Consider the following 53332-nt stretch of genomic DNA (forward strand, 5'->3'; position numbering starts at 1 on the left):
CCCGCGACGCCCGTGCCCAGCGGCAGCACCGCAAGCCAGCGCTGCGCCAGCAGCGCGCCCGTCCACAAGACGCCCGCCACCGCCGCCAGGGCCAGCGCGCCCGGCATGGTCACGGCCGAGGACGACCCCGACAGCCAGGCGAGGATCTGGAAGGACCGCGTGTCGCCCACCGCCATCGCCGCCGACAGCAGGGCCGAGGCCAGCGCCGACACCGCGATCCCCGCCAGCAGCACGCGTTCGGCGGGCATGTCGCGGCGGCTGACGAAGGCGGCGATCAGCACCAGGGCCAGCGCGCCGCCCGCCATGGTGCCAAGCGCCAGGGCAACCGCCGTGGGCGCCGCCACCAGATAGACCACGCCCGCATAGCCCATCGCCGCCCCGCCCGAGACGCCCAGAACCTCGGGCGAGGCCAGGGGGTTGGCGGTCAGCCGCTGCAGGATCGCGCCCGCCAGGGCCAGTGCGGCCCCTGCCGCCGCCGCCGCGATCAGGCGCGGCAGGCGCATCGGCAGGAAGGCCGCATAGCTTTGCGCGTCCAGAACAGCCCATCCCCCCGGCACGCGGCCGATCCAGACCAGCACCAGCGCGGCCAGGACCAGGGCCACGGCCAACCCGATCAGCAGGGGCGCGGGACGGTCGCGGCGGGGGGCCGGACCCTCGGCACGCTCGGTCCCCGGCGGGGTCGATCCGCGCAGGCGGGGCAGCAGCCAGATCAGCAGCGGCCCGCCGATCAGCCCGGTCAGCGCGCCGGTCGGAAACATCTCGCCCGCCTGCCCCGCGACCAGCAGGACGACCCCATCGCAGACCGACAGGATCAACGCGCCGACAACAGGCGACAACGCCAGCAGGCGCGGGATCGAGGCCGCGCCCATCGTGCGTGCCAGCGCCGGCGCGGCAAGGCCCACAAAGGCGATCAGCCCCAGTTCGGCGGACACGGCGGCGGCAAGAACAACTGCCACCCCCACGGCCAGAAGGCGCACCCCCGCCACGTTCAGGCCAAGGCCCGATGCCCCCTCGACCCCCAGCGACAGCACGCGCAGGGGGCGCGCCAGCGCCGCCGCCGCAAGGCCGCCGAACGCCAGCACCCCCGCCAGCACGCGCACGCCCGACCAGTCCCCCTGCACCAGAGAGCCCCCGTTCCAGATCACCAGCGACAGCAGGTATTGGCCCTGCGCCAGCGTCATGGCCGTCGCGACCGCGCTGGCGGTCATCCCGACAAGCATCCCGGCGATCACGGTGGTGACGGGTGCAAAGCCCCGCCACGCGCCGATCAGCAGCACCAGTCCCGCCGCCAGTCCCGCACCAGCCAAGGCCACCGGCCAGCGGCCGTGATCCAGCAGGCCGGGCGTCAGCATCGTCGCCATGACCAGCGCAAGCTGCGCCCCCGCCGAGATGCCCAGCGTCGTCGGATCGGCCACCGGATTGCGCAGCACCACCTGCAGGATCGCGCCCGACAGGCCCAGCATCGCGCCCGCCAGCAGCGCCACCACTCCGCGCGGCATCAGCCCGAAGCCCAGCAGGATCTGGGCGATGTCCATGTTCCTTGGGTCCAGCGGCCAGCCGGGCCAGCGTTCGAAGGGCAGCAGGTGAAGCGCCGCAGCCAGCCACAAGGCCGTCGCGGCAAGCGCCGCCAGGGAAAGGGCCAGACGTGCCGTCATGCGATGGCCCGGGGTCCGGCCTCGAAGGCCCGGGCCAGGTGGTCGGCAAAGCGCAGCGCGGCAGGAACGGCGCCAAAGGCGTTGGTGGCGGGCAGAAGGTGGGTGCGCCCCTGGGCCACCGGGGGCAGGGCGCGCCACAGGATGCTGCGCCCCAACGCGCGTTCGGCAGCGGGCGGCAGGGTGCCGATGTTGACAAGCCGGGCCTCGGGCATCTGGGCCAGGCGCTCGATCGGGACGGGGGCAAGGAAGCTGAAGGCGGTGTTTCCCGACCAGGCGTTCCGCAGGCCCAGACGCTCCAGCGTGCTGCCGAACAGGCTGTCGAAGCCGAAGGCCCGCATGTGGCGCGCGTCCCCGATGTTGACCAAGGCCACGGGCCGGTCGCGGAACGGCGCCAGCCGCAGCGCCAGCCGGTCCAGCCTGTCTTGCGTCGCCGCCACGGCGCGCGTGCCCGCGTCCGGGTCGCCGATGGCATCGGCCATCATCGTCAGCGCCGACAGGACCTTGGCAAGGGGCGGCTCGCCCGGCGTGAAGAAGGGCAGCGACAGGACCGGGGCGATCTGGCGCAGCCTGTCCTCGTAGCGGGTGTAATAGGGCGAGGACAGGATCAGGTCGGGCCGGACCAGCTGCAGCAGCTCGAAATTCGGGGCGCCGCGCAGGCCCAAGTCGGTGACATCGGCGGGGATCGCGGGTGTGATCACATCGGCGCGGAACCGCACCAGTTCGGCGGCGGCGACCGGCATGTGGCCCAAGGCCACGGCGGTTTCCAGCATCGCCCAGTCGATGGCCGCAAGGCGCGGGGCGGGCGGGGCCGCCCGCAACGGAAAGCCCGCCGCCAGGAAGGCTCCGGCGGCGGTCAGGATCGCTCGGCGCGAGGGCAGGGTGCCCCCGCCGATCACCACTTGTAGCTGACCTTCGCGGTCACGGTGCGGCCCTCGCCGTAATAGCAGCCGAACCATCCGCAGGTGGACAGATAGACCTCGTCCGTCAGGTTGGCGACGTTCAGGGTCGCCTCGACATTGTCCCGGGCATAGGTGGCGCCCAGATCGACCAGCGTGAACGACTCCAGTTCGATCGTGTTGCTGACATCCATGCGGCTGCCGACGTGGCGGATGCCGCCGCCAGTGCGGATGCCGTTGCCCCAGTCATAGTCCACCCAGGCCGACGCCATGTGGCGCGGCGCGTTCCACATCGGCTGGCCGGTGTTGATCCCGCCCAGCTGTTCGGTGTCGTTATAGGCATAGGCGGCGCGGACGTTCCAGGACTGGCCGATGGCGGCCGTGGCCTCAAGCTCGATCCCGCGCGACTTCACCTCACCGATCTGGCGATACAGGTTGAAGCCGTCGGGGCTGGTGCCCGCCCACTGGTTCACGTTGGTCTGGCGCAGGTCGTAGAGCGCGGCGGTGATCAACCCGTCGAAGCCGGACGGCTGGTATTTCAGCCCGACTTCCCACTGCTCGCCCTCGGTCGGCTTCAGCGGCTGTTCCAGTTCGTTCAGGCCGGTCTGCGGATCGAACGAGGTGGCGTAGCTGACATAGGGCATCACGCCGTTGGCGAAGCGATAGGACAGCCCGGCCCGGCCCGTCAGCTCGCTCTCGTCGAATTCGGCGGGCACGCCGTATTGCGTGCCGGTCTGTTCCGCCCAGTCATAGCGCAGCCCGACCGACCCGCGCCAGTTGTCATAGATGATCTCGTCCTGGGCATAGAGGCCGACCTGCTTCAGCGTGACCGAACCCGCGTTCGGCGTGCCCTCGAAGACCGGCAGCGGACCCCCGTTGTCGGGGTTCAGCCAGTTGAAGGTGGTGCGGTCGCGTTCGATCAGGCTGCTTTCGTCGGCGTCGTATTTGCGGATGTCGGTCCCGAACAGCAGCTGGTGCGTCACCGCCCCGGTGATCGCCTCGCCCGACAGGCGGGTGTCCAGACTGATGCTGTCGCTGCTTTCGCTCTGCTGGCTGGCCCCGCGCAGGAAGCTGCCGTCCGCGCCGATCACCGCCCCGGTCGAGACATAGGTGCCGGTATAGTCCCAGTCCAGCTTTTCATAGCGGAAGCCCTGGCTGAGGGTCCAGCCGTTGTCCAGGTCGCGGCTGAACTCCAGGCCCAGGTTCCACATCGTGCGGTCGCTGTCGTCCCAGTTGGTCTGGCCGACGTACAGATCGCGCAGATCCTCGCCGTCGGCCAGTTCGGTCAGGCCGAAGGGAATCCCCACCGGCGAGATCGGCGCATCCTTGGTATAGGAGGCCAGGAAGTCGATGGTGGTCGCGTCATCGGGGTTCCAGCGGACGGCGCCGGCCAGGTAGCCGCGTTCGTTGTCCAGCTCGTCGATCTGGGTGCGGATGTCGCGGCCGGTGCCGGTCAGGCGCCAGGACAGGGTGTCGCCGGGCGCGCGGTTCACGTCGAAGAAGACCTGCTTGCCGTCGTTGCTGTCAAGGCCAAGCCCGACCTCTCCAAATTCGGTCGATTGGGCGCGCTTCTGCACCTGGTTGATGATCCCGGCCGGCATCCCCGCGCCGTAGAGCGACGAGGAGGGTCCGCGCAGCACCTCGATCTGCTGCATCCCGTAGGTTTCGTAATCGACCGAGCCGAAAAAGCGCCCTTGGCGCAAGCCGTTCACATATTGTGCCTTTTCCGTGCCAAAGCCGCGCAGGGTCGGGTTGTTGAAGCGCGGGTCGATGCCGAAAGGCTGGCCCACCACCCCGGCGGTGTAGCTCAGCGCCTCGCCCAGGTTGCGCGCGCCCTGATCCTCGATCTGGTCCTCGGTCACGACCGAAACCGACTGCTGGCTTTCGGAAATGGGCACCGCCGACTTGGTCGCCTGTGCGCCATTGGCGAAATACCCTGCCACGTCATCGACGGTCAGAGTGATGTCGCCCAGAACGAAGACGGAATCGTCCGAGGTCGTCGGGGAACCGGCATCCTGCGCCAGGACGGGACAGGACAGCGCAAGCGCGCTGGCGCTGGCAAGAAGCAGGGAACGGGGCAAGGCTTGCATGGGATACCTGAACAGGAAGGGCAGGGCTTTTGTCGCTGGAACGAGCAATCGCCCATGAACGACCTGCCCGTCAAGGATTCCCGACGAAAATGCTAGACCATTAACCCTGGTGTGGCATTTTCACGCCACGTCCCGCAGTACCCGCGGCTTCGGCCCGCCGGTGGCCCAGTCCAGCAGCTCGGCGGTATGGACGACCGGAACCCCCGTGCCCGATCCGATCTGCATCATGCAGCCGATGTTCCCGGCGCTGATGACCTGCGGCTTCGTGGCCTCCAGCGTGGCGACCTTTCGGGCCTTCAGTTCGGCGCTGATGGCGGGCTGCATCAGGTTGTAGGTGCCCGCCGAGCCGCAGCAGATGTGGCTGTCCTTGGGCTCCAGTACGGTGAAGCCCGCGTCAGCCAGCAGTTCCTTGGGCGTGGCCTTGATCTGCTGCCCGTGTTGCAGGGAACAGGCGGCGTGATAGCCCACCCGCAGGGGCGCGGCGTGGATCGCGTCCGACAGGCCCAGGTCGGCCATGACCTCGGTGATGTCCTTGGCCAGCCCGGCCACGCGGGCGGCGTCGGCCTCCAGCGGGTCGCCCGCGAACATGTGGCCATAGTCCTTGACGGTCGTGCCGCAGCCCGAGGTGTTGATGACCACCGCGTCCAGGCCGTCTCTGTTCACCTCGGCCATCACGGCGCGGATGTTGGCTGCGGCCATGGCATGGCTTTCGTCCGTGCGGCCCATGTGATGCGTCAGCGCGCCGCAACAACCCATGCCGCGCGGGATCACCACCTCGCAGCCATGGCGGCGCAGCAGGCGGATGGTGGCGTCGTTGATGTCGGTGTTCAGCGCCCGCTGCGCGCAGCCCGTCAGCAGCGCCACGCGCTTGCGACGCGTCCCTTCGGCCGCGAAGACCTGCGGGCGGTCGTTGAGGCTGGGGGGCGGGATGTCGCGCGGGGCCATGTCCAGCATCGCGCGCAGCCGCGCGTCGGGCATCAGGCGGCGCAAGGGACGGCCCAGTTGGGCGCCCCGCAGCGCCAGCCGGAAGCGGCGGGGATAGGGCAGGATCTTCGCCAGCAGCCAGCGCAGCAGGCGGTCGGGCAGGGGGCGGCGATAGTTCGCCTCGATGTATTCCCGCGCGTGATCGACCAGGTGCATGTAGTGCACGCCCGAGGGGCAGGTGGTCATGCAGGACAGGCAGGACAGGCAGCGGTCGATGTGCTGGACCGTCTTGGCGTCCGGCACGCGGCTGTTTTCCAGCATGTCCTTGATCAGGTAGATGCGCCCGCGCGGGCTGTCCAGTTCGTCGCCAAGCACCTTGTAGGTGGGGCAGGTGGCGGTGCAGAAGCCGCAATGGACGCAGGTGCGCAGGATTTCATTGCTGCGGGCGGTCAGCGGGTCGGCCAATTGTTCGGCGGTGAAGGTCGTTTGCATTTCAGGCGTCCATCAGGCCGGGGTTGAGGATGCCCGCCGGGTCGAAGCTGCGGCGCAGCCCGTCGTTCAGGCGCGCGACGGCCGGGGCCAGCGGCGGGAAAGCCGGGCCTTCGGCGCCGCCCCTGCGGACCAGCGTGGCATGGGGAACGAAGGCGCGCGGATTGCCGGGGCCGCGATACCAGACCAGCCCGCCGCCCCAGTCCAGCGAACAATCGCCGCCCATCGCCCGCAGTTTCACGCAGATGCCGGGCGCGTCGGTCGGCTTGCACAGGATGCGCCACAGCGGCCCGCCGCCGGCGAAATGCGCAACGTCGCGGATCGCCTCCCACGGGGCGTCGTCCGTTACCTGCGGCCGCAATTCCGCCAGCAGCGCGAGCAGCCGGTCGCGGCGATAGGCAAGCTGGCTGTCCAGCCCCTCCAGCCGCAGAAAGGCCGTGCCGCCGACATGGGCCGCGCCCGAGACCTCGTATGGGGTGGACAGCGCGGTCGTGAAGATGCGCAGGGCGGTGCTCTCGTCGATGCCGGGGAAGGCCAGCGTCGTGCGGGCGGGAGCCAAGGGCAGGGTCTTCAGAACAACCTCGGTCAGGATGCCCAGCGTGCCGTGGGAACCGGCCAGCAGCTTGGACAGGTCGAGGCCGGTGACGTTCTTCATCACCCGCCCGCCGTTCTTCAGCACGCGGCCCCGGCCATCGACAAAGCGCACCCCCAGCAGGTGATCGCGGCAGGCCCCCGCAGCCAAGCGGCGCGGGCCGGAGGCATTGGCCGCGACCACCCCGCCCAGCGTGGGCGTGCCGTTGCTGCCCAGGACAGCGCGCAGGTCGGGCGGCTCGAAGGCCAGGGCCTGGCCCTCGGCGGCCAGCATCTGCTGGATCTCGGGCAGCGGAGTGCCGGGGCGGGCGATCAGGGTCATCTCGCCCGGCGAATAGGTCACGACGCCGGACAGGCGCGACAGCGACAGGGTTTCCGCCACAAGCGGATTTTCGATCCGCGTGCCGCCGCCTGCAATACGCAAGGGGGTGCGGCGGGCATGGCAGTCGGCAATGATTTCCGCCAGTTCCGCCTCGGTCGCAGGGGCCAGATCCAGGACGACGGTCATTCGGCGGCCCTCGCGCGATATGCATTCCTGTGGGCGGCGCTGGCGTCCAGCGGAAAGACCTTGGCGGGGTTCAGAAGCCAGCCGGGGTCGAACACGTCCTTCACCTGCATCTGGATCGCCAGGTCGTCGGGCGCGTACTGGTCACCCATCAGGTCGCGCTTTTCCACGCCCACGCCATGTTCGCCGGTCAGGCAGCCGCCGACCTCGACGCACAAGCGCAGGATGTCGAAGCCGAAAGCCTCGGCGCGGGCCAGATCGCCGGGCTTGTTGGCGTCGAACAGGATCAAGGGGTGCATGTTGCCGTCGCCTGCATGGAAGACGTTGGCGACCTCCAGCCCGTGCTGGCGCGACAATTCTCCGATGCGGCGCAGGGTGTATGGCAACTGCCCCACCGGCACGGTCCCGTCCAGGCAGATATAGTCGCCCAGGCGGCCCATCGCGCCGAAGGCCGACTTGCGACCCTTCCAGATCGCCAGCGCCTCGTCGGCATTGCGGCTTTCGCGGAACTCGACGGGGTTCAGCGCATCGGCGATGGCGCGGATGCGGGCGATCTGGTCGTCGATCTCGGCCCGCGATCCCTCGACCTCGACGATCAGCACGGCGGGGCAGTCCGGATAGCCCGCCTTGGCGAATGCCTCGACCGCGCGCAGGCAGGGTTCGTCCATGTATTCGATGGCGACGGGCAGAACGCCGGACCGGATGATGTTGGCCACGCATTCGCCCGCGACCTCGGGGGACTCGAACCCGATCAGCACGGGCCGCGCGCCTTCGGGACGGGGCAGGATGCGCAGCGTGGCCTCGGTCACGACGCCAAGCTGGCCTTCGGACCCGCAGAGCACGCCCAGCAGGTCCAGGCCCATGGGGCCCAGTTCCGGCCCGCCCAGTTCGACGACCTCTCCGCTGGTCAGCACCACCGTCGCGCCCAGCAGGTTGTTGGTCGTGACCCCGTATTTCAGGCAATGCGCCCCGCCCGAGTTCATGGCGATGTTGCCCGCGATGGTGCAGGCCAGTTGCGAGGACGGGTCGGGCGCGTAGAAGAAGCCCATCGGTTCCAGTTCCGCGCTGACCGACAGGTTGGTTACGCCGGTCTGGACGCGGATGAAGCGGTTGTCGGTGTCGATTTCCAGCACGTCGCGCAGGCGCATGGTGCCCAGGATCACGCTGTCGGCGGTGGGCAGCGCGCCGCCCGCCAGCGACGTGCCCGCCCCGCGCGGCACCACCGGCACGCCCAAGTCGCCGCAGACCTTCATGGCCGCCGCGACCTCGGCCGTCGAACGCGGCAGGACCACGGCCAGCGGCGGGCAGCGATAGGCGGTCAGCGCGTCGCATTCATAGGCGCGCGTTTCCTGCGGGTCGTCGATCACCGCGTCGGGGGGCAGGACGGCGCGCAGGGCCGCGACGATCTGCGGGCCGCGGGCAATGATGCGCCCGTCGGGCGTCGGCATGGCGATGGACATGGCTGTGCCTCCCTGTTCCCCTTTTGGTAAAATAAATTGACCAAGCCTGTCAATTGCGATGAGATGGGGCCATGGATATGGGTGTTCCATGAGCGATTTTTCCATCCGCCCCGAACGCGCGGCCGAGGCCGTGGCCCGGCATATCGAGACGCTGATCCTGGAAGGCTCGCTCGCCGCGGGCGAGGCGCTGCTGCCCGAACGCGACCTGGCCCTCCGCCTGAACGTCTCGCGCCCGACGCTCCGCGACGGGTTGAAGCTGTTGCAGGACCGGGGGCTGCTGGTGGGCGAGAAGGGGCGTGGGCTTCGCGTGGCGGGGCTTGGCCGGACGGCGATCACCGATCCGCTGCTGGCGCTGCTGGCCGAGCGGCCCGAAGTCGAGGACGACTACCTGGATTTCCGCGACGTGGTGGAAAGCCATGCGGCGGGTCTGGCCGCCGCCCGCGCGACTCCGCTGGACCGCGACCATGTCGCCGCCGCGCTGGAGCGGATCGAGGCCGCCCATGCCGCCGCCGTCCCCGCCGACGAGGCCGATGCCGATGCCGCGCTGCACCAGGCGATCTACGAGGCCAGCCACAACCTGGTCCTGCTGCAGATCATGCGGGCGCTGTCGGGAAACCTGCGCAGCAACGTGGCGGCCAACCGGGCGCGCATGTTCACCCGGCCCCGGGTGCGCGATCACCTTCTGGCCCAGCACCGCGCCATTGCCGAGGCGATCCTGAAAGGCGATCCCGATGCCGCCCGCGCCGCCGCCCATGCCCACCTGGCCTATGTCCGCCAGGCGGCCCGCGACATCGCCGAGGCCGAGGCCCATGGGGAAACCGCCCGCCGCCGCCAGTCGGGCGGTGGGTTGGGGCAACGGCGCTAGGCCATGACCGATCCCCAGTCCGACCCCGCCGCCTTCCTGCGCAGCCTGATCGACCGGGCGGTCGAGGTTGCCGATCCCATGCGGTCGCTGGCGGCCCATCTGCCGCCCAGGCCGGCCGGACGGGTGGTCGTGATCGGCGCGGGCAAGGCCAGCGCCCGCATGGCCGAGGCGGTCGAGGCCGCCTGGGGCCCCTGCGAGGGGCTGGTCATCACCCGTTACGGGTATGGCCGCCCGTGCCGGGGCATCCGGATCGTCGAGGCCGCCCATCCCGTCCCCGACGAGGCCGGTGCCCGGGCCACGCTGCAGATGCTGGATCTGCTGGCCGGCTTGGGCGACGGCGATGTCGTTCTGGCGCTGATCTCGGGCGGGGCCTCGGCGCTGCTTTGCGCCCCCGTGCAGGGGGTGACGCTGGCCGAAAAGCAGGCGGTGAACGCGGGTCTGCTAGCCTCGGGCGCGCCGATCGGGCGGATGAACATCGTCCGCAAGCACCTGAGCCGGGTGAAGGGCGGGCAGCTTGCCGCGGCGGCCTGGCCCGCGCGGATGCTGTCGCTGATGATCTCGGACGTTCCGGGCGACGATCCGGCCCTGATCGGATCGGGGCCGACCGTGGGCGACGAATCGACCCCCGCCGATGCGCTTGCGGTTCTGGACCGATGGGGGGTCGCGGTGCCGGCCAGCGTCAGCCGCGCCCTGCACGGGCGCAGTGGTGTGGTTCCGCCCGGCGACGCGCGCCTGTCGCGGACCGAGAACCGAGTGGTTGCCGCCCCTGCCCAATCGCTGGCCGCCGCCGCCGACCTGGCCCGGGCGGCGGGCTGCGCCGTCGAGATCCTGGGCGACTCGCTGGAAGGCGAGGCCCGGGAGGTCGCGGCAGCCCATGCGCGCCTGATCCTGGACCGGCGGGCCGCGCGCGCCCCGGCCGAGGCGCCCCTGGTGATCCTGTCGGGAGGCGAGCTGACCGTGACCCGCCGGGGCGACGGGATCGGTGGGCCGAATGCGGAATACTGCCTGGCGCTTGCGCTGGCTCTGGACGGGGCGGCGGGCATCCACGCCCTTGCCTGCGACACCGACGGCGTCGACGGCGCGGCCGAGGTCGCCGGTGCCCTGATCGGCCCGGACACGCTGGCCCGCGCCGGGCGGGCCGAGGCGGTCCGGGCGCTGGCGACGAACAACGCGCACGGGTTCTTTCGGCAAATTGACGCTGCTGTCGTCACGGGTCCCACATTGACCAATGTCAATGATTTCCGGGCCGTTTTGATCCTTTGATTGTTGTTTGACGGCTCAGAAAAGAAATTTTGTTTTTGTGATGGCGGAATGTCGCCTGCTTGACACTTGGTCCGGCGCAATGGGGCTATCAGTGATGTCGCGCAGTCGTGGTGCGTAGACATCTGGGTTAAGTGCGAGTTCAGGCTATCCCGTCGCATTGGTTGATGCGGTGCCCCATGGGGCCGGGATAGCCATTTTTGCTGCTTCCGCCACGCGATTTCCTGGTTTACTGGTAGGTCATTGCCCTGCATGACGGACCAATGCGCAATGGTTGACCCGCTGGATTATGCCCATCTGTTCGACGCGCGTATCCTGACGGGTTTGTCCAAGGACCAGAAACATGCGCTTCTGGCGTCCTGCACCGCCCGCGTCCTGAAATCCCCGACCACCATCCTGCGTCAGGGCGAGCAGACGACCGGAGGCTATCTTGTCGCGTCGGGCCGGGTCGAGGTCAATTACGTCGACAGTTCGGGCAACCAGGTCATCGTGCACATCGCCAGCGCCGGCGAGATGCTGGGCGAGGTCGAGGCCCTGTCGGGGCGCCCCTGCGCCTGCAGTTGCCTGACCATGCCCGACACGACCGTGCTGTTCTGCCCCGCCAAGGCGCTTTGCACGCACATGCCCTCCGAGGTTCTGATCCCGAATCTCTGCGCCCTGCTGCATGACAGGCTGATGCGGGAAAACCGCAACAAGGCGGCGGACCACTATTACACCGCGCAGCAGCGGCTTCGCCTGTACCTGCAGCAACTGACCAGCGAATCCGAGGATGCGGTGCGCATCAGCCAGTCCCAGCTTGGCGTGGTGATCGGCTGTTCGCGCCAGACGGTGAACAGGATGCTGGGAGAGTTGCGCGACGAAGGCATCATCGAACTGGGCCGCAATGCCGTGCGCATCCTGGACCAGGCGCGGCTGGCCGCCGGCGCGCCGGTCATGGAGTGATCAGCGCAGGTCGGCGATGACGCGGCCGTCATTGGGCAGGCTGCCCGGCGCCACCACCTCGACCGAGCCTTTCAGGCGGGTGATCTCGGCCAGTTTCCGGGCCAGGGGGGCTGCGGCGCTGTCGTCGGCATGTTCGGCCAGCAGATGCATCCGGTCCTGTTCGCCGCTGCGGCTGATTTCCAGCCGCAGGCGGCCGCAGCCGGGAACGCCGCGGCCGATGGCGGCGATCTGTTCGGGACGCACGAACATGCCCTTGACCTTGGCGGCCTGGTCGGCGCGGCCCATCCAGCCCTTGATGCGGCGTCCGCCCGTGCTGCCTGCGAAGATCGCCGACAGGTCGCCCGTGGCGAAGCGCAGCAACGGATAGTCGGCGTCCAGCCGCGTCACCACGATCTCGCCCACCTCGCCATCCGCCACGGGATCGCCCGTGCCGGGGCGGACGATCTCGACGATCACCCCGTCGTTCAGCACCATGCCCGGCCCGCCGTCCTCATAGGCCACGATCCCCAAGTCGGCGGTGCCGTAGCACTGGCTGACCGCGACGCCGCGCCCGGCCAGTTCCGCGCGCAAGCTGTCGGGCAGGGCCGCGCCCGTGACCATGCCGATTTCCAGGCAGGTGCGGTCGATGCCGCCTTCGTCGGCCTTGTCCAGCAGGATCTTCAGAAAATCCGGCACGCCGACATAGACGCGCGGGCGGTACTGCCCGATGGCGGTCATCTGGTCGGCGGTGTTGCCGGGACCCGAGGGAATGACCGGGCAGCCCAGGGCCTCGGCCCCGGCCTCGAAGATGAAGGCGGCGGGGGTCAGGTGATAGGAGAAGGTGTTCAGGATCACGTCGCCCGGCTGCACCCCGGCAGCCCGCAGGGCCGCCGCCGACCCCCACCAGTCCGGCCCGCGCCCCTCGGGGTCGAAGATCGGCCCGGGCGAGACGAACAGGCGGCGCAGATGGCCGACCGGGCTGCCGGCGAGGCCCCCGAAGGGCGCCGCTTGCGCCTGCATCGCGACCAGGTCCGACTTGCGCAGGACCGGCAGACGCGCCAGGTCGGCCAGGCTGTCCAGCGGCGCATCGGGCAGGTCCGCCCAGAAGGGCTGGTCGGCGCGCATCCGCGCCAGTTGCGCGTTCAGCCGCTCAAGCGGGTTCCCCGCGCGGGCGTCGCGGTCAAGGTCGGGATCGGCAATCATGGGCTTTCCTCAGGCCAGCCAGCGCTTGCGCCGGCGATAGTGTTTGACGTTGCGGTAGTCGGTGTGTTCGGCCCCGCCCAGATAGAAGTCCTGTACGTCGGGGTTCGACTTCAGCGTCTCGGCCGACCCCGACATCACGACCTGCCCCTGTTCGATCAGGTAGGCCCGGCCCACGATGTCCAGGGTGGCGGCGGCGTTCTGTTCGACCAGCAGGACCGACATCTTCTGCCGGGCGTTGATCTCCTGGATGATGCCGAAGATTTCCTGCACCAGCAGCGGCGACAGCCCCAGGGACGGCTCGTCCAGCATGATGAGTTTCGGTTCGGTCATCAGCGCCCGGCCGATCGCCAGCATCTGCTGCTCGCCGCCCGACAGGTATCCGGCCTTGGACTTGATCCGCTCCTTGAGGCGCGGGAAATAGGCATAGACCTGTTCGCGCAGCTCGTTGAACCGGGAAATGCTGCGCCCGCGATAGGCCGCCACCAGGTTTTCGTCGGGCGTCAGGTGGCCGAAGATGCGGCGGCCCTCCAGCACGTGCACCAGGCCCGAGGCCACCCGTTCGGGCGCCCCCATGTCCAGGATCGAGCGGTCGCCCCAGCGGATTTCACCGCGCGTGACCAGCCCGCGCTCGGGGCCCAAGAGCCCCGAGATGGATTTCAGCGTCGTCGACTTGCCCGCGCCGTTCGATCCCAGCAGGGCGACCATCTCTCCCTCGGCCACCTCCAGCGAGACGCCCTTGATGGCCAGGAAGACCTTGTCATAGATCACCTCGACGTTTTCCAGGGTCAGCGCGGGCATGGCGTCAGTGCCCCGCCTTGTATTCGGCGGCCGACTTCTCGATCACGCTGCGGATCAGGTCGGGATAGGCCGCGTGCCAGTCGCTGACCGGAACCCATTTCTCGCCATCCCATTCCGAAACCCGGCCGGCGCCGCCGCCCTGGTGGTCCTCGGCGGTGTAGGTGACGGGGGGCATCAGGCCCTCGGCGTCATAGCCCGCGATCTTCTCGAAGCCTGCCTTCAGGCTTTCGCCCGTCAGCGGCTGACCGCCCTCCATGCCCAGCCGCGCGGCCTCGACCGCGACGGCCATCGTCGCCACGCCCAGGTTGTAGTAGCTGGTGCCGACATTGGCCGCGTCGCCCGACCCCTTGCCCGGCGCGATGACCTTTTCCTGGATGCGCTGGATGATCGGGTGCTCGGTTCCTGCGGCCGTCGCTTCGAACCGCTTCACGCCCTTCATGGCCGGGCCCACGTTGGCGGCGTCGGTTTCGGCCAGCCAGATCACCGAATGGATCTGCTCGGGGCGGATGCCGTTCTGGATGGCGGTCTTCACCGACACGGCCTGCCCGCCGCCCGCGCCCCAGATCAGGACGTAGTCGGGGCGATAGCGCCGCACCTCGGACCAGGCGGCGGACTGTTCGTTGCCGGGGCTGGCATAGGGGAAGGCCTGGAACTCGAACTTTTCCTGTTCGGCAAGCGCGGTCAGGATCGGCCCCGGTTCGCGCCCGAAGGGGCTGTCGATATGGACGATGGCGATCTTCTTGCCTTCAAGCCCGCCGTTGTTCTTCATGTGCTCGATCAGGTTGGCGGCCTGCGCCCAGTAGGTCGCGAACATCGGGAAGACATAGGGAAAGACCGTGCCGTCCGACGCGTCGCCCCGGCCATGGGCGGGGGTGATGACCACGTTCTTGTCGGCCTGCGCCTGGTCCAGGATCGCGGCGGACACGGGCGTGGACAGGAAGTCGAACAGGACCGCGCCTTCCTCCTTGGCGCGGTTATAGGCCTCGATCCCGCGCTGCGGCTGGTTGCCGGTGTCGCGCACGATGGCCGTCACCGTGTTGCCCTCGCCCAGGGTGCCCTCGGCGTTCGCCAGCGCCAGATAGTCCTGCTGGCCTTGGTTGTACTGCCCGGTCACGAAGGTGTAGACCGCCGTGAAATCCTGCAGCAGCCCGAACTTGACGTCCTCGGCGGCCACGGGGGCGGACAGGCCCGCGACAAGGGCTGTGGTCAGCGCCAGCTTGCGCAGAAAGGTCATGTGTCTTCCTCCCATCATTTCCCCCTCCCCAGGGGTTTCAGCTTCTGGCGTGGCGGAACGGCCAGACCAGGAAATACTTGCGGATGTTGTCGTAGATTTTCGCCAGCCCCAGCGGCTCCAGCAGCAGGAAGCCGATGATCATGGCGCCGTAGATCATCAAGGGCAGGTGCGAGAGAAAATTCTGGCTGACCGGCACCCAGCCGGCTGCCGCCAGTCCCGACACCAGGTTCGTCAGGAAGATCGGCGCCAGCAGCACGAAACCCGCGCCCAGCCAGGATCCGATCACGGAACCAAGGCCCCCCACCAGCACCATGGCGACCAACTGGATCGAGACGTTGAAGCCGAACTGTTCCGGCGTCACCGCGCGATAGAAGCAGAAGGCCAGGATCGCACCGGTGACTCCGCCCATGAAGGAGGACGTGAAGAAGGCCATCAGCTTGGTCTTGAACGGATCGACCCCGATCACGGCGGCGGCGAAGTCCTTGTCCCGGATCGCCACAAGGGCACGCCCGAACGAGGTGCGCTTGACGTTCATGAAGAACACTGTCAGCAGCACCGCCCAGCCAAGCGCCAGCCAATAGCGCGCGGCGAGGCTTTCGACGGGAAAGAACAGGAAGCTGACGGCGGGCGTGCGCAGGGTGGCGTGCGCGCCGCCGGAAATGGCGGGGACGTTCACCACGACCCAATCGATCAGATACTGCATCGCCAGCGTGGCCATCACGAGGTACAGCCCCTTCACCCGCAAGGCCGCGCCGCCGAAGACCGCGCCGATCACCGCCGAGATCAGGCCCGACAGCAGCAGCGCCAGCTCGAACGGCACGCCCGCCCGGACCAGGTGGATCGAGGCATAGGCTCCGATCGCCATCACGGCGGCAAAGCCGAAATGCAGCTGCCCCGCCAGACCCATGAGCAGCGTCAAGGACAGCGCCGCCGCCGACCAGATCACCCAGGGCAGGACATAGCTGCCAAGATACAGCGGCGAGACATAGAGCGGCGCCAGCAGCGCAAGGATCAGCAGCGCGATCACCAGCCAGCGGTCGGTGGGGATCTTCCACAGCTTGCGGTCGGCTTCGTAGCTGGTGTGATAGGTGCCCGAGAGACGATAGAACATGGGTCAGATCCTCTCGATGTCTTCTCGGCCGAAGATGCCGAAGGGGCGGACCATGATGGTCAGCAGGATGATGAGGGACGTGACCACGTCGCGCGTCGATCCGCCCGCGATGCTGTCCAGGTATCCGGGAATGACCGTGCCCAGCACGCCGACCAGGATGCCGCCCACGACCACGCCGGGGACCGAATCGACGCCGCCCAGGATCACCACGGCGACGGCGGGGAACAGCAGCGTGGACAGCGTCCAGTCCACCCCCTGCGACGATCCCCACAGCGCGCCCGCGACCACCGCGGCGATGCCCGCAAGGCCCCAGGAAATCCCGATGGCGCGCTCGACCGAGATGCCCACTGCCCAGCTTGACACATGGTCATCCGACACGGCGCGCAGCTTGGTCCCCAGCCTTGTGCGGAAGAACAGCAGCGAGGCGCCGACCAGCAGCAGGGCCACGATGCCGCCATAAAGCGAGGTGCGGTTGATGAACACGTCGCCGATGATGATGGGGGCGAAGTCGATCCCCAGGTCGACGGGCTTCGGCGTCGATCCCAGGATGCCGGGGACGAGGCCGCGCAGCAGGATCTCCAGTCCCAGGGTCAGCATGACGACCATGATGACCGGCTGGCCCACCATGCGGCGCAGCAGCAGGCGTTCCACGACCAAGCCGAAGCCGAACATGATCGCGGCGGCAATGGGAATGGCGATCCAGACGTTCAGCCCCCAGGCCATGACCAGCCAGACGGCATAGCCGGCGGTCATCACCAGCGCGCCCTGCGCCAGGTTCGGCACGCCCGCCGACTTGTAGATCAGCACGAAGCCTAGGGCGACCAGCGAATACATCAGCCCGGTCAGCGCGCCCGAGATCAGCAGTTCAATGAAATACGCCATCATGCGGCCCCCTTCACGTCGGACAGCCGCAGCACCCGGTCCAGCGACCCGGTCTGGCCGTTTTCATAGGTGATCCGCGCCTTGAAGTCGATTTCCCGGGCACCTGCGTTCAGCGCCTGAATGATCGGCCCATAGCGGTCGTCGATCACGTTGCGCTTGAGCTTGCGGGTGCGCGTGACCTCTCCGTCGTCGGGGTCGAATTCCTTGTGCAGGTTGACGAAGCGGTCGATGGACAGCCCATGCGGCAGATGCGCGTTCACGTCCGTGATCTGGCCCGCGATCAAGTCATAGATGCGCGGCTGCTGCGAGAGTTCCGCATAGGAGGTGTAGGGCACCCCATGTTCCTGCGCCCATTGCCCGACCGCCTGGAAGTCGATGCAGACGATCGCCACCAGCATGTCGCGGCCCTGCCCGATCACCGCCGCGTCCTTGATGTAGGGCGAGAACTTCAGCCGGTTCTCGATATAGGTCGGGATGAAGCGGGTGCCGTCGCGCTTTTCCACCACCTCGGAGACGCGGCCCAGCACGACCAACTGCCCGTCCGGCTCGATCTGGCCCGCGTCGCCGGTGTGCAGCCAGCCGTCCTGCAACGCCTGGGCGCTGGCCTTGGGATTCTGGAAATAGCCGTCGAAGATGTTGTCGCCGCGCAGCAGGATCTCGCCGTGTTCGTCGATCTTCATCTCGACGCCGGGGAAGGGGCGGCCGACGGTGGTCAAGGATATGTCCTCGGGTTTCTGGGCGACCGCCAGCGCGCAGTTTTCGGTCTGGCCGTAGAACTGGCGCAGGTTCAGGCCGATGGCGCGGAACCACAGGAACACGTCCTCGCCAATGGCCTCGCCCGCGGTATAGGCGCGCTTGACCCGGCCCAGGCCCAACTGGTCGCGGATCGGGCCATAGATCAGCCATTCGCCCAGCCACTGGGTCAGCCCGCCGCCCGTCCCCTTGCCGTCCAGCTTGGCGCGTTCGGCCGCCATGGCGCGGGGCATGAACCAGTCATACAGGCGCCGTTTCAACCCGGTTGTTTCCGCGATCCCCACCTGCACGCGGGTCAGCATGGCTGACCAGGCGCGGGGGGATGCGAAATACAGCGTCGGGGCCATTTCCCGCAGGTCGTGCAGGGCCGTTTCATTGGCCTCGGGGATGTTGACGGTAAAGCGCAGTTCGGTCGCCGCGCCGACGGAAAAGATGAAGTCGCCCACCCAGGCCATCGGCAGATAGGCCATGTGGACCTCGCCTGCCTGGAAGTAGCCGGCGGCGGCAGCGTTGCGGACGCCCGACAGGACATGGCCGTGCTTCAAGGGAATGCCCTTGGGCGCCCCGGTGGTGCCGGACGAATGCATCAGGACCACGGTGTCGTGGACATTGGCGCGGGCGATCAGCGCCTGCGCCAGCCCGGGATCGGCCTTGAGGCGCGCCGCGCCCTCGGCCCGGATCGTGTCGAACCCGGCCACCCCGTCCGGTTCGCGGCCCGCAAGCCCGCGCGGGTCGTCGTAGATCACCAGCGACAGATGCGTCCAGCGGCCCTTGGCCTCCAGCATCTTGTCCACCTGCTCCTGGTCCTCGGCCACGGCGACGCGGATGTCCTCGCGCTCCATCTGGGCGGCCAGTTCCTCGGTCGGGGCGTCGGCATAGGCGGGAGACGGGATGGCCCGCAGGCAGGCCGCGCCCAGCATGGCGAAATACAGGTTCGGGCGGTTGTCGCCGATCACCATGAGCACATCGCCGGGACGCACGCCGCGCGCTTCAAGGCCTGCCGCGAATTCCGTCACGGCGCGCAGGTAGTCGGCCCAGCTGTATTCCTGCCAGATGCCGTGGTCGCGTTCGCGCATGGCGACCTGATCCGGAACCTCGGCGGCGTTGCGGGCCAGCCGGGCCAGGATCGTGTCGTCGTCGCGCCAGTTGGGGTGCAGCGCCTTGGCCTGCGCCGTCATCGCGGGGTCATGCTGCATGGCGGGGCTTTCCGATATAGGCTTCGACCACGCGCGGATCGGCGATGGCCTCGCGCGCAGGGCCTTGCGCGATCTCTTGCCCGTTGTTCAGCACCAGCACCCGGTCGCAGAGCGCGGTCACCACATCCATGTGATGCTCGATGATCAGCACGGTCAGGCCCAACGCCTCCTGCGCGTCCAGGATGAAGCGGACCATGTATTCCTTTTCCTCCTGGTTCATGCCCGCCATCGGCTCGTCTAGGACCAGCAGCTTGGGCTCGGCGCACAAGGCGCGGGCCAGCTCGACCCGCTTCTGCAGGCCCAGCGGGATCACGTCCACATGCTCGTCGCGGGCGGGGGCCAGTTGCAGAAGGTCGATCACCTCCTCGACATGGCGGCGGTGCGCGACTTCTTCCTTTTGCGCCCACCAGGGATAGAAGAAGGACGCCAGCGGGTTCGGCTTCATGAAGATGTGCCGGCCCATCAGGATGTTGTCCAGGACCGACATCCCGTGGAACAGCGCGACGTTCTGGAAGGTCCGCGCCACGCCCATCCCGGCGATGCGGAACGGCTTCAGCCCGTTGATCTGCCGCCCGTCCAGCGTGATGCGGCCTTCCTGCGGGGGGTAAAATCCGGTGATCGCGTTGACCAGCGTGGTCTTGCCCGACCCGTTCGGCCCGACAAGGCCGAAGATCTCGCCCCGCCGCACCGCGACCGAGACGTTCTTCAGCGCGACCACCCCGCCGAAGCGGCGGACGATGTTGTCGCAGACAAGGGTGTGTTCGCCGCTCATGCGGGCAGGCGTCCGTTCAGTCCGCGCATGGCTGTCCTCCCAAACAGTCTTGCTGGTCAGTCCTCCCCTGACCCGGATGAGGAAAGGCTAGCATCGGATTCGTTTTTCGGTAAACCGAAAAGAATGGCAAAGTTCTTTCGGAATTCCTGAAATGCATCCGAACCTGGTCGATCACCTGCGCGCCTTCTGCGCCATCGCGGACCATGGCAGCCTGACGGCGGCGGCCAAGGAACTGCGGCGGCCGATCTCCTCGGTCAGCTATTCGCTGGCGCAGCTGGAACAACAATGCGGCTTTCCCCTGCTGGGGCGCGGCACCAACCGGGCCGACCTGACCGAACGCGGCCGCGTGCTTCTGGCCGAGGCCCGCAGCGTCGTGGAACGCGCCCGCAGCTTCGCGACCCATGCCGCCTCGCTGGAAAAGGGCGAGGAAACCCGCCTGCGCGTGCTGATCGACGTGCTGTTCCCGCGCGCCGACCTGAACCGGGCGCTGCGGGCCTTTGCGACCGCCCACCCGCACGCGCGGTTCCAGTTCTTCAACTCGTCCCTGGCGACGCTGTGGGACGACCTGCGGGATGGGAATTTCGACTTTGCCCTGACGCTGGCCGCCGCGATCCCGTCCGACATCGCGGCCCGCCACCTGGGGTCCGAGACGCTGGGGCCGGTCTGCGCCGCAGGGCACCGGCTGGCCGGACTGCCGCAACCGCTGGCCATGCGCGCCTTCGACCGGGAACGGCAGATCTACTATGTCGGCTCGCCGCAGATCGACATGGAGCGCGTGGGGCGGCTGTTTTCCACCGACGTCTGGACGGTCAACGACGTGGAATCGATCAAGTCGATGGTCGCGGCGGGCCTGGGCTGGTGCTTCTCGGCCAGCGGCACCTTCGCATCCGAGATCGCCCGGGGCGAGGTCGTTCCCCTGACCTGCGAGGACATGCAGTTCCACCCGGTCCGCACCGTGGTCGTGGCCTGGCCCGCGCATCGCAGGCCAGGCCCGCTGGGCAGGCACATGGTGCAGACCCTGGCCGAACAGTTCGGCCAGGGCGTCACGGAGGAGGTCAGGCCAGAAGCCCGGTGAACCGCAGCATCGCTTTCAGGCTGTCGATGGGCTGCGACGGCTGGAACAGGTGCGGCGACCAGCGGTGCCCGCCGACCTTGGCGTTCCAGTAGGAGCCGGCGTCGTTCACCACCAGCCCGACCAGCGTGTTGGCGACCAGGTGGCTGCCCAACGCGCCCAGGTGGTTGCCGCCGACCAGTTCGGCTTCTCGCAGCACATAGAACCACAGGGGCGTTGCGGCATCCAGGCCGGGGGCGGTCAGGAAGTCGCGCCCCTCGGCCACCTGTTGCGGCGTCAGCACGGGAATCGGGCGGTAAAGGCCGGTCGCGTTGATGGCCTCGATCAGGCCTTGGGCCGAGGGCATGTTCAGCCGGTATCCGCGCCGCAGGTTGCGCATCGCCAGCCGCTTCATCATCGGTGCGCCGGTCTGGTTGACCATGTCGTCCAGCGGCGGGGCCAGATGCGTGTCGATCTTGCGGGCCGACCGCACCGGCGTCTCGGCATGGACGAAGCGGTCCCATTCGATCACCCAGTTTCCCGGCAGCGAGGTCTTGGGATCGGCCGTCAGCGGCGAGGGCATCCTGCCGCTGCCGGTGAACTGGAACAGCTGCTCGAAACTGGCAAAGGGCGCGATCTGGGTCGATCCGGCCACGGCCCGCCCAAAGAAGCGGTTGTGGTCATAGCGCCCGCGCACCATCGAATGGCCGAAGCGGAAGCCCGCCACCGAGAATTCCAGCGGCATCGGCATCTTCGCCGGGTCCGAGGGAGGGTTGGCGGCCAGGAACTCGGCGTAAAGCGGCGCGCCGGTGGCCAGCACCTCGTCCACGACATCGCCCGCGCAGATGGCGGGCAGGAAGGCGTTCAGGACCAGCCACTGGTAGTGGAAGCGGGTCAGCCGGCGGGCTTCGTCGAAGTTGTTGCCAAGGTCCACCATGCGGTTGTGCAGGCGCAGGAAGGCGACGTGAAGCTGGGCCACCAGCAGGTTTTCGTCGTTGCGCCCGTCGCCGATGATCGCGCGGGTGCGGATCGGCCCGCCGGCATCGACGAAATTGGCGCGCAGGTCCGAAGGCAGGGCGTTGAGTTCCGCCTCGGTGATGTCGCCCCGGTCCATCAGGAAGCCCAGCCGCAGCAGGTCGGCTGCGGGATCGGCAGGCAGCGGCGGGCGTCCGTCACCGGAATCGGCGGTCAGCCCCAGGCGCATCTTGTCGGTGAAGGTCGGGTGCCGCATCAGGCCCGCCAGCTTCAGCCCGAACGCCCCCTGATCGGGGGAATCGCCGTAAAGGCTGTCCAGCGCCAGCGACCCGTCGCGCAGGTTGTCCAGGCCGCCTTCGACCTGAACGCGGTCCATGGGGGCGATGTCGCCCACGATTTCCGACAGGCCCGCGACCTCGCGGTCGGTATTGGCGGTGATGTCGTGATCGATGAACTGGCCGAAATAGGTCAGGATCGGCGCGATCGCACCATCGGCGGGGCCGGTCGCCTCGACAGCCATGCTTTCGGCAAGCTGGTCCAGCGCGGCCAGCGTCGCGGGACTGGCGGGCAGGCCGGGCGCGTCGCGGAATAGATAGCGGAAGGCCCCGGCCGCGGTCGACATCGCGCGCGTCAGGGTGCCCGTTCCGCCTGCTTCGTCGAGGACGGCCGACAAGGGCTTTGCATCCAGTCGTTCCAGTTCGACGGCCGGCTTTTCAAGGACCCTGGCGCCGCCGCTGACGGCATCGCTGGCGGCGGGCTGCAGAACGGCGGCATCCTGGATGATCCGCGTTCCGTGGCTGAGCGAGAACAGCATTTTTAACTCCAAGCCAATCATTATAAGGCCGGGGCAGATAATCTGCGCCGGATATATTTACTTCCGCTGAAATGTTGCGGCTTATAAGAATGTCGGCGCTTTGTTTTCAGCCCGATCAATCCAGATATTTAAATACCATTTATATTTGGTAATTGCTATTAAAATAATATGGCGGGGCATATCGACATTATTCGATATGCCCCGCCTTTTCATACAGGCAATTATGGCGGCCCGGCCTTGCGGCCGTTTCAGACCTTGCGCTGCGTCCCGTCCTCGCGGCGCATGGCGGGCAGGCCCACCCCGGTCGCATCGAATCCGCCATCCACGGCCACGGTCTGGCCCGAGATGAAGCTGGCCTTGTCCGAGCACAGGAAGACGATCGCCTCGGCGATCTCGCGCGCCTCGCCATATCGGTTCAACGGGATCGCGTCGTAATAGGCGCTGATGATTTCCGGCGTGTGGACGGCCATCGCCAGCTTGGTTTTCACCGGGCCGGGGGCCACGCAGTTGACGCGGATGCCTTGTTCGCCCAGCTCGGCGGCGAACTGCTTGGTCAGGTGGATCACGGCGGCCTTCGACGTGCCATAGGCTACCCGCAGCGTGGACGCCCGCAGCCCGGAAATCGAGGCGATGTTGACGATCGCGCCCCTGGTCTTCGCCAGTTCCGGCACGGCGGCCTGGGTGCACAGGAACACGCCGTCCAGGTTCGTGGCCATCACCTCGCGCCATTGTTCGAAATTGGTCTGGTGGGCTCGGGAAAACAGCGCCACGCCCGCGTTGTTGACCAGGGCGTCGACGCGGCCCCATTGGCTGACCACCGTGCGGATCACGCCATCGACGGCCTGCGGGTCGGAGATGTCGGCCTCGACGGGCAGGACGTTTTCCATGGGGTCGCAGGTGCGGTGCAGTTCTTCCGTGTCGCGGTCCACCACGGCGACGCGCCAGCCCTGTTCCAGGAAGATCTCGGTCGCGGCCAGGCCGATGCCCCGGCACCCCCCGGTCACGATGGCGACTTTGGGGGCGGCTTTGGCGTCTGTCATGGGTCTGTCCTTTCGATAACAAGTTCCAGCGTCACGCCGACCGGGTTTGCACCCCGTTCCAGCGTGCCGCGCATGATGGTGCCCGCGATGTCCACGACCTCGATCGGGACCGTGGCGCGGCCTTGGTCCAGGGTCGCCCCGTCCAGCCGCAGTTCGGTGGCGTGGCAATCCATGCGGTGGCCCTCCGCGAAGCGGATGTGGTCGATGCTGCCGACGCCGTGCAGGCGGGCATGGGTGACGCCGTGGCGGGCGCACAGGGTTTCGATGGCCGTGACCACATCCTCGCCGGGCAGGATGCGGGCCAGCAGGCCGGTGCCGGTGCCGCCGCCTTGCGGGGTGAACAGGGTGAAGGCGGTTTCGGCATCCGGCAGGGCTTCGAACCAGGCGTCCGGCGCGCCGAGGCCGGTGACGTCGGCATCCGCCGCCAGCACCGAGTCCAGCGGCAGCAGGTGGCCCATGGTTTCGCCCCAAGTGCCGTGGCAATGCAGGAACGGCGCGCCGTTCTTCCAGCCGACCGTGGCAGAGGCGCGGGCGATCCGGACCGGCCCGTCCGGCGCATGGGTGTCGGAATACCACGCCGCATGGATGCCGTCCGTCGAAGGCGCGGGCAGCACGAAGCGCATGGGGTCGCAGGTGACGCCGTCCAGCCAGACGACGCCGCCCTTGCAGCCATGGGCGGCGAACAGATCGCCTACCGCGTCCATGACAGTCTGCCCGGCAGGCAGCACCCCCGCGATGGGCCGCAGGGACGCAGGCACCGCCACCGCCCGCGCCGCCCCGCGCGGGCCCGGATGGATCATCCGCGTCATGCGATCATGCCGCGGGCTTCCAGTTCCTCGCGGATCATCTTCTTGGTGATCTTGCCATAGGCCGACTTGGGCAGCGCGTCCCAGAACAGGAACCGCTTGGGCATCTTGTAGCGCGACAGCTTGCCGTCCAGGAACGCGGCCAGATCCGCCTCGGCCACGGGGGCGTTCGCCACGCAGACCGCCCAGCCGATCTCTCCCCACAGGGGATCGGGGACCCCCAGAACGGCGACCTCGTTGATGGCGGGGTGGGTGAGGATCTTCTCCTCGATCTCGCGCGGATAGACGTTCGAGCCGCCCGAGATGAACATGTCCGACTGCCGCCCGGTGATGTAGACGAAGCCTTGCTCGTCCATGTGGCCCAGGTCGCCCGTACGGAACCAGCCGTCGCGGAAGGATTTGGCGTTGGCTTCCGGGTTCCGGTAATAGCCCGCGAAGACGGCGGGGCCGATGCAGCAGATTTCGCCCGTTTCGCCCGGCGCGACTTCGCGCCCTTGGTCGTCCTGGATCTGGACCTCGATCCCCGTGCGGGCGTGGCCGCAGGTGCCGATGCGGGCCGTGGGACCGTCCTCGGCCTGGTGCAGGTGGGCAGGCAGGACGGTGATGTTGCCCGTGACCTCGCCCAAGCCGAAATACTGGACCAGCACGGGGCCAAGCGTTTGCAGCGCCTTCTGCTGGTCCACCCGGTACATCGGCGCGCCGGCATAGATGACATAGCGCAGCGACGACGTGTCGGCCCCGGCGGTCGAAGGATGTTCGACCAGCAGCTTCAGGATCGTGGGCACGGTGAACATGGTGGACACGCGCCATTCCGCGACCAGATCCCAGACCTGCGCCGGATCAAAGCGTTCGGTCGGCAGCAGGATCGTCCTCACCCCCCGCGCCACCTGGGTCAACTGGTGCACCCCCGCGCCATGCGACAGGGGGGCAACGACCAAGGACGCGTCCTCGCCCGTCAGCCCCGGCATCAGGTCGGCCAGATGGTTCGTCACCACGAAGGCCATCTGCCCGTGGGTCAGCACGGACGCCTTGGGTCGCCCGGTCGTGCCCGAGGTAAAGAAGAACCAGCACGGATCGTCGCGGTCCACGATGGCGACCTGCGGGCGTTCCCCCATGTGCTCGGCGGTGATTGCCGTCACCTCCGGCCCGAACTCCGCCGCGCCGAAGGCCAGCGTCGTCACCCCGCAAGCCGCCGCGTGGTCGGGGAAGCTGGCGTTGCAGAACATCAGCGTCGCGCCCGACGCCTCCGTCAGATAGGCCACCTCCTCGGGCGTCTGGCGGAAGTTGGCGGGCACCCAGACCCCGCCCGCGCGCCAGACAGCGAACATCGCCTGCATCATCTCCATGCAGTTCTGCGACTGGCACATCACCCGGTCGCCCTTTTTCAGGCCGAACCGGGTCTGCAAGGCATGGGCCAGCGCATCGGTGCGCCGGTCCCATTCGGCCCAGGTCCAGCGGGTGTCGCCCATGACCAGGGCCACGCCGTCGGGGTCGCGGCGCGCGGCCTGGGCCAGAAAGGTGGCGAGGTTCATCACGCGGGTGGAGACAGGGGCCAGCCCGCCAGCAGGATCGGTCATTTCTCGCGTTCCAGGATCGAGCAGTAGTTGGCGACCGCCGTGCCGCCCATGTTGAAGACGCCCGCCAGTTCCGCGCCGGGCACCTGCATCGCGCCCGCATCCCCGGTCAGTTGCATCGCGGCCATGACGTGCTGGCTGACGCCGGTCGCGCCGATGGGATGGCCGCGCGACTTCAGCCCGCCCGAGGGGTTCACGGGCAGCTTGCCGTCCATCCGCGTGGTGCCCTCGCGGATCACGCGCCAGCCCTGGCCGCGAGGGGCAAGGCCCATCGCCTCGTATTCGATCATCTCGGCGGTGGTAAAGCAGTCATGGGTTTCCACCAGCGACAGGTCATGGATCGCCAGCCCGGCCTGATCCAGCGCGTTGCGCCAGACGCGGTGCGCCCCCGCGAACTCGGTCGGGTCGCGGCGCGACAGGGCCAGCATGTCGCCCGCCTGCGCGCGGGCGCGGAAGCGGATGGCGCGGTTCAGCCCCTCGGCCACCTCGGGCGCGGCCAGGACGATCGCCGCCGCCCCGTCCGACACCAGCGAGCAATCCGTGCGCCGCAGCGGCCCCGCGACCAGCGGGTTCTTGTCGGACGGCGTGTTGCAGAAGGCCAGGTCGAACGCCTTCTGCATATGCGCATAGGGGTTGCGCGTGCCGTTGTCGTGGTTCTTGGCGGCGATCATCGCCAGCTCCTCGGACCTGTCGCCGTTCTTCTGGAAATAGCTGTCGGTGATGCGCCCGAAGACGCCCGCGAAGCCGCCCGGCGTGTCGCCTTCCTCGGCCACGTAGCTGGCGGTCAGAAGGACGCCGCCCACGTCGGCGATGGGGATGGCGGTCATCTTCTCGGCCCCGATCACCAGGGCCACCTTGCCACGGCCCGAGGCAATGAAGTCGGCGGCGGCATACAGCGCGGCCGATCCGGTGGCGCAGGCGTTTTCCGTGCGCATGAAGGGCACGCCCGCCAGTTCGGGGCTGCCCATGGCGACAAGCGCGCCCTGGAAGTCCTGGCGCTGGAAGCCGTTGTTGAAGACGCCGGTGAAGATGCCGTCCACGGCATCCGGGGTGATTCCGGCGTGTTCCAGCGCGGGCAGGGCAACTTCGGCCATCAGGGCCATGGTGTCGGGCGCCTCGGCCTTGCCGAACTTCGTGTGCGCCCAGCCAACGATCAGGGGGTCGGTCATCCGGTTTTCCTTTCAAGATCGGCAAGGCGTCGGGCGATCAGCCCGGCCTCGCGGTGCAGCGCGGCGGCCAGGTCGGCCTGCCGCGCGGGGGTCATGCGGTTTTCGATGGCGGCGATGGACAGCGCGCCTGCCGGGCGTCCGTCGGGCCAGGGGATCGCCACGCCCAGGCCCCAGGACCCCGCCACGACGCGGCCGGGGTTCAGAGCATGGCCCTGGGCACGGGCATGGGCCAGATCCTCGCGCAGGGCGGGCATCAGGTCGCCCACCAGGGGCGCCACGCGGTCCAGCAGCGCGTCGGCCTCGGGGGCGGGCAGTGCGGCCAGGATTGCCAGCGCGCCCGCGCCGACGCCCGCGGGCTTGCGGTCGCCTCGCATCAGGGCGTGGGTGCGGACGGGGAAATCGCCCTCGATCCGTTCCAGGCACAGGGTATGGTCGTCCTGCGGCACGGTCAGCAGCACCGTGTCGCCGGACTCGTGCGCCAGCCGGACCATGCTGCCATGGGCGTGGTGCAGGATGCCGTGGCGTTCCGCCGCAAAGCCCGCCAGCAGATAGGTTTCCGGCCCCAGGTGATAGCGCCGCGTCGCCCGGTCCTGTTCGACCAGCCGCGCCGTGCCAAGCGCCAGCAGCAGCCGCCGTGCCGTGGGCCGCGCAAGGCCCGAGGCCGCCGCAAGCTGTGCCAGCCCCAGGCCCTGCGCGCCGCCCCGCCCGACCAGCGACAGAAGCGACAGCGCACGCGCCACCGCCTGCGTCCCGCCGGTGTCCATGGGGGCGGCGCCGTCCTTCATCAGGCGAGCGTCCGGCCGATGGCGGCTTCCAGGATGGCCCAGGCCTCGTCGCCATAGGTCTTCTTCCATTCGGCGTAGAAGCCCGCCTCGCGCAGCTTGTCCTCGAAGGCCTTGGGATCGGCGTCGTTGAAGACGAAGCCCTGCGCTTCCAGGTCGGTCTTCAGCGAGGCGTTCATCTGCGCGATGTCCTCGCGCTGCTTCAGGGCGGCGGCGTTGAAGTTCTCGGCCACCGCTCCTTGGATGTCCTCGGGCAGGGCGCCCCAGGCGCGGCGGTTGCCCAGAAGCCAGAAGCCGTCCCACATGTGGTTGGTCATGGAACAGTACTTCTGCACCTCCCACAGCTTTGCCACCTTCATGATTGCCAGCGGGTTTTCCTGCCCGTCCACGATGCCGGTCTGGAGCGCGGTATAAACCTCGGCGAAGTTGATCGACGCGGGCGCCGACCCGAAGGCCGTGAACATCGAGGTCCAGAGCGGGCTGACCGGTACGCGGATCTTGAAGCCTTCCAGGTCGGCGGGCGTCGTGATGGGCTTGGTGGACGAGGTGATCTGCCGGAACCCGTTGTCCCAGATCTTCTCCATCACCACCAGGCCCGCACCTTCGATCTGGGACCGCTCATAGGCGCCAAGCTCGCCGTCCATCGCCTTCCAGACGGTGTCGTAGTCGGGGAAGGCGAAGCCCACGCCGTTGATGGACGCGTTCGGGACCAGCGTGGACAGGATGATCGGCGACAGCTGGAAGAACTCGACCCCGCCCGACCGCAACTGGCCCAGCACGTCGGTATCCGCGCCCAACTGGTTCGACGGGAAGATCTGCAGGTCGAACCGCCCGCCGGTGGCTTCCAGGATGGCCTTCTGCGCCTCGGCCAGGCGGACGTTGCTGGGATGGTCCAGGGGCTGGTTGTTGGCCAGCTTGTAGCTGAATTCGGCGGCCATGGCCGGGCGGACCCGGATGAACGGCGTGGCCAGCGCGCCGGCGGCGGCGCCCAGCAGGATGGTGCGGCGGGTGATCGTCATGAAACTCCTCCTCCCCGAGGTGTTGGAAACGGTTTACAGCAATGCGGTCGAGAACCAGGGCACGGCGGCGATGGCCAGCAGGCCCACCATCAGCGCGGCCAGATAGGGCCAGATCTTCGCCATGACCTGTTCGGCGGGCACATTGGCGATCTTGCAGGCGATATAGAAGCCGATGCCGATGGGCGGGGCCATCAGGCCGATGTTCATGGCCGTCACGATGACCATGGCGTAATGGATGTCGTGGATGCCCAGGCCGCGCGCGATGGGGAACATGATCGGCGCCAGCAGCACGATGGCGGGCAGTCCTTCCAGCACGCAGCCCAGCACCAGGAAGATCGCGATGGATGCCAGCATGAACACGATCCAGCCGCCCGGCAGGCCGGTGACAAGCGTCATCAGGTCGCGCGCGAAGCCCGACTGCGTCAGCGCCCAGGCCATGGCCGAGGCCGCGCCCAGGATCAGCAGGATCGCCCCCGACATGGCGGCGGTTTCGACCAGCATCCCGCCCACGCGACGCAGGGGGATGCCGCCATAGAGCACCGCGCCGATGATGAAGGCATACAGCGTGGCGATGGTGGACACTTCCGTCGCGGTGGCGACGCCGCCGCCGACCAGGCTGCGGATCATGAAGGGCAGCACCAGGGCGGGCGCGGCGACCAGGGCGGTCTTGCCGATGACGCCCAAGGTGGCACGGCGCACGCCCTCCATCCGCTCGCCCCGTGCCTTCCAGCGGGCGAGGATCGCCAGCACGACCAGCAGCACCATGGCGATGGCGAAGCCGCTGGTGAACAGCCCGGCGATCGACACGCCCGCGACCGAGCCCAGCACGATCAGCACGATGGAGGGCGGCACGGTGTCGGCCATCGCGGCCCCGGTCGCCAGCAGCGCGGTCATTTCCGGCGCGGAATGGCCCCGGCGGCGCATCTCGGGGAACAGCGCGGGGGCGACGGTCGCCATGTCGGACACCTTCGACCCGGAGATGCCGGAGACGAGGAACATCGAGCCCAGCAGGACATAGCTCATCCCCGCCTTCACGTGGCCGAAGAGCGACGCGAGAAAGCCCACGATGGCGCGGCCCATGCCGGTCGCGTCCAGGATGCAGCCCAGAAGCACGAAGACCGGCACCGACAGCAGGATCAGGGACGACATGCCTTCGTCGATGCGGCCCATCATCACGAAGATCGGCGCGCTGGTGGCGAAGGTCAGGTATCCCAGCGTGGCAAGGGCGAAGCAGAAGGCGATGGGGACGCCCACCACCAGCAGCCCGCCCGCGAACAGGCCCAGGAACAAGGGCAGGTTCCAGTTGCCAAGGGACAGGACGGCGGGCCTGGCCCACCACAGCAGGGCGACCACCAGCCCGGCCACGACCAGCGTGCCTAGGATCGTGCCCCATTCGCGGGTGCGGACCACCGACAGGATCATCAGCAGCGCCATCAGCCCGATGCCCGCGGGCAGGGCCGACGCGCGCCAGGACATCGGCAGCCCCAGCGCGGGCGAGGTGACGAAGGACTCCTCGTAGGCGTATTCGACAGCCACGGGGAACAACCGCACCAGCAGGGCGCAGACCAGCACGCTGCCGGCGATCTCCAGAACGCGGGACAGGCGCGCGGGCAGCAGCGGCAGGAACACCGTCAGCTTCATGTGCTCGTGCCGGTCCACCGCCAGGGCTGCGCCCAGCATCGCCATCCAGATGAAGCTGATCGAGGCGACCTCGTCCCCCCAGATCAGCGGCTTGGCCAGGACATAGCGGAAGAAGACGTTGGCCAGGACGGTGACGATCATCACCACCAGCAGGCCCGCCGCCGCGATCTCTACCGGGCGCATCCACGCCTCGGCGCGTTTCGGCTCGCTCAGCGCCTCGATCCCGCCAAGCGCCAGTTCGGCATCGGCATGAGCATCCGTCTGGTGCATCCTGTCATCCCCTCCGCTGGGTCGGCACGGCCTCCTCCTGCCGTTTTGCGTCCACATCGTGGATGCAAGTCCAACCCTTCGGCCCCTAGGATTAGAGGCTTGCTGCTCGACCTGACAACATAAAAATGCCGGACCAGCCCCATTCGGACGATCTTTTCGCCAATCCGCACGGCCGTAAACCTGCGCCGTGTTCCATGATGCGGAACGCTGTGGTGCTTTCGGGTTGTCCTTTTGTCCCCCAGCCCGCAAACGGGCGCAAGGAAAGGGAGAAACAAAATGACCAACCGAACAGATATCTCCGCCGCCGAGCCGAAGTGGAGCCTTGTCGGTCCCGGCCTTGTCGTGGCGGCCACCGGCGTGGGCGCGGCCGACCTGATCGCCACGACCGTCGCCGGCAGCAAGTACGGCTATGCCCTTCTCTGGGCAGTGGTCGCGGGCTGCATCATGAAGGTGATCCTGGTCGAGGGGGCGGGCCGCTACAGCCTCGCCACCGGCAACACCATCTTCGAGGGCTGGTCGAGCCTGGGCCGCTGGACCCACTGGTATTTCGGCCCGTATATCGTGATCTGGGGCTTTGTCTACGGCGCCGCCGCGATGGCGGGGGTGGGGCTTGCGCTGTATTCGCTGCTGCCGTTCTTCAGCGTGGCGACCTGGGGCATCATCTCGGGGCTGCTGGGCCTGGGGCTGGTCTGGTCGGGCCGCTACGACCTGTTCGAGAAGGTGCTGACGGCCATGGTGATCCTGATGTTCGTCACCATGCTGCTGGCCGCCGCCCTGACCCTGCCCAACCTGGGCGAAATCGCCGCCGGGCTGGTCCCGCGCATACCCGAAGGCGCGATGATCAACGTGCTGTCGGTGGCGGGCGGGGTCGGCGGCACCATCACGCTGGCGGCCTATGGCTACTGGCTGCGCGAAAAGGGCTGGCACACGCCGCGCTTCATGCGGGTGATGCGGCTGGACAACGGCATCGCCTATCTGGTCACGGGCCTGTTCGTGATCGCGACGCTGATCGTCGGGGCCGAGCTTCTGTATTCCGCGCAGATCGCCATCGGCAGCGGCGACCAGGGCATGGTCGATCTGTCGGGCGTGCTGAGCGAACGCTATGGCGCCTGGATGGGCAAGCTGTTCCTGGTGGGCTTCTGGGCGGCGTCCATGTCGTCGCTGGTGGGGGTCTGGAACGGCGTCAGCCTGATGTTCGCGGACTTCTTCGGCCATGTGCAGGGCAAGCCGCACGACCATCCCGACCGGCTGTCGGGCGGGCGCTACTACAAGTTCTACATCTTCTGGCTGACCTTTCCGCCGATGGTCATGCTGTTTTTGGGCCAGCCGGTCTATCTGATCCTGGCCTATGGCGTCTTGGGCGCGCTGTTCATGCCCTTCATGGCAATCACGCTGCTGTGGATCCTGAACACCGACCGGACGCCCGCGGAATGGCGCAACGGCCTGGTGATCAACGTCATGATGTTCCTGTGCGCGCTGACCTTTGCCGCGCTGGCGGTGGACCAGTTGCGCGGCGCGATCATGCGGGTTCTGTAGCAGCCATGCGCCCGGCCGGCGCGCGGGGTCGCGCGCCGGTGTTCTTCTACGCCTCGATCCGCGCCAGGGCCGCGCCGAAGCCCAGCACCGCGCCCGCCGTCGCGATCAGGCCGATGCGGCCTGCCCGATGCGCCTCGACGCGGGTTTCCATCTTCATCGCCTCCATCACCGCGATGACCTGCCCGGCCTCGACCGTCGCGCCATCCTCGACCTGCCAGGCCGTCAGGGTACCGGGGACAGGGGCGGTCACGGTCGCCTCGTCGGTCTCGGCTGTCGCCTGGGCTGCGGCGGGGGTGCCGGGGGCCGCCGCCATGATGCCCGCGGGCAGGCCCAGCTCGTGGCGCTTGCCGTCGATCTCGATGGCCAGGCGCAGCAGGGCCGGGGCGTTTGCAGGCGTCACGCGGGCATGGGGCTGCACCGCTTGGGCCAGCCGGTCTGCGAAATCGGTTTCGATCCAGCGGGTATGGACGCCGAAGCTGCCGTCGTCAGCCCGGAACTCGGGCTGTTCCAGAACGGCGCGGTCGAAGGGCAGGACCGTCGCCACGCCCTCTATGCGGAACTCGGCCAGGGCGCGGCGGGCGCGGGCCAAGGCTTCGTCGCGGGTGGCGCCCGTCACGATCAGCTTGGCCATCATGGAGTCGAAGCTGCCGGGAATCACGGACCCGGCCACGACGCCACTGTCCAGACGGATGCCCGGGCCCGAGGGCGCGTCAAAGCGGTCCACGGGACCGGGCGTGGGCAGGAAGCCGCGCGCCACATCCTCGGCATTGATGCGAAACTCGATGGAATGGCCGCGCGGTTGGGGCACGCTGTCATCAGCCAGCCTGGCCCCGCGCGCCACGGCGATCATGCCGCGCACCAAGTCGATGCCGGTGGTTTCCTCGGTCACCGGATGTTCGACCTGAAGGCGGGTGTTCACCTCGAGGAACGAGATCGTGCCGTTCGCGGACAGCAGGTATTCCACCGTCCCCGCGCCGCTGTAGCCCGCATGGGCGCAGATCGCGCGGGCGCTGTCGTGGATGCGCTGGCGCTGTTCGGGGGTCAGGAAGGGCGCGGGGGCTTCCTCGACCAGCTTCTGGTTGCGGCGTTGCAGGGAACAGTCCCGCGTGCCGATCACCTTGACGGTGCCGTGACGGTCGGCAAGCACCTGCGCCTCGATATGGCGGGGGCGGTCCAGGAACTGCTCGATGAAACATTCGCCGCGGCCGAAGGCGGTCAGCGCCTCGCGGGTGGCGGACTGGAACAGTTCCTCGACCTCCTCCAAGCGCCAGGCGACCTTCATGCCGCGCCCGCCGCCGCCGAAGGCCGCCTTGATAGCGATGGGCAAGCCGTGCCGGCGGGCGAAGGCCAGGGCGTCGGCGGAGGTTTCCACCGGGCCGGGGGTGCCCGCGACCAGGGGGGCGCCGACGGCCTCGGCGATGCGACGGGCCTCGATCTTGTCGCCAAGGGCGGTGATGACGGCGGGGTCGGGACCGATCCAGAGAAGGCCCGCCTCCTGCACCGCCTGCGCGAAACCGGCGTTTTCCGACAGGAAGCCATAGCCGGGATGGATCGCATCCGCGCCCGCGCGCTGCGCGATGGCGATGATCTTTTCAGTGTTGAGATAGGTGTCGGCAGGCCTGTCGCCGCCAAGGGCAAAGGCCTGGTCGGCCATCGCCACGAAGGGCGCGTCGCGGTCGGCGTCGGCATAGACGGCGACCGTCTCGATCCCCTCGTCGCAGCAGGCGCGGATGACGCGGACGGCGATCTCGCCCCGGTTGGCGATCAGCAGGCGGCGCAGGGGCAGGGTCGGGCCGGTGGCGAAAAGGGTCATGGCTGGACCTTTATGTCATGGAAGGGGGCGGCGGCGGCAAAGCGGATGCGCGCGCCGGGGGGGATCTGGCCTGCCAAGTCAAGCGCGGACGGCAGCAGCGTGGCGATCACCGGATAGCCGCCGGTCAGCGGGTGGTCGGCCAGGAACAGCACCGGCTGGCCGGAATGGGGGATCTGGATGGCGCCGGTCTCAGTGCCCTCGGACGGCAGTTCGCGCGCGTCCTCGCGGGTGACGGGGCTGCCTTCCAGGCGGATGCCCACGCGAGAGGATTGCGGCGTGACCAGCCAGTCCTGGGACAGGAAGTGCCGGATCATGTCCGGCGTGAACCAATCGGCGCGGGGGCCGAGGGTGACGGGCAGTTCCACCACGTCGCCCGGTTTCGGCAAGGCGGACTGTTCCTCGGGCGCGGCGATGGCGGTTGCGGGGCGGTTGGCGGCGTAAAGCTGCGCGCCGCTGGTCAGCGGATCAGGGCCGACGAAGGCGAGCGTGTCGGTTGCGGCGGACCCCAGCACCGGGGCCACGTCGAAGCCGCCGCGCAGCGCCAGATAGCTGCGCATCCCGGCGTCGGGGGGCGGGATCAGCACCTCGTCCCCGGCGTCGAGCGCGAAGGCCTGGGGCATCGTCAGGCCGCCAACCGTGGCCTGCGCCGCGCCGGTCAGGCCCAGCGTCACCGGCTGTTCGGCGCGCAGCCGCACGGGGCCTAGGGTGATTTCCAGAACGGGTGCGCCGGACGGATTGCCAACCGCGCGGTTCGCCCGCCGCATCGCGCCAATGTCCAGCGCGCCCGAGGCCGAAACCCCTTGCCCGCCCTGACCCGGTCGGCCCTCGTCCTGGAAGACGATGGGAAAGGCGGTTTGCAGGACCGTCAGCGCAGGCTGGCCCTGCGGCAGGGGGATCGCCGCCGAGGGATGGACCTGCGCCACGCCTTCCACAAAGCGGGCGCGCACGCCGGGGCGCAGCAGCGCGGGCGGGTCGCGCGACAGATCCCACATCGGCACCTTGGTCGTGCCGATCAACTGCCAGCCTCCGGGCGTGTCCTGCGGATAGATGCCGCAGAACCGCGACGCCAGGGCGACCGACCCCGCCGGGATGCGGGTGCGCGGCGCGGGGCGGCGCGGCAGGTCGAAGCGCGGATCGTCGCCCGTCATGTAGGCGAAGCCCGGCGCGAAGCCGCAAAAGGCCACGGTCCATGTCGCGGCCTGATGGGCGGCGATCACCTCGGCCACGGTCAGGTCCATGTGGGCCGCGACATCGGCCAGGTCGGCGCCGTCATAGGCCATGGGGATCTCGACAGTTTCCACCGGGCCTGCCTCGCGCAGCGTGCCGGGCGCGGGCTGGCGGGACAGGATCGCCGCCGCCAGCGCCTCGTCGGCGGCAAAACCGGGCGCCACGCGGATCATCAGCGTGCGGGCGGCAGGAATGATCTCGGCCACGCCCTCGACCGGGTCGGCCCCCAGCGCGTCGAACAGGGCCAGCGTTTCGTCCAGATCGGCCAGTTCGACCAGCAGCGTGCGCGGCCCCACGGGAAGAAAGCGCATCGTCACACCTGCCACGTGCTGTCGGGAATGTCGGTGACGAACATGTGCCCCGGCGCATGGGTGATCGCGAACGGCGGCTTCGAGGCCATCACGGCGGCCTGCGGCGTCACCCCGCAGGCCCAGAAGACCGGCACCTCGCCGTCCCGGATGTCCACGGGGTCGCCGAAATCGGGACGCGAGAGATCCGCGATGCCCAAGGAGCGCGGTTCGCCGACATGGACCGGGGCGCCGTGGACCGCCGGGAAGCGGCCGGTGATCATCGCGGCCTCGGCCACGCGGTCCGCCGGGATAGGGCGCATCGACACGACCATGGGCCCGTGCAGCCGCCCCGCCGGACGGCAGGCGCGGTTGGTCAGATACATCGGCACGTTGCAGCCCTGCGCGATATGGCGCACCTCGATCCTCGCCGCCTGCAAGGGCGTCTCGAAGGTGAAGGAGCAGCCGATCAGGAAGGTCACGAGGTCGGGATGCTCGGCCCAGGCCCGGGTCGCGTCCGGGACCTCGTTCGCCAGCACCCCGTCGCGCCAGACGCGATACAGCGGGATGTCGGTGCGCAGATCCGCGCCGGGCGCAAGCGCGGACTCGAAGCTGCCGGGGTCGGTCACGTCGAGGACCGGGCAGGGCTTGGGATTGCGCTGCGCGAACAGCAGGAAGTCCCAGGCCCAATCGCGGGGCAGCGAGATCATGTTGCATTGGGTGAAGCCCGGCGCCATCCCGGCGGTCGGGGCCACGGTCGTGCGGCACGCCAGCCGGGCCGCTGCGGCGCTTGCGGGATCGGGGCGCATCACGCGGCCCCCGCGAAGGGGGCGATGGTGACGCCGCCCGCGACCAGTTCCTCGCGGATGCGCCGCGCCATGCCGACCGCGCCCGCGCTGTCGCCATGCACGCAGATGCTGTCCGCCTGAAGGCGCAGGGTCGATCCGTCGATGGCCTGGATCACGCCTTCGGTCGCCAATCGAAACATCCGGGCGGCGACGGCATCGGCATCGTGCAGCACCGCGCCCTTCTCGCGGCGCGACACAAGCTGGCCCTCGGGCGTATAGGCGCGGTCGCCGAAGGCCTCGGCCACGGTGGCAAGCCCGGCATCGGCGGCGCGCGACAGGATCTGCGTTCCCGCCAGACCCATCAGCACCAGCGAGGGGTCGATCTCCTTGATGGCGGCGATGACCGCATCGGCCTGCCGCGCGTCATTGGCGATGGTGTTGTACAGCGCGCCGTGCGGTTTCACATAGGTGACCCGCGTCCCGGCGGCGCGCGCGATCCCCTGAAGCGCGCCGATCTGGTAGATCACGTCGGCGGTCAGTTCGGCGCTGGTGACATCCATCGGGCGGCGGCCGAAGCCCACCCGGTCGGGATAGGACACATGCGCCCCCACGGCCACGCCCCGCGCGGCAGCCCCGTCCACCGTGGCGCGGATGCCCAGCGGATCGCCCGCGTGAAAGCCGCAGGCGATGTTGGCGGAGCTGACGATGTCCAGCATCGCCGCGTCGTCGCCCATGGTCCAGGCGCCGTAGCCCTCGCCCAGGTCGCTGTTCAGGTCGATGGTTCGCATGTGGTCCCCCTTACAGGCCCAGGAAGGCGAAGATTGGGCCGATGGAGCGATAGCCCATGTACCAGGTCAGCGCGCAGACGATGGCGCTGAGAACCAGCAGCGAGCGGTTGTAGCGGTGCCCGCCCATCAGGTCCGGCCGCGCAAAGCCGACATAGGTGAAGATCGTCAACCCGATGGGCAGGATCAAGCCGTTGAAGCCGCCCACGAAGACCAGCAGGGCTGCGGGCGCGGTGCCGATGGCCACGAAGACCGCCAGCGACACGCCGATGAAGACCACGGTGGCGATGTTGCGGCTGCGGTCGGTCATCGCCATGAAGGCCACCAGGAAGCTGACCGAGGTATAGGCTGCCCCGATGACCGAGGTGATGGCCGCGGCCCACAGCACCACGCCAAAGATCCGCAGCCCCCAGTCGCCGAGTGCTGCGGCAAAGGCCTGCGCCGCCGGGTTCGCGGCCTGGCTGGACAGATCCAGCGTCACGCCCGATGCGACCACGCCCAGGATCGCCAGGAACAGCACGAAGCGCATCACGCCCGTCACCGCGATCCCGGTCAGTGACGCGCGGGTGACGGCGGCCAGGTTCTCCTCGCCCACCAGGCCCTTGTCCAGCAGACGGTGCGCGCCGGAATAGGTGATGTAGCCGCCGACCGTGCCGCCGACGATGGTGGTGATGGTCGGGAAGTCGATCACGTCCGGGAAGACGGTCTGGCGCAGCGCGTCGCCCACCGGCGGGTTCGAGGTGACGGCGACGATCACAGTCATCACGATCATCAGGATGCCCAGGCCGATCAGCGACCGGTCCAGAAGCAGGCCCGCGCGCTTGGACAGGAACACCCCGATCGCCAGCAGGGCCGAGATCGCGCCGCCGATCTTGGGGTCCAGGCCGAACATGGCGTTCATCCCCAGGCCCGCGCCCGCGATGTTGCCGACGTTGAAGGCCAGCCCGCCGATCATCACCAGAATCGCCAGCAGATAGCCCGCGCCGGGGATCGCCGCGTTCGCGGTTTCCGAGGCGTTCTTGCGGGTCAATGCGGTGATGCGCCAGATGTTCAGCTGCACCACGAAGTCGATCAGGATCGAGGCCAGGATCGCGAAGGCGAAGGCCGCGCCCAGCTTGGCGGTGAAGGTCGCGGTCTGGGTGATGAAGCCCGGCCCGATGGCCGAGGTCGCCATCAGGAAGATCGCCGCCAGGAAACCGCCCCGCAGGGTGGCATTCGCGGCCGACGGACTGGTGGATGCACTCATCCGATATGCTCCCGCTGCAAGGGTGATTGCTGTTTTCCGAATGGTTGGAAGGTGAAGAACAGGTGACATTCTGTCAACGATTATTTGACATATGTAATTTGATTGTTGAACAATGCGAACTGTTACGCGCGTCGTTCAGCCAGTATGAGCGGCATCACGGAAGCGATCTGCCTGACCAAAAGGCAGTTTGCGTCAACTCTCCCCTCCTGCCAGCTTGCCTCGGTCCGGAACCGCATCCATTCTCCGCCCGAAACAAGGACATGACATGGTTATCGATCCGCCGGGCCTGGCCGAGGAAACGGCATCGCGTTTGCGCAGCGACATCATCGGGGGCCGGCTTCCGCCGGGCCATCGCCTGTCGGAAACCCGGCTGGCCGCCGATCTGGGCGTGTCGCGCAACACACTGCGCGAGGTGTTCCGCCTGCTCACGCGCGAGGGGTTGCTGAAGCACACGCCGAATCGGGGGGTCTTCGTGGCGGTGCCCTCGATGGCGACCATCGTGGACATCTACCGCGTCCGCCGCCTGATCGAGGTCCCGGCCCTGGCCCATGCCTGGCCCCGGCACGAGGCGGTGGCCCTTATGCGCGTGGCCGTCGAAAAGGCCCGTGCCGCGCGCGAGGCGCAGGACTGGCGCAGCGTCGGCAGCGCCAACATGGAGTTTCACGCAGCCATCGTCGCCCTGACCGACAGCGTGCGGCTGCAGGTGTTCTTTGCCCAGATCATCGCGGAACTGCGTCTGGCCTTCGGGCTGCTGGACAGCCCCGAGCGGCTGCACGAGCCCTATATCGACCGCAACGCCGAGGTCCTGGATCTGCTGGCCTCGGGCGATCAGGCGGGTGCGGCGGCGATGATGACGCGCTACCTGGACGAATCCGAACGGGTGGTGCTGGCGGCCTTTGCCCGGCTGGGCTAGCCGCTGGCCGTCGCCAGCAGGGGCTGACCCGCATCGGGGGCCGATGCCGCGGCGTCGGGCAGCCGGAAGCGGACCATCTGCCGCCCGGCCGCGAGCCGTGCCACGGACCAGCCGAGCAACTGGCCCCTGGGGCCGGCGATCAGGCCGCTGTCGCGCAGGCCCCCTTCGGTTCCCATCAGGCGGGCGCAAAGCGCGTCAAGGCCCGCGCCGGCTTCGGCATGGGACTGCCAGCAGGCCAGCGCCGCGGCCAGGCTGTCGGTCTGGACGGACCAAAGGTCGCGATACACCTGGTTTGTCATGGCCACCTGCCCGCCGGGCGCGAAGACCACGACAGCCTCTCCGATATTGTCCAGGATGCTGTTGCCCAGGGCCATCTCGGCGCGGAACTTGCGCGTCAGGCTCATCTCCGAGGTGATGTCCTCGAACAGGAAGGCCACGGCGCCGTCGGGGTGGGGGCGGCCGGTCACGCGATAGGTCTGGCCGCCAGGCAGGGACCATTCCTCGACATGGTGGCCGGTCGCGGCGGCGCTTTCCAGATTGCTCATCTGCTGGCGCCAGCTGCGGAAGTCCTTGGGCTCGGGCACCATCCGCAACTCGCGCAACTGATCCAGCAGGTCGAACAGCGTGGGCCGTGCCGTCAGGAAACCCGTGGGCAGGTTGGTCAGGTCGATCAGCGCCGGATTGAACAACTGCAACTGGCGCTGGCGGTCGAAGATCGCAAGGCCGATGGGCAGGTCGGCGAAGGTCTTGGTCAGGGTCTGCACGAATTCGCGCAACGACCGTTCGGCGCGCACCGCCGCATCGGCAGGCAGGGCGAACATCATCGTCTGGTCGCCCACCTGATGGCTGTGGCAGTCATACCAGGACACGGCGCCATTCTGGGTCAGCGACGCCCGTCGCGTCCGGGTGCCCGCACCCGGCACGGGCCGCGGCGATTCCAGAAGCCGCGGAAGCGGCCAGCCAATCGAATCATCCGATTGCGCCTCGGCCTTGCGCAGATAGGCGGCGTTGGCCCAGGTCACGCGTTCCTCGGCATCCTGGCGCCAGACCAGCATCGGCGTCTGGTCCAGGGACCGTCGCAGCAGGTCCAGCTCCTCCTCCATCGCCTGCTGGGACATGGAATCGACGACGATGCCCGCATATTCCGCCTGCGGGTCGGTGATGGCGATCCGCAAAAGCCCCGCGTCGATCTGCTCGACCTCCAGCCGCAGCACGGCGCTGCCCGAGCCGCCCTGGCCCAGCGATTCGAAGCGGCCCAGGCGGTCGATGCGGCCCAAGGCCTCGATCGCGTCGGGAAAGCGTGGCCCGATCCAGTGCAGAAGCCGCGTCCAGTCCCCTTCGGGCGCGGAAAAGCGGTCCAGCAGGGCGCGCGCGGGCGGCGTGGCGTCGACCAGGATCTGGTCGCGGAACAGCATCACCATCGGCTTCAGGCTGCTTTCCAACCCCTGCGGCAACCGCGGCCGGCCCCGACCCGGCCCCTTGTCCCACCAGCGCACCAGGACCGTCGCCAGCACGACCGAGGCGGTGCCGGTCAGTACCGCCAGCAGGATAAGCGCGATTCCGTGCAGGGCCATCCATCGCTCCTTCGCGTTTGGCGCAACCTTAGGAGGAGGGAGATTAAGGAACAGTTAAAACGTCACGTTCCTTGCGGGGGATTGTCGCCCAGTGGCGCGCGCGCATCGGCCGTGATCCGGTCCAGGGGCCATCTGACGGTCACGACCGCCCCCGGCCCGCCATTGGCGAAGTCCAGCCTGGCGCCGGAGCGTTCCAGCAGGGTCTTGGCGATGAACAGGCCCAGGCCCATGCCGTCATAGCCTTCGCGCTGCGCGCCCCCGCGCTTGCTGGTCAGGTAGGGATCGCCGATCCGCGACAGCAGCGCGGGCGAATAGCCGGGGCCGTCGTCGCGGATCGTCACGCAGAGCCAGCCGCTGGCGACCTGCGATTCGATCATCACGCGCGCCTTGGCAAAATCGACGGCGTTCTGGATCAGGTTGCGAAGCGCGTGGATGATGGCGGGGTCGCGGCGGATCTCGGGGCCGTCGGCGTGGATCTCGATGACGGGGCCGCGCCCGGCATGGGGCTCGGCGGCGTCTTCCAGCACGGCGCGCAGGGGGGCGATGCGCAGGTGCAGGTCGTCCTTGCCCGCCCGCCCCATGGAGCGCAGGATCTGCGCGCAGCGCACCGCGGAATCGCGCAGTGCGATGGCATCGGCCTGCAGGTCGGGGCGGTCGCCCAGTTCATCGGCCAGTTCCGCCGCGATCAGCTTGATGGTGGCCAGGGGGGTGCCCATCTCGTGCGCGGCCGCGGCCACCACCCCGCCCAGGTGCTGCAGGCGCTGCTCGCGCGCAAGCGCCATCTGCGTGGCGAACAGCGCGTTCGAGGTCGCCTGCAGTTCCACCGTGACGCGATGGGCGTAGCCCGCGAAGAACACGACGCCGATCAGCAGCGCCGTCCAGTGGCCAAGCGCCAGCGTCGGCACCAGCACCAGTTCGCGACCGTCCGCGTCATGCAGCGGCAGCGCCAGCAGCGACGCCGCCGAGACCAGGGTCATGGTCATCGCACCCAGGGCCACCGTCTCGCGCGCGTCAAGCGAGGTCGCGGCAACCGTCACCGGCGCCAGCACCAGAAGCGCGAAGGGGTTGGACAATCCCCCGGTCAACGCCATCAACGCCGAGATCTGGACCACGTCGAAGGTCAGCTGCACGACCGCCCGCCTGGCCGAGGTCCGGCGCGGCGGGGACAACACCTGCCACAGGTTCATCGCGACCGCCGCGGCGATCAGGACCAGCACGGGCAGAAGGGCGAAGCTGATCCCCATCATGCGCGCGACGATCACCGCCGCCAGCTGCCCCGCGATCGCGAACCAGCGCAGCAGCACCAGCGTGCGCATCCGGATCGGCTCGGCCTCGGCGGGGGCCTCGGGGCCGATCGGAAGACCGGCGGGGAAAAGGGAAGGATCGGCCATGCGCGCCCCGCTGCGACGTTGCGGACCTTGATACGCGGGGCCGGATGGGCGATCAATGCGCCGCTTTCTGCCCGCGCGAAGGAGACGAGCCATGGCCGACCGTAAAATCCTGCTGATCGGCTGCGTTGCCGCCGTTGCCCTGCTGGCGGCGGGGGGCATCTTCCTGGCCAGCCGGGGGGACGACCAGTTCGCCCAGTGCGGCGGCAGCGCGGTTGCGGGAGGCATGGACAGCTTCGGCACCGATTTCACGCTGACCCGGCAGGACGGGCAGCGCGTCACGGCCCAGCAGGTCTTCGACAAGCCCTCGCTTCTGTATTTCGGCTATACCTTCTGCCCCGATGTCTGCCCGATGGACAGCGCCCGCAACGCCGAGGCCGCCGCCCTGCTGGCCGAGCAGGGCAAGGACGTCCAGACCGTCTTCATCACCGTCGATCCCCGGCGCGACACGCCCGAGGTGGTCGCCGATTTCACCAGCCTGTTTCCCGGGGACATGATCGGACTGACCGGGACCGAGGAGGAGATCGCCGCCGTGAACAAGGGCTGGCGCAACTACTACAAGGCCAACGACGAGGAGGATCAGGACTATTACCTCGTCGATCACATGACCAACACCTATCTGGTCCTGCCCGGCAACAGGACGGTCGATTTCTTCAACCGCGACACCGCGCCCGAGGTCATGGCAGAGCGCGTCGGCTGCTTCGTCGATGCCATGGGCTGAGAAATGATTGCCCCTGTCCCGGGCCTGCGGCAATGTGTCCGTTCACGCAGGCTGGGATACGCGCGTCATGGAAGACGAAACACCACTCCGGATGGACCCGGGTTCCGACCCGTCGCTGCTTCTGGTGGACGACGATGAAATCTTCGTGACGCGGCTGGCCCGCGCGATGGAAAAGCGCGGCTTCGTTCCCCGCACCGCCCTGGGCGTGGCCGATGCGCTTGCCATGATCCACAGCGACCCTCCCCATTATGCCGTGGTCGACCTGCGGCTCGAGGACGGGAACGGCCTGGACGTGGTCGAGGTCCTGCGGGACCTGCGCGAGGATGCCCGGATCATCGTCCTGACCGGCTATGGGGCCATCGCCACCGCCGTCGCCGCCGTGAAGATGGGCGCCACCGACTATCTGGCAAAACCCGCGGATGCGAATGACGTAACGTCTGCGTTACTTTCGGACGGGGAATCCCTTCCTCCGCCGCCGGCCAATCCGATGTCCGCGGACCGGGTCAGATGGGAGCATATTCAGCGCGTTTATGAGCAATGCGACCGAAATGTCAGTGAAACGGCGCGGCGTTTGCATATGCATCGCCGCACGCTTCAGCGCATTCTCGCCAAGCGCGGGCCGCGCTGAGTAAAATACTGCGTCTTGTAATTTCAATTCGATTATATAAAATCCCTTTTATCAAATCTCGACGGATGAAAGAAAAATGAATCAAGACCTGGACAAGATGACGCTGAAGGAATTGCGTGATCTACGGGCAAAACTGGATCGGGCAATTAACTCCTATGAAGATCGCAAACGCCGCGAGGCGCTTGCCGCGATCGAGGAAGCCGCTCGAGAGCATGGTTTCAACCTGTCCGAACTGACGGGCGCCAAACCCCGGCGCTCCGGAACGGTGGCGCCCAAATACGCCAATCCCCAGGACCCGACGATGACCTGGACGGGACGCGGCCGGAAGCCGCGCTGGGTCCAGGAAAGCCTTGAAGGCGGCAAGCAGTTGGACGACCTTCTCATCTGATGGCGTTTTTCGCGAAAGGCCACCCTGCCGGGTGGCCTTTTTCATTCGGCCCGTCCGCCCTCGGCCACAAGCATCCCGAAGCGTTCCAGGAAGGCTGCGCGCACCTCGGCCGGGGGGCGCAATTCAATGTGCAAAACGGACAATATAGCCTCGTTTTGCAGGGGAAATAACCGTTTCGCCTCGGATTGCGTAAATCCGGCGATTTGAACGGCCTCCAGGCGCGCTGAAATACGGTCCGCCGCTTTTATTTTGGCCTTGATTGCCGGGGGTAATGTCGCGGGCAGGCCGAAGCGGCGGTGGATGGCTGCCGTCAGGCGTTCGTCCATGCGTCCATATTCGGCACCCAGCGCGGCCTTTACCGGGGAAATCATGTCGCCGATCACATATTCCGGCGCATCGTGCAACAGCGCGGCCAACCGCCAGCGCGTCTCGATCCCGGGATAAAGGCGCACCAGGATGTCCTCGACCAGCAGAGAATGCTCGGCAACGGAATAGGGCCAGTCGCCCTGGGTCTGGCCGTTCCAGCGGGCCACGAAGGCTAGGCCATGGGCGATGTCGGTGATCTCGATGTCGAGGGGCGTCGGGTCCAGCAGGTCCAGACGCCGGCCCGACAGCATCCGCTGCCAGGCCCGGCGCGGTCGTGGCGCCATGCCCTTAGGACAGGCGCTGATCGGCCGGCGCGCCCTGCTGCGCCTGCGCGCGACGAGCCAGTTCCTGGCGATACAGCGCCACGAAGTCGACCGGGTCCATGTTGAAGGGCGGGAAGCCCCCGTCGCGCGTCACGTCCGAGATGATGCGCCGCACGAAGGGGAACAGCATGCGCGGGCATTCGATCATCAGGAAGGGGTGCATCTGGTCCTCGGGCACGCCCTCGATCAGGAAGACCCCGCCATAGTCCAGTTCCGCCAGGAACAGGGTCGAGTTGTCGCCTTTGTTGGTCGAGGTCACGCGGAACTTCGAGATCACCTCGTACTGGTTGTCGCCCGCGCGCTTGCGGGCGTCCAGGCTGACCTGGACGGTGATCTCGGGCTGCACGTCGCCCTGCGGCGCGCCCTTGGTGGCCACGGCGTTCTCGAAGGACAGGTCGCGGATGTATTGCGCCAGGATCTGCATGCGCACCTGCGGCGCTGCGGGCGCCGTGCCGTTGGCGGTGGTTTCGTCGGCCATGGGATTTCCCTTCAAGGATAAGCGTCGGCCCGGGTTCTAGCAGGCGCGGCCTATCGCCTCAATGCCGCGTCCAGCCAGAGTTGCCGCGGCGCGGGGACTGGTCGTCGTCCATGTCCTCGGGCAGGTCCGGGGGCGGGCGCCGGTCGCCGGCGGGGGACGCGTCCTCGACCACGTAGTCGGCGTCGATCACCCCGTCGGCATAGGGGGGGCGGTAGGTTTCGCGCCGGGCCATGTGCACGGTCCTGACCCGCATCCGGCGTCCGGCCTGCCGCATCACCAGGTCGCGCAGCGGCGGGATCAGCAGCAGCAGCCCGACGATGTCGGTGAAAAAGCCGGGCACGATCAGCAGCAGGCCCGCGATCATCAGCATCATGCCGTGGGCCAGCGGACGGGAAGGATCGCGCAGCTCGGCCAGGCTGCGCTGGGCCTGAAGCCAGGCATGGGCGCCCTGGCTGCGGATCACCGCCATCCCCAGGACCGCCGCCCCGATCACCAGCCCCAGCGTGGCCCAGACCCCGATCAGCCCGCCCACCTGGATGAACAGCGCGATCTCGATGATCGGCAGCGCCACGAACAGCCACAACAGCCACATGCGGTTTCCCCTTTCCGGACAGGGGATAACTGGACTCGCCCCCGACCAATCCCTACATAATGACGCAAGTCGAAGATACCAGCCAAGACCACATGAGGCCGATCGCATGAACAACCCGTTGCTGCAGTTGCTTGTCCTGGCCGGGATCGCGATCTTCCTCATCCTGCGGCTGCGCAACGTGCTGGGCACCCGCGACGGGTTCGAGCCGCCGCAGGTCGAGGCGCCCGATCGTCCCCGCCCGCGCTTTGACGTGATCGAGGGCTCGGCCGAGGAAGCCGACCACGACATCCTAGACCATGCCGAGGCGGGCAGCGCCGCTGCCCGGGCGCTTGCCGCGATGAAGGCGGTCGAGCCGTCATTCGGCGTGATGGACTTCCTGAACGGCGCGAAAGGGGCCTACGAGATGATCCTCATGGCCTTCGAGCGCGGCGACCTGTCCGAGGTGCGACCTTTCCTGGCGGAACCCGTGGCCGCGGCCTTCCAGTCGGTGATCGACGCCCGTGCGGCAAATGGCCACACCGTGACGGCGCAGTATATCGGCACGCGCGAAACCGCCCTGGCGGGGGCGGAATACGATCCCGCCACCGGCATGGCCGAGATTTCCGTCCGCTTCGTGGGCGAGCTGATCGCGGCCACGCGCGACGCGCAGGGCAATGTGGTCGAGGGCGATCCCAAGGCCGCCCGCAAGCAGCGCGACACCTGGACCTTTGCGCGGCGCATGGGCCAGGACGATCCGAACTGGCAGCTGGTCGCGACGGGCTGATGGCCCGGCACCGGGGCCTGACCCCCGAGGACAGGGACCTGTGGGCGCGTGTCGCCCGCAGCGCTGTCCCGATGCATCCCGAGCGGCCCAAGCCCGCCGACTCCGAGGCGCGTCCGGTCCCGAAGCCCGTGGCGCCGCGCCCCCGCATCCCCGATTTCAGCATCGGCCAGACGGCGGCATCCCGGCCCGCCGCGCTGCCCTCGCCCTCAAGTCCCGCACAGCGGCTGGCGCAGCAGCCCTTGCGCATGGACCACAAGACCCATCGCCGCATGGCGCTGGGCAAGCTGCCGCCCGAGGCGAGGCTGGATCTGCATGGCATGACCCTGGCCGCCGCCCATCCCGAGCTGATCGGCTTCATCCTGTCCTGCCACACGCAGGGGCACCGGCTGGTGCTGGTCATCACCGGCAAGGGGCGGGGCGACCATGGCCCTCTGCCGACCCGGCCCGGCGCCCTGCGCCACCAGGTGCCGCACTGGCTGCACATGCCGCCCCTGTCCTCGGTCGTCCAGCAGGTCACGCCCGCCCATTACCGCCACGGCGGCGAGGGGGCCTATTACGTGTATCTGCGCCGCGCGGGATAGGGTGGGGTTCCACCCCGCCACGCCACGCCCCCGGAAGAGGGCGACAGCCCACCTGCACCGCCGTTCGACCCGGCCGAAGGCCCCGCCGATCGGCCCGCGCAGGCAGGGTCGGGCACGAAAAGAAGCGCCGCCAGCGTCACCTTCACGGGAACGCTCGCGGCGAGACTGTCAGGGATGTCGGCGGCGGGCGGGACCCGGCCTCAGACTCGGCCGCCGTAATTTGCCTTGGGCCCGGCGAAATACCAGATGATCAGGCCAAGCACCGGCAGGATCGCGATCAGGGCGATCCACAGGATCTTGGTGCCCGTGCTGACATTCGTGTTGATGACCGAGGCGATGGCCCAGACATCCAGCACGAAGATGATGATCCCGAAGACGTAACCCATTATCGGCTCCCTCTTGTTCTGAACGGCCAACCCGGAAGCGCGCCGCGCGGTTCCCTTACAGGACGTAGCGCGACAGGTCGGTGGACCGCGACAGGTCGCCCAGGTGGCGTTCGACATAGGCCGCATCGACCTGGACCGTCTCGCCGTCCTTGTCGGGGGCGCTGAAGGACAGTTCCTCGAACACGCGCTCGATCACGGTGTAAAGGCGGCGGGCGCCGATGTTTTCCACTGCCGCGTTCACCTCGGCGGCGATGCGGGCCAGGGCGGCGATGCCGTCGGGGGCGAAACCGACGGTCACGCCCTCGGTCGCCATCAGCGCCGTGTATTGCCGCGTCAGGGCATTGTCGGTCTCGGTCAGGATGCGGATGAAGTCCTCCTCGGTCAGCGCGCGCAGTTCCACCCGGATCGGCAACCGGCCCTGCAACTCCGGCAGCAGGTCGCTGGGCTTGGCGACATGGAACGCGCCCGAGGCGATGAACAGGATGTGGTCGGTCTTGACTGGCCCGTATTTGGTGGACACCGTCGTGCCCTCGATCAGGGGCAGCAGGTCGCGCTGCACGCCCTCGCGGCTGACATCGCCGCCGCGCGCGTCCGACCGCGCGCAGACCTTGTCGATCTCGTCGATGAAGACGATGCCGTTCTGCTGGACCGCGTCCAGGGCCGAGGCCTTGACCGCGTCGTCGTCCAGAAGCTTGTCGGCTTCCTCGGCGATCAGGTGGTCATAGCTTTCGGCCACCGTCATCTTGCGCCGCACCCGCCGTCCGCCGAAGGCCTTCATCAGCCCCGACAGATCCATCATGCCGCCCAGGCTGGCGCCCGGCTGGCCCGGAATCTCCATCGCGCCAAGCGGGTTCGAATTGTCCTGCACCTCAAGCTCGATCACGGTGCCGTCCAACTCGCCGCGCTTCAGCTTGTCGCGGAACATCTGGCGGGTGCCGTCGCGGGCGTCCTTGCCCGCAAGCGCCTCGATCACGCGGTCCTCGGCGGACTTGTGGGCGCGGGCCTTGACCTCCTCGCGCATCCGCTCGCGGGTGTCGATCATCGCGGCGTCCGTCAGGTCGCGGATGATCTGCTCCACGTCGCGGCCGACATAGCCGACTTCCGTGAACTTCGTGGCCTCGACCTTGATGAAGGGGGCGTTGGCCAGCTTGGCCAGGCGGCGGCTGATCTCGGTCTTGCCGACGCCGGTGGGGCCGATCATCAGGATGTTCTTGGGATACACCTCGTCGCGCAGGTCGTCACCCAGCTGCTTGCGGCGCCAGCGGTTGCGCAGCGCCACCGCCACGGCGCGCTTGGCGTCCTTCTGGCCAATGATGAAGCGGTCCAGCTCGGACACGATTTCGCGCGGGGTCAGGTCGGTCATGGGTCTGCCTTCTTGTCGGTTCCTGCCCAAATAGACAGCCGGAGGCCGATTTTGAAGGGTTGCAAATTGTAGCTACAGTTCGTATCTTCAAGTCATGCCCGGCAAGGGCAGGCGACAACCCTCGCGCATCAGGCGGAAAACAGGCGATCTGACATGTCACGGTTCAACTGCGATACCCTGAGGCGGGCACCATGTTCGAATGGGATGAGGAAAAGCGCCTTGCGACGCTTGAGAAACACGGCATCGACTTCATCGACGCGGCCGAGATCTTCGCCCATCCCTTTCTGAGGCTGCCCGGCAAAAGCGATGTCGAACACCGCGACATCGCCGTGGGGCTGCTGGGCGGGGTTTATATCGCGGTCGTTTTCACGGTACGTCACGATGTCATTCGCATCATAACTGCCCGGAGGGCGCGGAGAAATGAGCGAGAAGGTTACCAGACCCATGTCCTTGGACGAGATCCGGCGGATGAAAAGCCGGACCGACTGGGACCGTTTGCGCAAGGCAGGGGATCATGAGGGCGAGGCGGAGTTTCCGGTGGACTGGTCGGCGGTCGAGGTGGTCGTCCCCGAGCCCAAGCGCCTGATCTCTCTGCGGCTGGATGCCGATGTAGTGGATTTCTTCCGCAGGCAGGGCAAGGGCTACCAGACGCGGATGAACGCGGTGCTGCGCGCCTACAAGGAAGCGCAGGAAAAGGCGGGCTGAGGCCCATGTCCGGGCCGGTGCTGTCCTTCACGCCCGTCACTGCCGCCGACCTGCCGCTGCTGGCGGCCTGGATGGACCAGCCGCATTGGCGCGACTGGTGGAGCGACGATGTCGCGACCGAGCTTGGCTATATCCGCGACATCATCGCCGGGCGCGACAGCACGCGGGCCTTTCTGTTCCGCCTGGACGGACGGCCTGTCGGCTATATCCAGGTCTGGTGGATCGCCGACGCGCGGGTGGAACCCTGGCTGTCCGACGCGCCCTGGGTGATGGATCTGCCGGACGACGCGGTGGGCGTCGATCTGTCCATCGGCCCGCCGGATCTGCTGTCGCAGGGGATCGGGTCGCAGGTCCTGGCGCGTTTCGTGGCAATGCTGCGGGCCGAGGGACACCGGACCATTGTCATCGACCCCGACATCGCCAACCACCGGGCGATCCGGGCCTATCGCAAGGCCGGTTTCCAGCCGATCGCGGAGCTTGCCGGGCGCACGGGCGACGTCCTTCTGATGCGCCACGAGGGGCCGGGCACGGAACAATCCGCCGGGCGCCACGTTGCCACGGGCACCCCTTAGCGGAGGACAGGACATGCCCACCCCCGACGAACTGAAAGCCCGCCTGTGGAAGGCCCTGCGGTCCGACATGACCGTGATGCTGGGCCTTGTGGGCGGCGAACACGGCCATACCCGGCCCATGACCTCGCAGATCGAGGAAGGGGATCACGGACCGCTGTGGTTCTTCACGTCCAGGGACAACGCCCTGATCCAGAAGCTGGGCCAAGGCGGCGCGCAGGAGGCGGGCGTGCAGTTCGTGTCCAAGGGCCACGACCTTTGGGCGTCCATCGAAGGCACGCTGCGCGAGGACACCGACCCGGCCGTCGTGGACCGGCTGTGGAACCCCCATGTCGCCGCGTGGTACGAACACGGCAAGGACGATCCCAAGCTGGCCTTGCTGCGCTTCGACCCCGACAAGGCCGAGATCTGGCTGGACGCCTCCAGCATCGTCGCGGGCGCCATGGTGGCGCTTGGCATCAGCGATCCCAAGGAAAGCTACAAGGACAACGTGGCGACCGTCCGCCTGTAATCCTTGCCACCGGATACCGGGCTTGGGCCCGGTATCCGCGCGCGTTCAGGCGCCGATGATTTCGACCGTCAGCTTGCCGTTCGTGTAGACGCAGATGTCGGCGGCGATCGCCATGGCCTTGCGCGCCACCGCTTCGGCATCAAGGTCGCTTTCCATCAGGCCCCGCGCGGCGGCAAGCGCGAAGTTGCCGCCCGATCCGATGGCGGCGACGTCATGTTCCGGCTCCAGCACGTCGCCCGCGCCGGTCACGACGTAAAGCCCCTGCCCGTCGGTCACGATCAGCATGGCCTCCAGGTTGCGCAGGTACTTGTCCATGCGCCAGTCCTTCGCCAGATCGACGCAGGCCCGCTGCAACTGGCCGGGCGCGGCCTCCAGCTTCTTTTCCAGCCGCTCCAGCAGGGTGAAGGCATCGGCGGTCGATCCCGCGAAGCCCACCACCACGTCGCGCCCGCCGGGCGTCAGGCGGCGCACCTTGCGGGCGGTGCCCTTCATCACGGTGGGGCCGACGCTGACCTGCCCGTCGCCCGCGACCACCACCTTGCCGCCGCGCCGCACCGCGAGGATCGTGGTGCCGTGCCAATCGGGAAATCTGTCATCCGCCATAAGGTGTTCCTTCCATTTCCGGCTTGCAGATATGGGCACGGGTCCGGCCTTGCAACCCGTCGGCCCCTTGTGCAGCGTAGCGCGCATGGACCAGCCCCGCATCCTGCGCATCTACCTGCACCCACCAACCCTGCAGATGGCACGGGCGGGCAAGCTGGGCTTTCTGAACCGGATGTCCCGCCTGCTGGAGGATCGCGGCTGGCGGGTCGAGATCGCGCGGTCGGGCAAGGACGCGCGCGCTGCCGCCCCGTCCTTGCCGGGCCATGCGCTGTATCACATGGAACAGCCCACCCATGACCGCGCCCTGACCTTCCGGCTGGCCTATCACTATCCCTTCTGGCGGCTTGAACGCCATGCGGAGCGCTGGTCCTGGCCCATCGCGCAAGGGCGCTTCGACCCCGGTGCGGTCGATGCGCAGGCCGCGCGCGATTTCGCCGACCGGCTGCGCCGCCGCGTCCTGCCGGGACCGGAGCCGGTCCGGGGCGATCACGTCCTGATCCCCCTGCAGGGCCGGTTGCGCGCGTGCCGGTCCTTCCAGACCATGAGCCCGGTCAGGATGGTCGAGGCCGTCGCCCGCACCGGCCGCCCGGCCGTCGCCACCCTTCACCCGAAGGAAACCTATGACGCCGGCGACCGCGATGCGCTGGACCGGCTGACCCGGCGATACCCGAACCTGACGGTCGGCGGCGACACGGCCGGTCTGTTGCGGACCTGCGCCTTCGTGGCCGCGCAGAACAGCGGCGTGGCCTTTGACGGGCTGATCCTGGGCAAGCCCGCCGTGCTGTTCGGGATGTCCGATTTCCACCACATCGCGCTGAACGTGGCCGCGCTCGGGGCGGACGAGGCCCTGGCGCGCGCGCCCGGCCACCGTCCCGATTTCGCCGCCTATCTGTACTGGTTCCTGCGCCGGACCAGCCTGGACATGATGGCGCCGGATGCGGACGGGCGGATGCTGGCGGCCATGAGAAAGGGCGGCTGGCCCGTGTGAACCAGCCGCCCTCTGGCGATCACGAAGGACGGATCAGATCGACTCGTCGATCCAGCTTTTCAGCGCGGCCTTGGGGGCAGCGCCCATGCGGTTCGACACGACCTCGCCGCCCTTGAACATGAACAAGGCCGGGATGCCGCGCACGCCAAGGGCGGCGGCCTGTTCCTGGTTCTCGTCGATGTTGACCTTCACGATCTTGATCTTGCCCGCGTATTCATCGGACAGTTCTTCCAGCGCGGGGCCGATCTGCTTGCAGGGGCCGCACCATTCCGCCCAGAAGTCGACGATCACGGGGGTGTCGGACTGCCGGACTTCGGTGTCGAACTGGGCGTCGGTGACGGGCTGGGTGGCCATGGGGTCGCTCCTTCAGGGATGGATGCCGGCGGGGTGCGGCAAAAAGGCTGTCGTCAACAGCTATGAAGCCAGGGCCCCCCGGTCAAGGGCCGCGATGGTCCGGTCCAGCACGGCATCGGGGATCGGCATCAGGCTGCGCGTGGCCGTCCACAGGATCGAGACCTCGACCGGGCGGCTGGGCCAGATCATCCGCAGCGCCGCGCGATAGGCCGCCATCTGCCGCAGAATGCCCTCGGGCGTGTCCTCGGGGCGGTCGGGCACGACCGCGTTCGACTTGTAGTCCACGGCCAGGACACGCGCCTCGGTCAGGATCAGCCGGTCGATGCTGCCATGGACGGTGCCGATGCCCGGCAGGGGGGCGGTCAGCTCCACCTCGGTCAGGACCTGGGCGGCAGGGTCGGGCGCCATGATGTCGGACAGCGCGGGGGCGTCGATGACCGCCGCCGCCTCGGCCAGAAGCTCGGCCAGTTCGGCGGCGTCGGGCAGCCCGCCCTCGGCCCCCGCCAGCAGGGCGCGGGCTATGCGGGGCCAGTGCAGTGCAGGCTGGCGGGGCAGGTGTTCCAGAAGCAGGTGCAGCCGGGTGCCGCGCAGCATGGCGGCATGGGGATCGGCATCGGCGGTGGGGGCGCCGATCACCTTGGCCCCGCCAAGCGCGGTCGCGGCGATCGGCAGGCGGCGCGGCGGCGCCGGGGGCGCGCGCCGGCTTGCCC

General features: G+C 68.3%; 52 protein-coding genes. 16 read left to right on the top strand and 36 right to left on the bottom strand.

Annotated features, from left to right (window positions below):
* The 6 genes from J0F76_RS09705 to J0F76_RS09730 all read right to left on the bottom strand — a co-directional run.
* Positions 1 to 1655, bottom strand: a 1655-nt coding sequence (locus J0F76_RS09705) for an iron ABC transporter permease (protein WP_207468537.1), incomplete at its 3' end; no start/stop codon positions are given.
* On the bottom strand, positions 1652 to 2551 hold the full coding sequence (locus tag J0F76_RS09710; RefSeq protein WP_207468687.1) for an ABC transporter substrate-binding protein: 900 nt from the start codon (positions 2549 to 2551) through the stop codon (positions 1652 to 1654). The genes J0F76_RS09705 and J0F76_RS09710, both read right to left, overlap by 4 nt.
* A complete protein-coding gene (locus tag J0F76_RS09715) occupies positions 2548 to 4641 on the bottom strand; it encodes a TonB-dependent siderophore receptor (RefSeq protein ID WP_207468547.1) in 2094 nt (697 codons plus the stop codon). The genes J0F76_RS09710 and J0F76_RS09715 overlap by 4 nt, the downstream gene beginning before the upstream one ends.
* 120 nt (positions 4642 to 4761) lie before the next feature.
* Complete coding sequence (glcF, locus tag J0F76_RS09720; RefSeq protein ID WP_207468557.1) at positions 4762 to 6057, bottom strand: glycolate oxidase subunit GlcF; 1296 nt, start codon at positions 6055 to 6057, stop codon at positions 4762 to 4764.
* Position 6058: 1 nt separating this feature from the next.
* A complete protein-coding gene (locus tag J0F76_RS09725) occupies positions 6059 to 7135 on the bottom strand; it encodes an FAD-binding protein (protein WP_207468689.1) in 1077 nt (358 codons plus the stop codon).
* A 14-nt stretch (positions 7136 to 7149) separates the two neighbouring features.
* A complete protein-coding gene (locus J0F76_RS09730; RefSeq protein ID WP_207468691.1) occupies positions 7150 to 8604 on the bottom strand; it encodes an FAD-linked oxidase C-terminal domain-containing protein in 1455 nt (484 codons plus the stop codon).
* Between the two features lie 94 nt (positions 8605 to 8698).
* Here J0F76_RS09730 and J0F76_RS09735 point away from each other — a divergent pair, with 94 nt between their 5' ends.
* The 3 genes from J0F76_RS09735 (at position 8699) to J0F76_RS09745 (ending at position 11677) form a co-directional block, all read left to right on the top strand.
* A complete protein-coding gene (locus J0F76_RS09735; protein ID WP_207468567.1) occupies positions 8699 to 9475 on the top strand; it encodes a FadR/GntR family transcriptional regulator in 777 nt (258 codons plus the stop codon).
* 3 nt (positions 9476 to 9478) lie between these two features.
* Positions 9479 to 10738: a glycerate kinase type-2 family protein gene (locus tag J0F76_RS09740; protein WP_207468569.1), complete on the top strand. Its 1260-nt coding sequence runs from the start codon at positions 9479 to 9481 to the stop codon at positions 10736 to 10738.
* Between the two features lie 267 nt (positions 10739 to 11005).
* Positions 11006 to 11677, top strand: coding sequence for a Crp/Fnr family transcriptional regulator (locus J0F76_RS09745; RefSeq protein ID WP_207468572.1), 672 nt, complete (start codon positions 11006 to 11008; stop codon positions 11675 to 11677).
* Here J0F76_RS09745 and J0F76_RS09750 read toward each other — a convergent pair whose 3' ends face one another.
* Genes J0F76_RS09750 through J0F76_RS09780 form a run of 7 tightly spaced genes read right to left on the bottom strand, consistent with a single transcriptional unit; the run spans position 11678 to position 19605 of the window.
* Complete coding sequence (locus tag J0F76_RS09750; RefSeq protein WP_207468574.1) at positions 11678 to 12859, bottom strand: phenylacetate--CoA ligase family protein; 1182 nt, start codon at positions 12857 to 12859, stop codon at positions 11678 to 11680.
* Positions 12860 to 12868: 9 nt separating this feature from the next.
* Positions 12869 to 13657: an ABC transporter ATP-binding protein gene (locus J0F76_RS09755; RefSeq protein WP_207468576.1), complete on the bottom strand. Its 789-nt coding sequence runs from the start codon at positions 13655 to 13657 to the stop codon at positions 12869 to 12871.
* Between the two features lie 4 nt (positions 13658 to 13661).
* Positions 13662 to 14891: an ABC transporter substrate-binding protein gene (locus J0F76_RS09760; RefSeq protein ID WP_207468578.1), complete on the bottom strand. Its 1230-nt coding sequence runs from the start codon at positions 14889 to 14891 to the stop codon at positions 13662 to 13664.
* Between the two features lie 37 nt (positions 14892 to 14928).
* On the bottom strand, positions 14929 to 16002 hold the full coding sequence (locus J0F76_RS09765; protein ID WP_207468580.1) for a branched-chain amino acid ABC transporter permease: 1074 nt from the start codon (positions 16000 to 16002) through the stop codon (positions 14929 to 14931).
* A gap of 3 nt (positions 16003 to 16005) precedes the next feature.
* On the bottom strand, positions 16006 to 16884 hold the full coding sequence (locus tag J0F76_RS09770; protein WP_242690111.1) for a branched-chain amino acid ABC transporter permease: 879 nt from the start codon (positions 16882 to 16884) through the stop codon (positions 16006 to 16008).
* A complete protein-coding gene (locus J0F76_RS09775; protein ID WP_242690112.1) occupies positions 16884 to 18833 on the bottom strand; it encodes an AMP-dependent synthetase/ligase in 1950 nt (649 codons plus the stop codon). The genes J0F76_RS09770 and J0F76_RS09775 overlap by 1 nt, the downstream gene beginning before the upstream one ends.
* The gene (locus J0F76_RS09780) at positions 18823 to 19605 is read right to left on the bottom strand and encodes an ABC transporter ATP-binding protein (protein WP_207468584.1); all 783 of its coding nucleotides are present in this window, start codon (positions 19603 to 19605) and stop codon (positions 18823 to 18825) included. Before J0F76_RS09780 ends, J0F76_RS09775 begins: the two co-directional genes overlap by 11 nt.
* Before the next feature lie 151 nt (positions 19606 to 19756).
* Here J0F76_RS09780 and J0F76_RS09785 point away from each other — a divergent pair, with 151 nt between their 5' ends.
* Complete coding sequence (locus J0F76_RS09785; protein WP_207468586.1) at positions 19757 to 20680, top strand: LysR family transcriptional regulator; 924 nt, start codon at positions 19757 to 19759, stop codon at positions 20678 to 20680.
* Here the strand turns inward: J0F76_RS09785 and J0F76_RS09790 are convergent.
* The 8 genes from J0F76_RS09790 to J0F76_RS09825 form a co-directional block, all read right to left on the bottom strand.
* Positions 20661 to 22445 (bottom strand): peroxidase family protein, encoded by a 1785-nt coding sequence (locus J0F76_RS09790; RefSeq protein WP_207468588.1) that lies wholly within the window; start codon positions 22443 to 22445, stop codon positions 20661 to 20663. The genes J0F76_RS09785 and J0F76_RS09790 overlap by 20 nt on opposite strands.
* A gap of 248 nt (positions 22446 to 22693) precedes the next feature.
* Positions 22694 to 23485, bottom strand: a complete 792-nt coding sequence (locus J0F76_RS09795; RefSeq protein ID WP_207468590.1) for an SDR family NAD(P)-dependent oxidoreductase — start codon at positions 23483 to 23485, stop codon at positions 22694 to 22696.
* Positions 23482 to 24294: a PCC domain-containing protein gene (locus J0F76_RS09800; protein WP_242690113.1), complete on the bottom strand. Its 813-nt coding sequence runs from the start codon at positions 24292 to 24294 to the stop codon at positions 23482 to 23484. Before J0F76_RS09800 ends, J0F76_RS09795 begins: the two co-directional genes overlap by 4 nt.
* Complete coding sequence (locus tag J0F76_RS09805; protein WP_207468591.1) at positions 24291 to 25868, bottom strand: acyl-CoA synthetase; 1578 nt, start codon at positions 25866 to 25868, stop codon at positions 24291 to 24293. The genes J0F76_RS09800 and J0F76_RS09805 overlap by 4 nt, the downstream gene beginning before the upstream one ends.
* Positions 25865 to 27034, bottom strand: coding sequence for an acetyl-CoA acetyltransferase (locus tag J0F76_RS09810; RefSeq protein ID WP_207468593.1), 1170 nt, complete (start codon positions 27032 to 27034; stop codon positions 25865 to 25867). The genes J0F76_RS09805 and J0F76_RS09810 overlap by 4 nt, the downstream gene beginning before the upstream one ends.
* Positions 27031 to 27819 (bottom strand): IclR family transcriptional regulator, encoded by a 789-nt coding sequence (locus tag J0F76_RS09815; RefSeq protein ID WP_207468595.1) that lies wholly within the window; start codon positions 27817 to 27819, stop codon positions 27031 to 27033. The genes J0F76_RS09810 and J0F76_RS09815 overlap by 4 nt, the downstream gene beginning before the upstream one ends.
* The gene (locus J0F76_RS09820) at positions 27819 to 28835 is read right to left on the bottom strand and encodes a TRAP transporter substrate-binding protein (protein WP_207468597.1); all 1017 of its coding nucleotides are present in this window, start codon (positions 28833 to 28835) and stop codon (positions 27819 to 27821) included. The genes J0F76_RS09815 and J0F76_RS09820 overlap by 1 nt, the downstream gene beginning before the upstream one ends.
* A gap of 33 nt (positions 28836 to 28868) precedes the next feature.
* Positions 28869 to 30746, bottom strand: a complete 1878-nt coding sequence (locus J0F76_RS09825; RefSeq protein WP_207468599.1) for a TRAP transporter large permease — start codon at positions 30744 to 30746, stop codon at positions 28869 to 28871.
* Between the two features lie 276 nt (positions 30747 to 31022).
* On the opposite strand from J0F76_RS09825, the gene J0F76_RS09830 reads away from it, so the two are divergent.
* Positions 31023 to 32282, top strand: a complete 1260-nt coding sequence (locus tag J0F76_RS09830; RefSeq protein ID WP_207468601.1) for an Nramp family divalent metal transporter — start codon at positions 31023 to 31025, stop codon at positions 32280 to 32282.
* Between the two features lie 46 nt (positions 32283 to 32328).
* Here J0F76_RS09830 and J0F76_RS09835 read toward each other — a convergent pair whose 3' ends face one another.
* The 5 genes from J0F76_RS09835 to J0F76_RS09855 are packed head-to-tail and all read right to left on the bottom strand — an operon-like array spanning position 32329 to position 38428.
* Positions 32329 to 34095 carry an acetyl/propionyl/methylcrotonyl-CoA carboxylase subunit alpha gene (locus J0F76_RS09835; RefSeq protein ID WP_242690114.1) on the bottom strand — a complete coding sequence of 589 codons (1767 nt, stop codon included), beginning with the start codon at positions 34093 to 34095 and terminating at the stop codon, positions 32329 to 32331.
* The gene (locus tag J0F76_RS09840) at positions 34092 to 35633 is read right to left on the bottom strand and encodes a 5-oxoprolinase subunit B/C family protein (RefSeq protein ID WP_207468603.1); all 1542 of its coding nucleotides are present in this window, start codon (positions 35631 to 35633) and stop codon (positions 34092 to 34094) included. The genes J0F76_RS09835 and J0F76_RS09840 overlap by 4 nt, the downstream gene beginning before the upstream one ends.
* A 2-nt stretch (positions 35634 to 35635) precedes the next feature.
* Positions 35636 to 36418, bottom strand: a complete 783-nt coding sequence (locus tag J0F76_RS09845) for a putative hydro-lyase (protein WP_207468605.1) — start codon at positions 36416 to 36418, stop codon at positions 35636 to 35638.
* Complete coding sequence (locus tag J0F76_RS09850) at positions 36418 to 37185, bottom strand: LamB/YcsF family protein (RefSeq protein WP_207468614.1); 768 nt, start codon at positions 37183 to 37185, stop codon at positions 36418 to 36420. Before J0F76_RS09850 ends, J0F76_RS09845 begins: the two co-directional genes overlap by 1 nt.
* 10 nt (positions 37186 to 37195) lie before the next feature.
* Positions 37196 to 38428, bottom strand: coding sequence for an NRAMP family divalent metal transporter (locus J0F76_RS09855; RefSeq protein WP_207468616.1), 1233 nt, complete (start codon positions 38426 to 38428; stop codon positions 37196 to 37198).
* 265 nt (positions 38429 to 38693) lie between these two features.
* Here J0F76_RS09855 and J0F76_RS09860 point away from each other — a divergent pair, with 265 nt between their 5' ends.
* On the top strand, positions 38694 to 39341 hold the full coding sequence (locus tag J0F76_RS09860) for a GntR family transcriptional regulator (protein ID WP_207468618.1): 648 nt from the start codon (positions 38694 to 38696) through the stop codon (positions 39339 to 39341).
* Here the strand turns inward: J0F76_RS09860 and J0F76_RS09865 are convergent.
* Together J0F76_RS09865 and J0F76_RS09870 are read right to left on the bottom strand one after the other, a co-directional pair.
* Positions 39338 to 40915, bottom strand: coding sequence for a PAS-domain containing protein (locus tag J0F76_RS09865; RefSeq protein WP_207468628.1), 1578 nt, complete (start codon positions 40913 to 40915; stop codon positions 39338 to 39340). The two genes, J0F76_RS09860 and J0F76_RS09865, sit on opposite strands and share 4 nt — an antisense overlap.
* A 62-nt stretch (positions 40916 to 40977) precedes the next feature.
* A complete protein-coding gene (locus tag J0F76_RS09870) occupies positions 40978 to 42306 on the bottom strand; it encodes an ActS/PrrB/RegB family redox-sensitive histidine kinase (protein ID WP_207468636.1) in 1329 nt (442 codons plus the stop codon).
* Between the two features lie 91 nt (positions 42307 to 42397).
* Between J0F76_RS09870 and J0F76_RS09875 the strand changes: the two genes are divergently transcribed.
* From J0F76_RS09875 to J0F76_RS09885, 3 genes are all read left to right on the top strand, one after another.
* On the top strand, positions 42398 to 43024 hold the full coding sequence (locus J0F76_RS09875; protein ID WP_207468638.1) for an SCO family protein: 627 nt from the start codon (positions 42398 to 42400) through the stop codon (positions 43022 to 43024).
* A 91-nt stretch (positions 43025 to 43115) separates the two neighbouring features.
* A complete protein-coding gene (locus J0F76_RS09880) occupies positions 43116 to 43652 on the top strand; it encodes an ActR/PrrA/RegA family redox response regulator transcription factor (RefSeq protein ID WP_377707407.1) in 537 nt (178 codons plus the stop codon).
* A 76-nt stretch (positions 43653 to 43728) separates the two neighbouring features.
* The gene (locus J0F76_RS09885; protein WP_207468650.1) at positions 43729 to 44040 is read left to right on the top strand and encodes an H-NS histone family protein; all 312 of its coding nucleotides are present in this window, start codon (positions 43729 to 43731) and stop codon (positions 44038 to 44040) included.
* A gap of 41 nt (positions 44041 to 44081) precedes the next feature.
* On the opposite strand, the gene J0F76_RS09890 is transcribed toward J0F76_RS09885, so the two are convergent.
* The 3 genes from J0F76_RS09890 to J0F76_RS09900 are packed head-to-tail and all read right to left on the bottom strand — an operon-like array spanning position 44082 to position 45799.
* Positions 44082 to 44690 (bottom strand): HD domain-containing protein, encoded by a 609-nt coding sequence (locus tag J0F76_RS09890; RefSeq protein WP_207468652.1) that lies wholly within the window; start codon positions 44688 to 44690, stop codon positions 44082 to 44084.
* 4 nt (positions 44691 to 44694) lie between these two features.
* Positions 44695 to 45207, bottom strand: a complete 513-nt coding sequence (secB, locus tag J0F76_RS09895; RefSeq protein WP_207468654.1) for a protein-export chaperone SecB — start codon at positions 45205 to 45207, stop codon at positions 44695 to 44697.
* A 58-nt stretch (positions 45208 to 45265) separates the two neighbouring features.
* Complete coding sequence (locus J0F76_RS09900) at positions 45266 to 45799, bottom strand: FxsA family protein (RefSeq protein ID WP_207468656.1); 534 nt, start codon at positions 45797 to 45799, stop codon at positions 45266 to 45268.
* A 106-nt stretch (positions 45800 to 45905) separates the two neighbouring features.
* Here J0F76_RS09900 and J0F76_RS09905 point away from each other — a divergent pair, with 106 nt between their 5' ends.
* Positions 45906 to 46562: a Tim44/TimA family putative adaptor protein gene (locus J0F76_RS09905; RefSeq protein ID WP_207468658.1), complete on the top strand. Its 657-nt coding sequence runs from the start codon at positions 45906 to 45908 to the stop codon at positions 46560 to 46562.
* Positions 46562 to 47143 carry a Smr/MutS family protein gene (locus tag J0F76_RS09910; protein ID WP_207468660.1) on the top strand — a complete coding sequence of 194 codons (582 nt, stop codon included), beginning with the start codon at positions 46562 to 46564 and terminating at the stop codon, positions 47141 to 47143. Before J0F76_RS09905 ends, J0F76_RS09910 begins: the two co-directional genes overlap by 1 nt.
* 200 nt (positions 47144 to 47343) lie before the next feature.
* Here J0F76_RS09910 and J0F76_RS09915 read toward each other — a convergent pair whose 3' ends face one another.
* Entirely contained in the window at positions 47344 to 47529 is a 186-nt protein-coding gene (locus J0F76_RS09915; RefSeq protein WP_207468662.1) for a PLD nuclease N-terminal domain-containing protein, read from the bottom strand.
* Positions 47530 to 47584: 55 nt separating this feature from the next.
* A complete protein-coding gene (gene hslU / locus J0F76_RS09920) occupies positions 47585 to 48892 on the bottom strand; it encodes an ATP-dependent protease ATPase subunit HslU (protein ID WP_207468664.1) in 1308 nt (435 codons plus the stop codon).
* A 191-nt stretch (positions 48893 to 49083) separates the two neighbouring features.
* Between hslU and J0F76_RS21355 the strand changes: the two genes are divergently transcribed.
* From J0F76_RS21355 to J0F76_RS09940, 4 genes are read left to right on the top strand one after another with little or no spacing between them, the layout of a single operon-like run.
* Positions 49084 to 49410, top strand: a complete 327-nt coding sequence (locus J0F76_RS21355; RefSeq protein ID WP_207468666.1) for a BrnT family toxin — start codon at positions 49084 to 49086, stop codon at positions 49408 to 49410.
* On the top strand, positions 49337 to 49597 hold the full coding sequence (locus J0F76_RS09930; protein ID WP_242690116.1) for a BrnA antitoxin family protein: 261 nt from the start codon (positions 49337 to 49339) through the stop codon (positions 49595 to 49597). Before J0F76_RS21355 ends, J0F76_RS09930 begins: the two co-directional genes overlap by 74 nt.
* A gap of 5 nt (positions 49598 to 49602) precedes the next feature.
* The gene (locus tag J0F76_RS09935) at positions 49603 to 50169 is read left to right on the top strand and encodes a GNAT family N-acetyltransferase (RefSeq protein WP_242690117.1); all 567 of its coding nucleotides are present in this window, start codon (positions 49603 to 49605) and stop codon (positions 50167 to 50169) included.
* Positions 50170 to 50182: 13 nt separating this feature from the next.
* The gene (locus J0F76_RS09940; RefSeq protein WP_207468677.1) at positions 50183 to 50677 is read left to right on the top strand and encodes a pyridoxamine 5'-phosphate oxidase family protein; all 495 of its coding nucleotides are present in this window, start codon (positions 50183 to 50185) and stop codon (positions 50675 to 50677) included.
* Positions 50678 to 50722: 45 nt separating this feature from the next.
* On the opposite strand, the gene hslV is transcribed toward J0F76_RS09940, so the two are convergent.
* Positions 50723 to 51280, bottom strand: a complete 558-nt coding sequence (gene hslV, locus J0F76_RS09945; protein WP_207468679.1) for an ATP-dependent protease subunit HslV — start codon at positions 51278 to 51280, stop codon at positions 50723 to 50725.
* 85 nt (positions 51281 to 51365) lie between these two features.
* Here hslV and J0F76_RS09950 point away from each other — a divergent pair, with 85 nt between their 5' ends.
* Positions 51366 to 52268 carry a hypothetical protein gene (locus J0F76_RS09950; RefSeq protein WP_207468681.1) on the top strand — a complete coding sequence of 301 codons (903 nt, stop codon included), beginning with the start codon at positions 51366 to 51368 and terminating at the stop codon, positions 52266 to 52268.
* A 33-nt stretch (positions 52269 to 52301) separates the two neighbouring features.
* Here J0F76_RS09950 and trxA read toward each other — a convergent pair whose 3' ends face one another.
* Entirely contained in the window at positions 52302 to 52622 is a 321-nt protein-coding gene (trxA, locus tag J0F76_RS09955; RefSeq protein ID WP_207468684.1) for a thioredoxin, read from the bottom strand.
* Between the two features lie 60 nt (positions 52623 to 52682).
* Positions 52683 to 53332, bottom strand: a 650-nt coding sequence (locus J0F76_RS09960; RefSeq protein WP_207468685.1) for a PD-(D/E)XK nuclease family protein, incomplete at its 5' end; no start/stop codon positions are given.

The organism is Paracoccus fontiphilus, assembly GCF_017356265.1.
GTDB classification, from domain to species: domain Bacteria; phylum Pseudomonadota; class Alphaproteobacteria; order Rhodobacterales; family Rhodobacteraceae; genus Paracoccus; species Paracoccus fontiphilus.

What these genes read in the sequence shown, in the direction of transcription:
- J0F76_RS09785 (WP_207468586.1), top strand. Translation starts at nt 19,757, where the DNA reads ATGCATCCGAACCTGGTCGATCACCTGCGCGCCTTCTGCGCCATCGCG.
- J0F76_RS09740 (WP_207468569.1), top strand. Translation starts at nt 9,479, where the DNA reads ATGACCGATCCCCAGTCCGACCCCGCCGCCTTCCTGCGCAGCCTGATC.
- J0F76_RS09780 (WP_207468584.1), bottom strand. Translation starts at nt 19,605, where the DNA reads ATGAGCGGCGAACACACCCTTGTCTGCGACAACATCGTCCGCCGCTTC.
- J0F76_RS09755 (WP_207468576.1), bottom strand. Translation starts at nt 13,657, where the DNA reads ATGCCCGCGCTGACCCTGGAAAACGTCGAGGTGATCTATGACAAGGTC.
- J0F76_RS09835 (WP_242690114.1), bottom strand. Translation starts at nt 34,095, where the DNA reads ATGACCCTTTTCGCCACCGGCCCGACCCTGCCCCTGCGCCGCCTGCTG.
- trxA (WP_207468684.1), bottom strand. Translation starts at nt 52,622, where the DNA reads ATGGCCACCCAGCCCGTCACCGACGCCCAGTTCGACACCGAAGTCCGG.
- J0F76_RS09735 (WP_207468567.1), top strand. Translation starts at nt 8,699, where the DNA reads ATGAGCGATTTTTCCATCCGCCCCGAACGCGCGGCCGAGGCCGTGGCC.
- J0F76_RS09830 (WP_207468601.1), top strand. Translation starts at nt 31,023, where the DNA reads ATGACCAACCGAACAGATATCTCCGCCGCCGAGCCGAAGTGGAGCCTT.
- J0F76_RS09940 (WP_207468677.1), top strand. Translation starts at nt 50,183, where the DNA reads ATGCCCACCCCCGACGAACTGAAAGCCCGCCTGTGGAAGGCCCTGCGG.
- hslV (WP_207468679.1), bottom strand. Translation starts at nt 51,280, where the DNA reads ATGGCGGATGACAGATTTCCCGATTGGCACGGCACCACGATCCTCGCG.
- J0F76_RS09855 (WP_207468616.1), bottom strand. Translation starts at nt 38,428, where the DNA reads ATGAGTGCATCCACCAGTCCGTCGGCCGCGAATGCCACCCTGCGGGGC.
- J0F76_RS09805 (WP_207468591.1), bottom strand. Translation starts at nt 25,868, where the DNA reads ATGACCGATCCTGCTGGCGGGCTGGCCCCTGTCTCCACCCGCGTGATG.
- J0F76_RS09760 (WP_207468578.1), bottom strand. Translation starts at nt 14,891, where the DNA reads ATGACCTTTCTGCGCAAGCTGGCGCTGACCACAGCCCTTGTCGCGGGC.
- J0F76_RS09840 (WP_207468603.1), bottom strand. Translation starts at nt 35,633, where the DNA reads ATGCGCTTTCTTCCCGTGGGGCCGCGCACGCTGCTGGTCGAACTGGCC.
- J0F76_RS09905 (WP_207468658.1), top strand. Translation starts at nt 45,906, where the DNA reads ATGAACAACCCGTTGCTGCAGTTGCTTGTCCTGGCCGGGATCGCGATC.
- J0F76_RS09950 (WP_207468681.1), top strand. Translation starts at nt 51,366, where the DNA reads ATGGACCAGCCCCGCATCCTGCGCATCTACCTGCACCCACCAACCCTG.
- J0F76_RS09715 (WP_207468547.1), bottom strand. Translation starts at nt 4,641, where the DNA reads ATGCAAGCCTTGCCCCGTTCCCTGCTTCTTGCCAGCGCCAGCGCGCTT.
- J0F76_RS09845 (WP_207468605.1), bottom strand. Translation starts at nt 36,418, where the DNA reads ATGCGCCCCGATCCCGCAAGCGCCGCAGCGGCCCGGCTGGCGTGCCGC.
- J0F76_RS09800 (WP_242690113.1), bottom strand. Translation starts at nt 24,294, where the DNA reads ATGACGCGGATGATCCATCCGGGCCCGCGCGGGGCGGCGCGGGCGGTG.
- J0F76_RS09910 (WP_207468660.1), top strand. Translation starts at nt 46,562, where the DNA reads ATGGCCCGGCACCGGGGCCTGACCCCCGAGGACAGGGACCTGTGGGCG.
- J0F76_RS09750 (WP_207468574.1), bottom strand. Translation starts at nt 12,859, where the DNA reads ATGATTGCCGATCCCGACCTTGACCGCGACGCCCGCGCGGGGAACCCG.
- J0F76_RS09765 (WP_207468580.1), bottom strand. Translation starts at nt 16,002, where the DNA reads ATGTTCTATCGTCTCTCGGGCACCTATCACACCAGCTACGAAGCCGAC.
- J0F76_RS09900 (WP_207468656.1), bottom strand. Translation starts at nt 45,799, where the DNA reads ATGTGGCTGTTGTGGCTGTTCGTGGCGCTGCCGATCATCGAGATCGCG.
- J0F76_RS09745 (WP_207468572.1), top strand. Translation starts at nt 11,006, where the DNA reads ATGGTTGACCCGCTGGATTATGCCCATCTGTTCGACGCGCGTATCCTG.
- hslU (WP_207468664.1), bottom strand. Translation starts at nt 48,892, where the DNA reads ATGACCGACCTGACCCCGCGCGAAATCGTGTCCGAGCTGGACCGCTTC.
- J0F76_RS09815 (WP_207468595.1), bottom strand. Translation starts at nt 27,819, where the DNA reads ATGAAGGACGGCGCCGCCCCCATGGACACCGGCGGGACGCAGGCGGTG.
- J0F76_RS09935 (WP_242690117.1), top strand. Translation starts at nt 49,603, where the DNA reads ATGTCCGGGCCGGTGCTGTCCTTCACGCCCGTCACTGCCGCCGACCTG.
- J0F76_RS09820 (WP_207468597.1), bottom strand. Translation starts at nt 28,835, where the DNA reads ATGACGATCACCCGCCGCACCATCCTGCTGGGCGCCGCCGCCGGCGCG.
- J0F76_RS09880 (WP_377707407.1), top strand. Translation starts at nt 43,116, where the DNA reads ATGGACCCGGGTTCCGACCCGTCGCTGCTTCTGGTGGACGACGATGAA.
- J0F76_RS09825 (WP_207468599.1), bottom strand. Translation starts at nt 30,746, where the DNA reads ATGCACCAGACGGATGCTCATGCCGATGCCGAACTGGCGCTTGGCGGG.
- J0F76_RS09790 (WP_207468588.1), bottom strand. Translation starts at nt 22,445, where the DNA reads ATGCTGTTCTCGCTCAGCCACGGAACGCGGATCATCCAGGATGCCGCC.
- J0F76_RS09885 (WP_207468650.1), top strand. Translation starts at nt 43,729, where the DNA reads ATGAATCAAGACCTGGACAAGATGACGCTGAAGGAATTGCGTGATCTA.
- J0F76_RS09810 (WP_207468593.1), bottom strand. Translation starts at nt 27,034, where the DNA reads ATGACCGACCCCCTGATCGTTGGCTGGGCGCACACGAAGTTCGGCAAG.
- J0F76_RS21355 (WP_207468666.1), top strand. Translation starts at nt 49,084, where the DNA reads ATGTTCGAATGGGATGAGGAAAAGCGCCTTGCGACGCTTGAGAAACAC.
- J0F76_RS09775 (WP_242690112.1), bottom strand. Translation starts at nt 18,833, where the DNA reads ATGCAGCATGACCCCGCGATGACGGCGCAGGCCAAGGCGCTGCACCCC.
- J0F76_RS09865 (WP_207468628.1), bottom strand. Translation starts at nt 40,915, where the DNA reads ATGGCCCTGCACGGAATCGCGCTTATCCTGCTGGCGGTACTGACCGGC.
- J0F76_RS09915 (WP_207468662.1), bottom strand. Translation starts at nt 47,529, where the DNA reads ATGGGTTACGTCTTCGGGATCATCATCTTCGTGCTGGATGTCTGGGCC.
- secB (WP_207468654.1), bottom strand. Translation starts at nt 45,207, where the DNA reads ATGGCCGACGAAACCACCGCCAACGGCACGGCGCCCGCAGCGCCGCAG.
- J0F76_RS09890 (WP_207468652.1), bottom strand. Translation starts at nt 44,690, where the DNA reads ATGGCGCCACGACCGCGCCGGGCCTGGCAGCGGATGCTGTCGGGCCGG.
- glcF (WP_207468557.1), bottom strand. Translation starts at nt 6,057, where the DNA reads ATGCAAACGACCTTCACCGCCGAACAATTGGCCGACCCGCTGACCGCC.
- J0F76_RS09850 (WP_207468614.1), bottom strand. Translation starts at nt 37,185, where the DNA reads ATGCGAACCATCGACCTGAACAGCGACCTGGGCGAGGGCTACGGCGCC.
- J0F76_RS09860 (WP_207468618.1), top strand. Translation starts at nt 38,694, where the DNA reads ATGGTTATCGATCCGCCGGGCCTGGCCGAGGAAACGGCATCGCGTTTG.
- J0F76_RS09795 (WP_207468590.1), bottom strand. Translation starts at nt 23,485, where the DNA reads ATGACAGACGCCAAAGCCGCCCCCAAAGTCGCCATCGTGACCGGGGGG.
- J0F76_RS09930 (WP_242690116.1), top strand. Translation starts at nt 49,337, where the DNA reads ATGTCCTTGGACGAGATCCGGCGGATGAAAAGCCGGACCGACTGGGAC.
- J0F76_RS09875 (WP_207468638.1), top strand. Translation starts at nt 42,398, where the DNA reads ATGGCCGACCGTAAAATCCTGCTGATCGGCTGCGTTGCCGCCGTTGCC.
- J0F76_RS09770 (WP_242690111.1), bottom strand. Translation starts at nt 16,884, where the DNA reads ATGGCGTATTTCATTGAACTGCTGATCTCGGGCGCGCTGACCGGGCTG.
- J0F76_RS09870 (WP_207468636.1), bottom strand. Translation starts at nt 42,306, where the DNA reads ATGGCCGATCCTTCCCTTTTCCCCGCCGGTCTTCCGATCGGCCCCGAG.